At 61.3% G+C, this 55,532-nt stretch carries 54 protein-coding genes and 1 other RNA gene (1 of these 55 running past the window's edge); 26 read left to right on the top strand and 29 right to left on the bottom strand.

Features of this window, described 5'->3' with window-relative positions:
• The 3 genes from hflX to B5G03_RS05420 form a co-directional block, all read left to right on the top strand.
• Window positions 1-206, top strand: partial view of a GTPase HflX gene (gene hflX / locus B5G03_RS05430; RefSeq protein WP_087180744.1) — the 3' end only. Its footprint begins 1,057 nt before the window's first position; the window shows 206 of its 1,263 coding nt (coding positions 1,058-1,263); its start codon lies off the left edge, out of view; its stop codon occupies window positions 204-206.
• Window positions 207-528: 322 nt separating this feature from the next.
• A complete protein-coding gene (locus tag B5G03_RS05425; RefSeq protein WP_087180743.1) occupies window positions 529-969 on the top strand; it encodes an Lrp/AsnC family transcriptional regulator in 441 nt (146 codons plus the stop codon).
• Window positions 970-1,093: 124 nt separating this feature from the next.
• Entirely contained in the window at window positions 1,094-1,648 is a 555-nt protein-coding gene (locus B5G03_RS05420; protein WP_087180742.1) for a DUF4358 domain-containing protein, read from the top strand.
• 69 nt (window positions 1,649-1,717) lie between these two features.
• Here the strand turns inward: B5G03_RS05420 and B5G03_RS17360 are convergent, their stop codons facing one another.
• Window positions 1,718-1,879 (bottom strand): hypothetical protein, encoded by a 162-nt coding sequence (locus tag B5G03_RS17360; RefSeq protein ID WP_162613345.1) that lies wholly within the window; start codon window positions 1,877-1,879, stop codon window positions 1,718-1,720.
• Window positions 1,880-2,030: 151 nt separating this feature from the next.
• Between B5G03_RS17360 and B5G03_RS05415 the strand changes: the two genes are divergently transcribed.
• From B5G03_RS05415 to B5G03_RS05390, 6 genes are all read left to right on the top strand, one after another.
• Complete coding sequence (locus B5G03_RS05415) at window positions 2,031-3,020, top strand: glycosyltransferase family 2 protein (RefSeq protein WP_087180741.1); 990 nt, start codon at window positions 2,031-2,033, stop codon at window positions 3,018-3,020.
• A 180-nt stretch (window positions 3,021-3,200) separates the two neighbouring features.
• Window positions 3,201-3,413, top strand: coding sequence for a helix-turn-helix transcriptional regulator (locus B5G03_RS05410; protein ID WP_058963662.1), 213 nt, complete (start codon window positions 3,201-3,203; stop codon window positions 3,411-3,413).
• Window positions 3,410-4,171, top strand: a complete 762-nt coding sequence (locus B5G03_RS05405; RefSeq protein WP_087180740.1) for a DUF3169 family protein — start codon at window positions 3,410-3,412, stop codon at window positions 4,169-4,171. The genes B5G03_RS05410 and B5G03_RS05405 overlap by 4 nt, the downstream gene beginning before the upstream one ends.
• 28 nt (window positions 4,172-4,199) lie before the next feature.
• Window positions 4,200-5,249, top strand: coding sequence for a CPBP family intramembrane glutamic endopeptidase (locus B5G03_RS05400; protein ID WP_087180739.1), 1,050 nt, complete (start codon window positions 4,200-4,202; stop codon window positions 5,247-5,249).
• An 87-nt stretch (window positions 5,250-5,336) separates the two neighbouring features.
• Complete coding sequence (locus B5G03_RS05395; RefSeq protein ID WP_087180738.1) at window positions 5,337-5,624, top strand: hypothetical protein; 288 nt, start codon at window positions 5,337-5,339, stop codon at window positions 5,622-5,624.
• 7 nt (window positions 5,625-5,631) lie between these two features.
• The gene (locus tag B5G03_RS05390) at window positions 5,632-6,231 is read left to right on the top strand and encodes a LysO family transporter (protein WP_087180737.1); all 600 of its coding nucleotides are present in this window, start codon (window positions 5,632-5,634) and stop codon (window positions 6,229-6,231) included.
• Window positions 6,232-6,310: 79 nt separating this feature from the next.
• On the opposite strand, the gene B5G03_RS05385 is transcribed toward B5G03_RS05390, so the two are convergent.
• Window positions 6,311-7,279 (bottom strand): thioredoxin domain-containing protein, encoded by a 969-nt coding sequence (locus B5G03_RS05385; RefSeq protein WP_162613344.1) that lies wholly within the window; start codon window positions 7,277-7,279, stop codon window positions 6,311-6,313.
• A 255-nt stretch (window positions 7,280-7,534) separates the two neighbouring features.
• Here B5G03_RS05385 and B5G03_RS05380 point away from each other — a divergent pair, with 255 nt between their 5' ends.
• Window positions 7,535-8,170: a lactate utilization protein gene (locus tag B5G03_RS05380; protein WP_087180735.1), complete on the top strand. Its 636-nt coding sequence runs from the start codon at window positions 7,535-7,537 to the stop codon at window positions 8,168-8,170.
• A 60-nt stretch (window positions 8,171-8,230) separates the two neighbouring features.
• On the opposite strand, the gene B5G03_RS05375 is transcribed toward B5G03_RS05380, so the two are convergent.
• The 3 genes from B5G03_RS05375 to B5G03_RS05365 all read right to left on the bottom strand — a co-directional run bounded on the left by B5G03_RS05375 (window position 8,231) and on the right by B5G03_RS05365 (window position 9,057).
• A complete protein-coding gene (locus B5G03_RS05375) occupies window positions 8,231-8,437 on the bottom strand; it encodes a hypothetical protein (RefSeq protein ID WP_087180734.1) in 207 nt (68 codons plus the stop codon).
• 75 nt (window positions 8,438-8,512) lie between these two features.
• Window positions 8,513-8,712: non-coding RNA, 6S RNA (ssrS, locus tag B5G03_RS05370), on the bottom strand.
• Between the two features lie 21 nt (window positions 8,713-8,733).
• Complete coding sequence (locus B5G03_RS05365) at window positions 8,734-9,057, bottom strand: DUF1292 domain-containing protein (protein ID WP_058963670.1); 324 nt, start codon at window positions 9,055-9,057, stop codon at window positions 8,734-8,736.
• Between the two features lie 217 nt (window positions 9,058-9,274).
• On the opposite strand from B5G03_RS05365, the gene B5G03_RS05360 reads away from it, so the two are divergent.
• The 4 genes from B5G03_RS05360 to B5G03_RS05345 all read left to right on the top strand — a co-directional run bounded on the left by B5G03_RS05360 (window position 9,275) and on the right by B5G03_RS05345 (window position 12,642).
• Complete coding sequence (locus B5G03_RS05360; RefSeq protein ID WP_242962299.1) at window positions 9,275-10,099, top strand: peptidylprolyl isomerase; 825 nt, start codon at window positions 9,275-9,277, stop codon at window positions 10,097-10,099.
• A gap of 271 nt (window positions 10,100-10,370) precedes the next feature.
• Window positions 10,371-11,936 carry a cardiolipin synthase gene (gene cls / locus B5G03_RS05355; RefSeq protein ID WP_087180732.1) on the top strand — a complete coding sequence of 522 codons (1,566 nt, stop codon included), beginning with the start codon at window positions 10,371-10,373 and terminating at the stop codon, window positions 11,934-11,936.
• A gap of 22 nt (window positions 11,937-11,958) precedes the next feature.
• The gene (locus B5G03_RS05350) at window positions 11,959-12,363 is read left to right on the top strand and encodes a DUF3842 family protein (RefSeq protein ID WP_087180731.1); all 405 of its coding nucleotides are present in this window, start codon (window positions 11,959-11,961) and stop codon (window positions 12,361-12,363) included.
• A gap of 120 nt (window positions 12,364-12,483) precedes the next feature.
• Complete coding sequence (locus B5G03_RS05345) at window positions 12,484-12,642, top strand: rubredoxin (protein WP_087180730.1); 159 nt, start codon at window positions 12,484-12,486, stop codon at window positions 12,640-12,642.
• Window positions 12,643-12,719: 77 nt separating this feature from the next.
• Here B5G03_RS05345 and B5G03_RS05340 read toward each other — a convergent pair whose 3' ends face one another.
• From B5G03_RS05340 to B5G03_RS05320, 5 genes are all read right to left on the bottom strand, one after another.
• Window positions 12,720-13,913 (bottom strand): MalY/PatB family protein, encoded by a 1,194-nt coding sequence (locus tag B5G03_RS05340; RefSeq protein WP_242962298.1) that lies wholly within the window; start codon window positions 13,911-13,913, stop codon window positions 12,720-12,722.
• A gap of 28 nt (window positions 13,914-13,941) precedes the next feature.
• A complete protein-coding gene (locus B5G03_RS05335) occupies window positions 13,942-15,273 on the bottom strand; it encodes an APC family permease (protein WP_087180729.1) in 1,332 nt (443 codons plus the stop codon).
• Window positions 15,274-15,303: 30 nt separating this feature from the next.
• Window positions 15,304-16,092, bottom strand: coding sequence for a 4Fe-4S binding protein (locus B5G03_RS05330; protein WP_087180728.1), 789 nt, complete (start codon window positions 16,090-16,092; stop codon window positions 15,304-15,306).
• Window positions 16,093-16,259: 167 nt separating this feature from the next.
• On the bottom strand, window positions 16,260-16,739 hold the full coding sequence (locus B5G03_RS05325; protein ID WP_162613343.1) for a MarR family transcriptional regulator: 480 nt from the start codon (window positions 16,737-16,739) through the stop codon (window positions 16,260-16,262).
• 10 nt (window positions 16,740-16,749) lie between these two features.
• Window positions 16,750-17,292 carry a DUF1836 domain-containing protein gene (locus B5G03_RS05320; RefSeq protein WP_162613342.1) on the bottom strand — a complete coding sequence of 181 codons (543 nt, stop codon included), beginning with the start codon at window positions 17,290-17,292 and terminating at the stop codon, window positions 16,750-16,752.
• Between the two features lie 151 nt (window positions 17,293-17,443).
• Here B5G03_RS05320 and B5G03_RS05315 point away from each other — a divergent pair, with 151 nt between their 5' ends.
• The gene (locus B5G03_RS05315) at window positions 17,444-18,721 is read left to right on the top strand and encodes a chloride channel protein (RefSeq protein WP_087180725.1); all 1,278 of its coding nucleotides are present in this window, start codon (window positions 17,444-17,446) and stop codon (window positions 18,719-18,721) included.
• A 49-nt stretch (window positions 18,722-18,770) separates the two neighbouring features.
• On the opposite strand, the gene B5G03_RS05310 is transcribed toward B5G03_RS05315, so the two are convergent.
• From B5G03_RS05310 to rlmB, 13 genes are all read right to left on the bottom strand, one after another.
• Window positions 18,771-20,066: a cytidylate kinase family protein gene (locus B5G03_RS05310; RefSeq protein WP_087180724.1), complete on the bottom strand. Its 1,296-nt coding sequence runs from the start codon at window positions 20,064-20,066 to the stop codon at window positions 18,771-18,773.
• A gap of 7 nt (window positions 20,067-20,073) precedes the next feature.
• Window positions 20,074-20,499: a MarR family winged helix-turn-helix transcriptional regulator gene (locus B5G03_RS05305; protein ID WP_087180723.1), complete on the bottom strand. Its 426-nt coding sequence runs from the start codon at window positions 20,497-20,499 to the stop codon at window positions 20,074-20,076.
• Window positions 20,500-20,673: 174 nt separating this feature from the next.
• A complete protein-coding gene (locus tag B5G03_RS05300) occupies window positions 20,674-21,783 on the bottom strand; it encodes a sensor histidine kinase (protein ID WP_087180722.1) in 1,110 nt (369 codons plus the stop codon).
• Window positions 21,776-22,468 carry a VanR-ABDEGLN family response regulator transcription factor gene (vanR, locus tag B5G03_RS05295; protein ID WP_087180721.1) on the bottom strand — a complete coding sequence of 231 codons (693 nt, stop codon included), beginning with the start codon at window positions 22,466-22,468 and terminating at the stop codon, window positions 21,776-21,778. The genes B5G03_RS05300 and vanR overlap by 8 nt, the downstream gene beginning before the upstream one ends.
• Window positions 22,469-22,652: 184 nt before the next feature.
• Window positions 22,653-23,081, bottom strand: coding sequence for a Holliday junction resolvase RuvX (ruvX, locus tag B5G03_RS05290; RefSeq protein ID WP_058963683.1), 429 nt, complete (start codon window positions 23,079-23,081; stop codon window positions 22,653-22,655).
• 146 nt (window positions 23,082-23,227) lie between these two features.
• Window positions 23,228-24,460, bottom strand: coding sequence for a glycerate kinase type-2 family protein (locus tag B5G03_RS05285; RefSeq protein WP_087180720.1), 1,233 nt, complete (start codon window positions 24,458-24,460; stop codon window positions 23,228-23,230).
• Between the two features lie 57 nt (window positions 24,461-24,517).
• Window positions 24,518-25,264 carry a FadR/GntR family transcriptional regulator gene (locus B5G03_RS17355; protein ID WP_162613341.1) on the bottom strand — a complete coding sequence of 249 codons (747 nt, stop codon included), beginning with the start codon at window positions 25,262-25,264 and terminating at the stop codon, window positions 24,518-24,520.
• Between the two features lie 77 nt (window positions 25,265-25,341).
• On the bottom strand, window positions 25,342-27,159 hold the full coding sequence (locus B5G03_RS05275; protein WP_087180719.1) for an alpha/beta hydrolase family protein: 1,818 nt from the start codon (window positions 27,157-27,159) through the stop codon (window positions 25,342-25,344).
• Between the two features lie 283 nt (window positions 27,160-27,442).
• Window positions 27,443-29,440: a lysine--tRNA ligase gene (lysS, locus tag B5G03_RS05270; RefSeq protein WP_087180718.1), complete on the bottom strand. Its 1,998-nt coding sequence runs from the start codon at window positions 29,438-29,440 to the stop codon at window positions 27,443-27,445.
• 150 nt (window positions 29,441-29,590) lie between these two features.
• Window positions 29,591-30,079 (bottom strand): transcription elongation factor GreA, encoded by a 489-nt coding sequence (gene greA, locus B5G03_RS05265; RefSeq protein WP_087180717.1) that lies wholly within the window; start codon window positions 30,077-30,079, stop codon window positions 29,591-29,593.
• 303 nt (window positions 30,080-30,382) lie between these two features.
• The gene (gene fusA, locus B5G03_RS05260; protein ID WP_087180716.1) at window positions 30,383-32,467 is read right to left on the bottom strand and encodes an elongation factor G; all 2,085 of its coding nucleotides are present in this window, start codon (window positions 32,465-32,467) and stop codon (window positions 30,383-30,385) included.
• A gap of 260 nt (window positions 32,468-32,727) precedes the next feature.
• Entirely contained in the window at window positions 32,728-35,754 is a 3,027-nt protein-coding gene (locus B5G03_RS05255) for a hypothetical protein (RefSeq protein ID WP_087180715.1), read from the bottom strand.
• 43 nt (window positions 35,755-35,797) lie between these two features.
• Window positions 35,798-36,661, bottom strand: a complete 864-nt coding sequence (gene rlmB, locus B5G03_RS05250) for a 23S rRNA (guanosine(2251)-2'-O)-methyltransferase RlmB (protein WP_087180714.1) — start codon at window positions 36,659-36,661, stop codon at window positions 35,798-35,800.
• A gap of 549 nt (window positions 36,662-37,210) precedes the next feature.
• On the opposite strand from rlmB, the gene B5G03_RS05245 reads away from it, so the two are divergent.
• The 5 genes from B5G03_RS05245 (at window position 37,211) to B5G03_RS05225 (ending at window position 41,361) form a co-directional block, all read left to right on the top strand.
• Window positions 37,211-38,056 (top strand): DNA-3-methyladenine glycosylase family protein, encoded by an 846-nt coding sequence (locus B5G03_RS05245; protein ID WP_242962304.1) that lies wholly within the window; start codon window positions 37,211-37,213, stop codon window positions 38,054-38,056.
• Between the two features lie 117 nt (window positions 38,057-38,173).
• The gene (gene fba / locus B5G03_RS05240; protein WP_087180713.1) at window positions 38,174-39,037 is read left to right on the top strand and encodes a class II fructose-1,6-bisphosphate aldolase; all 864 of its coding nucleotides are present in this window, start codon (window positions 38,174-38,176) and stop codon (window positions 39,035-39,037) included.
• A 134-nt stretch (window positions 39,038-39,171) separates the two neighbouring features.
• Window positions 39,172-39,918 (top strand): 4Fe-4S binding protein, encoded by a 747-nt coding sequence (locus B5G03_RS05235; protein WP_087180712.1) that lies wholly within the window; start codon window positions 39,172-39,174, stop codon window positions 39,916-39,918.
• A gap of 124 nt (window positions 39,919-40,042) precedes the next feature.
• Complete coding sequence (locus B5G03_RS05230) at window positions 40,043-40,585, top strand: RNA polymerase sigma factor (RefSeq protein ID WP_087180711.1); 543 nt, start codon at window positions 40,043-40,045, stop codon at window positions 40,583-40,585.
• Window positions 40,582-41,361, top strand: coding sequence for a hypothetical protein (locus tag B5G03_RS05225; RefSeq protein WP_087180710.1), 780 nt, complete (start codon window positions 40,582-40,584; stop codon window positions 41,359-41,361). The genes B5G03_RS05230 and B5G03_RS05225 overlap by 4 nt, the downstream gene beginning before the upstream one ends.
• A 62-nt stretch (window positions 41,362-41,423) precedes the next feature.
• Here B5G03_RS05225 and B5G03_RS05220 read toward each other — a convergent pair whose 3' ends face one another.
• On the bottom strand, window positions 41,424-43,253 hold the full coding sequence (locus B5G03_RS05220; RefSeq protein WP_087180709.1) for a M23/M56 family metallopeptidase: 1,830 nt from the start codon (window positions 43,251-43,253) through the stop codon (window positions 41,424-41,426).
• 9 nt (window positions 43,254-43,262) lie between these two features.
• A complete protein-coding gene (locus tag B5G03_RS17350; RefSeq protein WP_087291973.1) occupies window positions 43,263-43,619 on the bottom strand; it encodes a BlaI/MecI/CopY family transcriptional regulator in 357 nt (118 codons plus the stop codon).
• A 329-nt stretch (window positions 43,620-43,948) separates the two neighbouring features.
• Here B5G03_RS17350 and B5G03_RS05210 point away from each other — a divergent pair, with 329 nt between their 5' ends.
• Window positions 43,949-44,233 (top strand): hypothetical protein, encoded by a 285-nt coding sequence (locus B5G03_RS05210; protein ID WP_087180707.1) that lies wholly within the window; start codon window positions 43,949-43,951, stop codon window positions 44,231-44,233.
• Between the two features lie 69 nt (window positions 44,234-44,302).
• Here B5G03_RS05210 and B5G03_RS05205 read toward each other — a convergent pair whose 3' ends face one another.
• Together B5G03_RS05205 and gltX are read right to left on the bottom strand one after the other, a co-directional pair.
• Entirely contained in the window at window positions 44,303-46,573 is a 2,271-nt protein-coding gene (locus tag B5G03_RS05205) for a serine/threonine-protein phosphatase (protein ID WP_087180706.1), read from the bottom strand.
• Window positions 46,574-46,751: 178 nt separating this feature from the next.
• Window positions 46,752-48,203 (bottom strand): glutamate--tRNA ligase, encoded by a 1,452-nt coding sequence (gene gltX / locus B5G03_RS05200; protein WP_087180705.1) that lies wholly within the window; start codon window positions 48,201-48,203, stop codon window positions 46,752-46,754.
• A 202-nt stretch (window positions 48,204-48,405) separates the two neighbouring features.
• On the opposite strand from gltX, the gene B5G03_RS05195 reads away from it, so the two are divergent.
• The 4 genes from B5G03_RS05195 (at window position 48,406) to B5G03_RS05180 (ending at window position 52,508) form a co-directional block, all read left to right on the top strand.
• Window positions 48,406-49,812 carry an MBOAT family O-acyltransferase gene (locus B5G03_RS05195; RefSeq protein ID WP_087180704.1) on the top strand — a complete coding sequence of 469 codons (1,407 nt, stop codon included), beginning with the start codon at window positions 48,406-48,408 and terminating at the stop codon, window positions 49,810-49,812.
• A gap of 15 nt (window positions 49,813-49,827) precedes the next feature.
• The gene (locus B5G03_RS05190; RefSeq protein ID WP_087180703.1) at window positions 49,828-50,925 is read left to right on the top strand and encodes a hypothetical protein; all 1,098 of its coding nucleotides are present in this window, start codon (window positions 49,828-49,830) and stop codon (window positions 50,923-50,925) included.
• 86 nt (window positions 50,926-51,011) lie between these two features.
• On the top strand, window positions 51,012-52,019 hold the full coding sequence (gene trpS / locus B5G03_RS05185) for a tryptophan--tRNA ligase (protein ID WP_087180702.1): 1,008 nt from the start codon (window positions 51,012-51,014) through the stop codon (window positions 52,017-52,019).
• Between the two features lie 246 nt (window positions 52,020-52,265).
• Window positions 52,266-52,508 carry an AbrB/MazE/SpoVT family DNA-binding domain-containing protein gene (locus tag B5G03_RS05180; protein ID WP_087180701.1) on the top strand — a complete coding sequence of 81 codons (243 nt, stop codon included), beginning with the start codon at window positions 52,266-52,268 and terminating at the stop codon, window positions 52,506-52,508.
• Window positions 52,509-52,574: 66 nt separating this feature from the next.
• Here the strand turns inward: B5G03_RS05180 and B5G03_RS05175 are convergent, their stop codons facing one another.
• On the bottom strand, window positions 52,575-53,267 hold the full coding sequence (locus B5G03_RS05175; protein WP_087180700.1) for a helix-turn-helix domain-containing protein: 693 nt from the start codon (window positions 53,265-53,267) through the stop codon (window positions 52,575-52,577).
• Between the two features lie 290 nt (window positions 53,268-53,557).
• On the opposite strand from B5G03_RS05175, the gene B5G03_RS05170 reads away from it, so the two are divergent.
• The gene (locus B5G03_RS05170) at window positions 53,558-54,199 is read left to right on the top strand and encodes a histidine phosphatase family protein (protein ID WP_087180699.1); all 642 of its coding nucleotides are present in this window, start codon (window positions 53,558-53,560) and stop codon (window positions 54,197-54,199) included.
• 74 nt (window positions 54,200-54,273) lie between these two features.
• Here B5G03_RS05170 and B5G03_RS17990 read toward each other — a convergent pair whose 3' ends face one another.
• Complete coding sequence (locus tag B5G03_RS17990; RefSeq protein WP_087180698.1) at window positions 54,274-55,188, bottom strand: AEC family transporter; 915 nt, start codon at window positions 55,186-55,188, stop codon at window positions 54,274-54,276.
• Window positions 55,189-55,532 lie beyond the last annotated feature (344 nt).

The following is a 55,532-nucleotide window of genomic DNA, read 5'->3' as shown; positions in this document are numbered from 1 at the left end:
TGCTGGCCGCGCTGGACGCCGCCCTCTCGGACCGGGTGCGGGCGGTGAAGCTGGTGCTCCCCTACGACAAGCTGGGTCTGGCCGAGGCCATGCGCAGCCGGGGCAGCGTTTCGGTGGAGGACTACCGGGAAAACGGAGTCTACTTCGAGGGCTTTGTGAAGAGCAGCGATTTGCACATTTATCTGCCGTACCTGCTGGAAAACTGAATAAAAAGCAGAAAGGCCCGCCGGAAAACCGGCGGGCCTTTCTGCATAGAGGGGTGGGAAAGTATAATAAGTGAGAAGTTATCAAATTTAGGAGTGCCTGTCTGGCACTGTCTTTAGTATACCCATTTTTCTTAATATGTCAAATGGAAATGCCAGTCTTTTCTTTCCTTTTTCCCTTTACTTTTGCGTTTTTGCTTTATATAATTAAGTGAACCCACAAAATTCTTTTCATCTCTTTTGATTGTATAATTTCTCTATATTTTTTCTTAACTTTGTCAATTTTTTATGTCATTTTGTTATCTCTTTGAAAGGAGCTGTTTTTTTGGACGATTTAGACAAAAAGATCCTGATGCTTTTGGAGCAAAATGCTCGTATGCCTGTGAAGGACATCGCCCGTCAGGTAGCCCTCACCAGCCCGGCGGTATCCAGCCGCATCCGGCGTCTAGAGGAACAGGGCGTGATCGCGGGCTACACCGCCCTGCTTCGGGACCCCCAGCGCCAGAGCAGCGTGGATGCGCTGATCAGCGTATCCATCGCACCGGCGGACCGGGACGAATTTCTCACCCTGGCCCGGGCGGACGCCCAGGTGCGCCAGTGCTTCCACGTGACCGGAAGCCACAGCTTCATTGTGAAGGTGAGCTGCGAGGGCATGCAGCAGCTGGAGCAGCTGATCACCCGGTTCCAGCGCATGGGCCCCACCAGCACCCAGATCATTCTGTCCACTCCAGTGGAACGGGGCTCTTTTTTCAGCCCGGCGCAATAATCCGGGGCGCTGCTTCGTATTCCAGTCACAGGGGCAATTCCGGCGACCTTTGGGGCATACTTGCAGCAAAGGGCCGTTTTCTCCCGCCGTCGGCGGGGCTGCCCATTGATAAAGGAGTGTTTTTATGAAACGTTTACTTTCGATTCTTCTGGCCGGTGTTCTGGCCGCCGGTCTGGTGGGCTGCGCCTCCTCCGGCACGGATTCCGCTGCCAGCCATACCCCCGCTGACTACACCGCCGCCCTGGCGGAGAGCCGCACCGAGGAGGACAACGGCAACTACACCATCTTCACCCTGGAGGGTGACAGCTACACCGCCAGCAAGGGCTACGCCGAGCATCTGGACTCGGAAGCCATTGCCAGCCAGGGCCAGATGAGCCTGGAGGTACTGGGCCTGACCGCCGAGGACGTGGAAAGCACCTCCTACAGCGTGTCGCTGATGAACGTGAAGGCCTACGGCGTGGCCATCGTGAAGCCCGCTGAGGGCAAGACCGACGCGGTAAAGGAAGCCCTTTCCGGATTCATCGAGTCCCAGAAATCCGCCCAGGAGAACTATCTGGCGGACCAGTACGCCATTGCCAAGGCTGCCAAGTTGGAGACCTTGAAAAGCGGCGAGGTGGTTCTGGTGATGTGTGAAAATCAGGACCAGGTGTTCCAGAGCATTGAGACCGCGCTGAAATAATCCGACGAAAAAGGCTCCGGCCGCGTTCCCCTCTTTAAGGGGCGCAGACCGGAGCCTTTTGTCTGCCGCTCAGTCGCTGTTTTTGCGGATGTAGATCCGCAGCGCCTGGATCATCAGAAGCAAAACTTTGATGCTCAGCACCAGCACGGCAACGCCCAGCGCCACCAGCGCCAGATTCACCAGCAGCACCAGCCAGCTGAAAATCGCGGTGATTCCAAATACACTGCTCATGGTTCGCTCCTCCTTCCCGTTTTCAGAATCGCTGTTTTTCTCATCATATCATAAAGTGATAAAGAGAAAAAGCTCGCATTGCCCGCCGGGCAAAAGTTTGCTATAATGGCAAATGGATTAAAAATACAAAAGAGAAAGGCGGTTTTCGCCAATGAAAGCCACTGTGGTGATCCCCAACCTGAACGGGGCTGGCTGGCTGCGGGATTCCATCGAATCCGTCTGGGCCCAGACCATGCGGGATTTTGAACTGATCGTGATCGACAACGCCTCCACCGACGAGAGCCTGGAGATCGCCCGCAGCTATGTGGGCCGGGAAAACTATATCCTCATTGAAAACGACCGCAACACCGGGTTCTCCTACGCGGTGAACCAGGGCATCCGGGCCGCCAGGGGCGAGTTCGTGGCCCTGTTCAACAACGACGCCTTTGCCGAGCCGGACTGGCTGGAAAACCTGATTCGCACCGCCGAAGCCGACGAGCGCATCTTCGCGGTGAGCAGCCTGATGATCCGCCACTTCGAGCGGGAGCTGGCGGACGACGCGGGCGATTACGTGACCATTCTGGGCTTTGCCTGCAAGCGGGGCGACGGCATGAAGGCCAGCCGCTACACAAAGCCCTGCCGGGTGTTCTCCGCCTGCGGCGGCGCGGCGCTCTACCGCAAGAGCATTCTGGACAAGATCGGCCTGTTCGACGAAAACTTCTTCGCCTACTACGAGGACGTGGACATCAGCTGGCGGGCCAACAGCCTGGGTTATAAAAACGTCTACTGCCCCACTGCCAAGTGCTACCACATCTGCGGCGCCACCACCGGCGCAGTGCGCTACAACCCCTTCAAGAGCATCCAGAGCGGGCGCAACAGCATTTTGCTGCCTTACAAGAACATGCCCATTCTGATGTTTATTCTGAACATCCTGCCCCTGACGGCGGGCTACCTGCTCAAGGCTGCCATGTTCCGGCTGCGTGGCTTTGGCCCGGCCTACGGCCAGGGCTTTAAAGAAGCCTTGAAGGTGATGGGCAAGCTGGAAAAGCCCAAGTTCCGGCTGAAGAATCTGCCCAACTACATCCTCATCGAGCTGTGGCTCATTGTGGACACCTTCCGCTACATCATCTACCGGGTGCAGCGGGCCTTCAACATTCAATAAGCCTTTTCCCCTCGGTTTTCACCGGGGGGATTTTTTCTGCCCATTTTTGCCCGCCGGGAAAATGACAAAAATATTTGTCAAAACCAGTTGACAAAAATCCTTGTCATTGCTATACTGATGATGACAAAGATAGTTGTCAATTTGACAGGGATGTTTTGCAACGAAAAGGAGGTCGAGCCTATGCCGCTGGGAAACCGGCTCAAGGAGCTTCGCGCGGCCAAGTCGCTGAACCAGCAGCAGCTGGGGCAGCTGGTGGGGGCGTCCCGCCAGACCATCAGTTTGATCGAGCGGGGAGATTATAACCCCTCCATCACGCTGGCGCTGCGCATCGCACAGGTGTTTGAAACGCCTGTGGAAGAGGTATTTTATCTGACGGGGGAGGAAGAACAATGAAACCGAAAGCGGAAAAGAAAAACACCTGGGTCTATGTGAAATTTGCGATCATCATTGTGGTATGCGGCCTGTTCGGTGCCGCATGCAGCATGCTCATCGGGTCGGGATTCGACGGTCTTTCCAGCCTGAGTGATGCGATCAGCCTTGGTCTTTACAGGGCAGGCGTTCCGCTAATGGCTTTGGGTCTGCTGCTGTCTGCGGCAGCCACCACCCTGTATCTGGCGGCGAAAAAACCCATGGCCCGTGCCGATGAGGACGACGAGGCTTATGAGAAGGCCAACCGGCTGCTATGCCTTGCCTTGATCCTGACCACCCTGGGCTTTCCCTGGTTTATGCTGACTGCGGGGCTGGCCTTTGGGCGGACCATTCGGGCGGAATCAATCCCGCTTGCCGGCTTCGGGTTTGGGCTGCTGATTCTTCAACTTGTCTGGCTTACCGCACTACAGGCCCTGGTGATCGGGGCCACCAAAAAACTCTACCCGGAAAAACAGGGCAATGTATTTGACACCAAATTCCACAAAGACTGGTACGCCAGCTGCGACGAGGCGGAGCAGAAGGCCATCGGTGATTGCAGCTACTTTACCTTCCAGATCATGAATTTCGTCTACCCCTTCGTTCTGCTGGTACTATTGATGGTGGGCTCCGCCTGGTCCATCAGCGCCCTGTGGTTCGTGCTGCTGGGCGGGCTGTGGATGATGCAGACCCTTACCTATCAGCTGCGCAATTACTGGCTGCAACATGTAAAACCCAACCGTTGACTTCAAACACGAAAAGGAGGAATCTGTCATGAAAACCAACTGGACCGCCGTGGAAAAACGGCAGCTGATTATCTTCGGACTGGTCGCTTTTGTGCTGCCCTATCTGTTGGGCATCCCCATGGGCCTTGCCTACCACGCAGGCAGCGACGTGAGGGCCTTTCCCTCGGCCCAGATGTTCTACCCTGCCGCCGGCGCTATCCTTGCCATTCTTCTCACCCGCCGGGAGGACAAAACCATCCCCCGCAAATTTTACATCTGTTTCCTGCTGGTGACCGTCCTCATGGCTCTGTGCGCCCTTGCCAGCGCCATTGCCCCCGCCCTGCCCTGGGTGGCGGCAAGCAACGGGGTCATCATGGTGGGCAGCGTGTTGTGCTGGGTCTTTTATTTTCTCGACGGCAAGGCACGCCGCACCGCCTGGGGCATGCGGCTCAACCGCTGGGTATTTGCGGTGTTTGCGGTGTTTGCGGTTCTCTACTTTGTCCGGATCGTCCTGCTCAGCGGGCTGATGATTTTGGTGGACCCTACTCTGGCAAAAGCAGAATCCACTTCCGTTGACCCGCTCTATTTCACCAGCATGCTGGTGAGTATGCCGCTGAACTTCCTGCTGGTATACACCGCCTTTTTCGGGGAGGAGTACGGCTGGCGCGGCTTTTTACAGCCTCTGCTGCAAAAGCGGTTCGGCCTGCGGGGCGGCATTGTGGTGCTGGGCGTGGCCTGGGGGCTGTGGCACCTGCCCATCAACATCTTTTTCTACAGCCCTGCCACCTGGGGTCTGAGCGTAGTGAACCAGATCGTACTCTGCATCTGCTACAGCGTTTTCTTCGGCTTCGCCTACATGAAGACAAAGAGCATCTGGGCGCCGGTGCTGATCCACTTCTTCAACAACAACGCCATCACCCTGTTCACCGACCCCAGCGCCATCCAGAATCAGGTGCTGGACTGGACCAGCGTGCTGCTGGGCATGGCGGCAATGGCCGTGCTGTACCTGCCCTTCTTCGCCTCCAAGGTATTCCGTACCGGTCCGGTGGTGGAGCTGCCCCGCCCGGTGGAGGCACAGCCCGCCGAGCCCATCCAATAACACCGTTTTTCCCGCTGGGGTGCATTGCCACCCCAGCGCTTTTTTGCTATAATAGGGAGAAATTGCGCGAACTGGAGGGGACCGTTTGTGGATGTAATCCTGATCATGTGTCTGGGAGTGCTGGTGGGCAGCCGGTTTTTCCCGAAGCAATACAAAAAGCTTTGCGAGCGGCTGCAGGTGGTGTGCACCCTGGCGCTGATCTTCTGCATGGGCGTCATGCTGGGGCAGCGGCCGGGCTTTTTGCAGGAGCTGGGCCAGCTGGGGCTGCAAAGTCTGGTGTTCTGCCTGGTGCCTGTGGCTTTTTCGGTGCTTTTTGTCTATCTTCTCACCTGCCGTTTCATGAACGGACGGGAAAAACGCAACAAACGGAGGTGACCGACTCATGGTGATTTTGGCAGTGATCGCCCTGGTGGGCGGCGTTCTTTACGGGCTTTCCGGCCTGGAATTTCCCCTGCTGACCCTGCTCACCGGTCACTCGGACCTGGTGCTGTATCTGCTCATGTTCCTGGTGGGCATCAGCATCGGCCTGCACGAGGGCATCTTGGCGAAGATCAAGCAATACCACATCAAGGCTTTTCTCATTCCCATCGGCATCATCGCGGGCTCGCTGGTAGGCGGCGCGGTGTGCGCCCCGCTGCTGGGCTTTTCCATTGAGGAAAGCACCATGGTGGCCAGCGGTCTGGGCTGGTACAGCCTGGCCGGTGTGACTGTGGGCAATCTGGCCGGAGCGCAGCTGGGCAGTATTGCCTTTTTGAGCAACCTGATGCGGGAGATCTTCTCCTTTTTCGTGATTCCGCCCATCTCCCGCCGCCTGAACTACTACACCTGCATTGCCCCCGCCGCCGCCACCAGTGAGGACACCACCCTCTCGATGATGATCCGTTTCACCGACGAGGAAACGGTGGTGCTCTCGGTGTTCAACGGGGTGGTCTGCTCGGCCGCGGTGCCGCTGCTGATCTCGCTGTGCGCGGCGCTTTTGTAAGCGGCACTTTTCCAATTGAAAACAAAAACCGGGCCGGAACGCTGGCATTGCCGACGCGTTCCGGCCCGGTTTCTTTTCATTATTTCTTGTCGCCAAAACCCAAGGCGGAAAAATCCACCTTCACCGGCACATGATCCGGCGGATAGATCATCTTGCCCCGCCAGACCGAGGCGGGCAGGGGGTCCTGCGGCTCCTGGGGCGCTTCGGTGGGCTCCTGCGGTTCCTGCGGCGCTTCCTGCGGCGGATAGACGCCGCTTTCCGGCGCGGCCTTCCATCCCTGCTCCGGCTGCTCTGCCCGGGGTGCGGGCTGCGGCTCCTGCCGGTGGTCAGGTTCCGGCAGAGCGGAGGGCTCGTCCTCCACGGCCTGCTGCGCCTCAAAGGCCTTGTTCTCCTCCAGCGCGGCCAGCAGCTCCTCCTCGGTGAGCGCGCCCTGGTCCCGGTTTTCAAAGCCGCCAAAGGCATCCGTCTGCGGCTGTGCCTGCTCGGGCTGCTCCGGCGCGGGCAGGGGCAGCTCCTGAGCCACGCGCTCCATGGCCGAGCAGTCCGCCGGCAGGTCGGTCATACTGTGGCCGTAATGGGCGAACAGCACCTGGCCGCTCTCGCTCAGTACCAGGGTGAGGGGCAGCTGGTGGCGCTCGTTTTTGGCCGGGGAATACCCCTGCTGCCGGGCCTCCTTGATGATGCGCAGACCCTCCAGGGAATAGCAGCGCAGCATGCCCTGCTTCTGGGGAATCTGGAAGTAATCGTACAGCGCGCCCTCCGCGTCGCAGATGAGCTCAAAGGGCAGCGAGCCCTTGGGCGCGACCTTGGAAATGGCTTCCGGCCGGGAACGCACCACACAGGCCAGCCGCACGCTGCGCAGCGCGTAGATGGTCTCCAGATACTGGGTGATAAAGTGCCGGGTGATGGGATGCCCGAAGTTGGGCAGGAACACCAGGACCACCGGCTTGTCCCCCTTCAGAAAGCCATAAAAGCTTTTCTGCGGTTCGTAAGGGGTGTCGTAGGAAAACGCCGGGATCTTATCACCGGCCTTTAAGCGCTTGGCCATGCAAGTCATACTCCTTTGATGCGACCCGGCGCCTGGCACCGGTAAAAATCGCATAATACGCAGCCGCGCCCACGCGCTGCCGCTTTAAACCATTGTAGCACAACCGCCCCGGCTCCTGCAATGGGAGCCCCTGCCAGCCGTCTGTAAAACTTTTGTGCAGCGGGTCGCTCCCGCAGCGCCGGGCGGCAAAAGATGTGCTATAATAGAAAAAAAACATCCAAGCCCATCGGGCAAGCTTTTGAAGGAGGAATTCCCATGCATGAAGCAGTGATCCAAAACACCGAGCGCCGCATCCAGCGCACCATGGAAGCCCTGCGCGCCAATAACATGGAGGCCTATTACGTAAAGACCGCCGCCGAGGTCCGTCCCTTTGTGGAGCAGATGATTCCCGAGGGCGCCGTTGTCTCCAACGGCGGCAGCGTGAGCCTGGCCGAGACCGGCGTGATGGAGCTGCTGGCCAGCGGACGCTACCAGTATCTGGACCGCAGCAAGGTGACCGGCGAGGAGCTGGACGCGTTGTTCCGCCAGGTGTTCAGCGCCGACTGGTATCTGGCCAGCACCAACGCCGTGACCGAGGCCGGTGAGCTTTACAACGTGGACGGCACCGCCAACCGGGTGGCCGCCATGACCTTCGGCCCCAAGAACGTGCTGCTGGTGGTGGGCTGCAACAAGATCGTGAAGGACATCCACGCCGCCGCCCGCCGTGTGAAGGAGATCGCCGCCCCCGCCAACACCGACCGTCTGGGCTGCAAGACCCCCTGCGCCGTGACCGGCACCTGCGCGGACTGCCACAGCCCCGCCCGGATCTGCTGCACCACCACCATCCACCGCTATCAGCGGATTCCCGGCCGCATCAAGGTGCTGCTGGTGGGCGAGCCCCTGGGCTTCTGATTCATTTTTTCCATCGCAAAAAATACGCCGCTCCCGGCTTTTTGCCGGGGGCGGCGCTTTTTATTTCTTGCTTGCAGTCTTCCGGGCAGGCCGGCGCAGATAGCCCGCCTGGATGGTCAGCTCCGGGCGGCGCACCCTGCGCAGCAGTTCGTCCTTTTCCGCCTCGCGGCCGGGCTCAAAATCGAACTCCCGGTACTCGGCGCGGGGGCTGGTACCCGCACGGCTGGCATAGATGTGGCTTGCGCCGTGGTAATCGCCCTTTCCCATGGGGGCTCCCTCCTTTTGCTGCGGGATACAAAAAGTCCCCGGTTCTTGAAAGGACCGGGGGCACTTTTGTTTTCAAATAGCCCCGCCTTGCCGTCTGCAGCCAATCAAAACCTACCGGATGGCAGGTGGGTGCCCTGTGGCCGCTTTTCCACTCCCTTCTTCCGTGCTCCCCTTGATGGGCGGGAGGTCTGCGGTCCGGCGGTCAACTCCGGGCTCCCTGAATTTGATTAGTAGGATTATTTAAAGCTGCAACAAATCGCACAAGGCAGGATGCTAAGCGTGTTTGGGCGGCAGGCTTACTGCTCGATGTCGAAGAATTCGCGCAGGCGCTTCTCGAACATATTGCTCACTTCGTAAAGCTCCTCGTCGTCTTCCACGATATCCAGGTATTCGCCCTCCGCGTCCTGGCCAACCTTCATCAGGATCAGATCCAGGTCGGCGTCCTCCAGCTCTTCCTCGTTCTCCACGTAGGGAACCAACGCCATGTAGTGAACGCCCTTGTGGTCGGCCGCGTCGATCACCTCAAAGGTGTGCTCTTTGCCTTCCTCGTCCTCCAGGGTCACCAGGTCGGGGGTGTAATCTTCTTCCTGCTCGGTGACAGGGGTGTTGTTCTCAGCCATGTTTGCTCTCCTTTTTCGGGCGGGCCTTAACGGCCTCGCCTGTGTGATCTGCTAGATAAAGTTTACCCTTTTTTGCCCTTTGCGTCAATAGAAAAACGCAACAAAACCCGCTGTGAAAGTTTTATAAAATACTTGGAGCGATCGGTTTTTATTTTCCCCAGCTTTGTGGTATAATATGTATTACTTCTATCATAAATTTATCAGGAGGGCATCTTCCTTGCGCAGATTCATTGCTTTGGCTGCGGCCGCCGTACTGGCCGCCGGCCTGCTGACGGGCTGCGGCGGCGGTATCACCGGCAGCTCCATCAAACGCCCCAAGGTGGAAAGCGAAGAGCTTCAGTTCCAGGCTCCCGCCGAGGGCGACCCCATCGCCATCTTCAACACCAGCGCCGGTGAGGTGCGCGCCGTGCTTTACCCGGACCAGGCGCCTATGGCGGTGGAGAACTTCACCCGTCTGGCTCAGGAGGGCTACTACAACGGCACCAGCTTCCACCGCATCGTCTCCGGCTTTGTGGTGCAGGGAGGCGACGCCTCCGGCAGCGGCACCACCGGTTCCACCATCTGGAACAACAATCCCTATCCGAAAGAGATCTCGGACCAGCTGCACCACTATTCCGGCGCCCTGTGCGCCGCTTTCAGCCCGGATGAAAACGTCTCGGGCCTGAGTCAGTTCTACTTCGTGCAGTCGCTGCCCGAAAAGCTGGACGGCAGCCTGCGTACTCAGATGGAAGAGGCAGGCGTGCGCACCGAGGTGATCGAGGCCTACGACGCGGCGGGCGGTCTGCCCTATCTGGACTACACCGACACCGTGTTCGGCCAGGTCTACGAGGGTATGGACGTGGTGGACACCCTGGCCCAGAGCGAGGTGGACGAGAACGGCAAGCCGGTGGAGGACGTGCTGCTCAACAGCGTGACCATCAGCACCTACGGCGCGGCGGACCCCGCCCCTGCCAGCGGCAGCGACGGTTCGGACGCCTCTTCCCAGGCCCAGTCCTCCAGCGCCGCACAGAGCGCCAGTCAGAGCGCCAGCCAAGCGGAATAATTCTTTCAAAGAGCGTACCTGCCGCTCCGGCGGACGTGCGCTCTTTTTCTTTGGCCGAGGGGGCTTATCGGGCAGCCCCGCACGATAAACGGCAAACGCTTCAGGCGGTGTATCGCGCCAAGATTTTCCCTGATATTTTCCGGCGCGCTCCGCCACCCGGAAGGATGCGGCATTGCCTTACCGTCGATTTCATGGGAAAACTGTGATATAATATCCCACAAAGGCTGTTCCTTTTGGTTTTTCTTTTTCATGCAGGAGGCATTTTATTATTATGGAAATAAAAAAGGTAAGCAAAGCCCGCAAAAAGCTGGGCCGGGGCCTGCTGTCCCGCAGCTTTTTCTTCGCGGTTTTGCTGCTGCTTCAGATCGTTCTGGTGGTGGGCGTCGCCATCGAGCTGGGCAAGTTTTTCCCCTATTTTTATCTGTTTCTGATGCTGCTCAGCGCCCTGGCGGTGCTCACGCTGCTGGATAAGGACAAGGTGAACCCGGTCTACAAGATCATGTGGCTGATCATGATTCTGGTCATGCCGCCCACCGGCACCTTGTTCTATCTGTTCTGGGGCCACCGGAACACCGGCAACCGGCACGCCAAGCGGCTGGAGTCCATCACCGAACGGGGGACCAAATCCCTGCAGCAGGACCCGGAGCCCATGCGCCGTTTGCTGGTGAAAGACAAAAATCTGGCCCGCAGCGCCACCTATCTGTCCCACTGCGCGGGCGCGCCCCTCTACGGCGACACCCAGAGCGAATACTACGCCTGGGGCCAGGACTTCTTCCCCCGTTTTCTGGAGGAGCTGAAGAACGCCAAAGACTTCATCTTCATGGAGTATTTCATCATCAAGCCCGGCTACATGTGGGACACCACCCTGGAGATCCTCACCCAGAAGGCCGCCGAGGGCGTGGACGTGCGCCTGTTGTTCGACTCCTTCGGCTGCATGTTCACTTTGCCGGAAAAATACGACGAATCTCTGCGGCGCAAGGGCATCAAGTGCTATCCCTTCGCACCGCCCCGCCTGTCCCGCCGGATCTCGGACTACACCATGCTCAACCACCGGGACCACCGCAAGATCACCGTCATCGACGGCAACGTGGGCTTCACCGGCGGACTGAATTTTTCCGACGAATACATCAACCGGAAAAAGCGCTTCGGCATCTGGAAGGACACCGGCCTGATGCTCAAGGGCAGCGGCGTGCAGTCGCTGACCGCGCTGTTTTTGGAAATGTGGGACTTCACCACCGGCAGCGTAAGCGACCCGAAGGACTACGCGCCCACCCTGCGCTACACCGCCCGGGGCTTTGTGCAGTCCTACGGCGACAGCCCGCTGGACGAGGAAAACGTGGCGGAGAACGCCTACTTCAACGTGCTGCAGCAGGCCACCAATTACGTGTATATCGCCACCCCCTACCTGGTGGTGGACAACGAGATGATCACCACCCTGACCCTGATCGCCAAAAGCGGCGTGGACGTGCGGATCATCACCCCCGGCATCCCGGACAAATGGTATGTGTACTGGGTGACCCAAAGCTACTACCGGGTGCTGCTGGAAGCCGGTGTGCGCATCTTTGAATACACCCCCGGCTTCATCCACGCCAAGATGTATGTGTCGGACGACAAGACCGCCATCGTGGGCAGCGCCAACATGGACTACCGCAGCCTGTATCTGCATTTTGAAAACTGCTGCGCCTTCTACGGCGGGCAGATGGTGCAGGACGTACGGGCCGACCTGGAGGAGTGCATGAGCGTGAGCAACGAGGTGTTCCTGGAGGACACTTATAAAACCCCGCTGCCCAAGCGGGTGGCTCAGCTGGTGCTGCGCCTGTTCGCGCCGCTGCTGTGACAAAGAAAAGCGAGGTTTTTGCATGAGAATCGTTGTGATCGACGGCCAGGGCGGCGGCTTCGGCCGCGCTTTGATCGAAAAGCTGCGCACCGGCGGCTACACCGGCGAGATCCTGGCGGTGGGCACCAACGCCGCCGCCACCAGCGCCATGATGAAGGCGGGCGCCACCGCGGGCGCCACCGGCGAAAATGCAGTGATCGTGAACGCCCGCCGGGCAGACGTGATCGCCGGGCCCATGGGCATCGTGATGGCCAACAGCATGATGGGCGAATGCAGCCCTGCCATGGCCCTGGCCGTGGCGGACTCCTCCGCCCGCAAGGTGCTGATCCCGGTGAGCAAGTGCGGGGTGCAGATCGGCGGCCTGCCCGAGCTGCCCCTGGCGGAATACATTGCCGACGCGGCCCGCCGCATCCTGAGTCTGGGATAATTTTTGTTGCCACGGCAACATGATTTTTTCCTCCTGCCGCATATACTATAGCTATGGACCAAACGGTCCCTCCCATAAAAATTCATTCACTTCTAAATAGAGCGAAAAGGAGTATTGGTTATGAATCGTTTTGTATGCGACGTGTGCGGCTGGGTCTACGACGAGGCAGAGGGTTACGAGGACGGCGGCATCGCCCCCGGCACCCTGTGGGCCGATGTTCCCGAGGATTTTGAGTGCCCCCTGTGCGGCGTTGGTAAGGACCAGTTCAGCCAGGAGTAATTTTTCATAATCCCCCCCAAGCAGCAAGCAAAAAGCCCGTGCCGGAAAAATTCCGGCACGGGCTTTTTTCGATATGCTTAGCTTTGCAGCGCCTGGGCGATGCGCTCCATGGCTGCCGCCAGATTGGCGCGGGTGCAGCCGATGTTCAGCCGCAGATGGCGTTCGCCGCCCTTGCCGAACCAGGGACCGGGCACACAGATCACGCCGGCCTCCACGTCCACCCGCTTGAGGATCTCCGCATCGGTCAGGCCGGTACGGGTCAGGTCCAGCCAGCACAGGAAGGTGCCTTCCGGCTCCACAAAATCCACCTGGGGCAGATGTTCCTGCACATAATCGCGCACCAGCTCGGCGTTCCCCTTTAAGTAGACCAGCAGCTCCTCCAGCCACTCTTCGCCCTCCGGGCTGTAGGCCGCAGCCACACCCTCCAGGCCGAAGGTGTTGCGCACATCCAGCGACATGGCCTTGATCTGAGCATCAAACCGGCTGCGCATGTCGGGATCGAAGATCAGTGTGTTGGCCATCTTCAATCCGGCCACGTTGAAGGTCTTGCCCGGCGCGGTGCAAACGATGCAGTGCTTGGCAAAGTCCTCCTCCACGGTCCAGAAGGGGGTGTGCTTGTGGCCGGGGTAGACGATGTCGCTGTGGATCTCGTCGCTCACCACCAGCACGCCGTTCTCCTTGCAGATGCGGCCCAGGCGGGCCAGCTCCTCCCGGCTCCACACCCGGCCCACCGGGTTGTGGGGGCTGCACAGCACCAGCAGCTTGTTCTCCGGCTTGGCGGCCAGCTGCTCCAGCTCCTCAAAGTTCATCCGGTAGCGCCCCTGCTCACAGACAAGGCCGTTGTTCACCACGGTCCGGCCGGTCTGCTGGATCAGACCCGCAAAGGGCTCATACACCGGCTGCTGGATGATCACGCCCTCGCCCGGCTGGGTAAAGGCCCGGATGGCCGCGTTGATGGCGCCCACCACGCTGGGCACCACGCAGATGCAGGCCGGGTCCAGCGCAATGCCGTAGCGGCTTTTGTACCAATAAGTTACGGCCTTGAAGTAATCCACGCCGGGGGCGCAGTAGCCGTAGATTTCCTTTTCGGCCCGGGCTTTTACCGCCTCCACCACACAGGGCGGGCAGGCAAAATCCATGTCCGCGATCCACATGGGGATCATGTCCTCCCGGACCTCCACGTTCAGGTAGCTACGCACCGGTCCGGTGTGCCATTTCATATCGTTGGTAACGCTTCGATCGATCACACGGTCAAAATCGTACTTCATCATTACCATCTTCCTTTCCCTGGAACAGCCATTACTTGGCTTCGTAGTTTGCCTCCAGCTTCACATACCGGTTGCGGGCGAAGGCCAGCACCGCGCTGACCAGCAGGATGCCGCAGTTGCAGCAGATCTGGACGGGCGAGGTGCTCACCAGCAGAAGCAGAATGGAGATCACAGTAATTACAATCGTGATGATGCTCATTACCTTCAGCTTTGCATCGCTCACATAGAACTTGCTCTTTTTCCACAGCTCGGGCATTTTCTTGGGCAGCTGCATGGCCGAATAGGCGATCACGCCCCGGATGGCGGTGGTCAGAATGACCGTGCTGTTGGCAACGGTGCTCAGGTCAATGCCGAACAGGATGGGCAGAAAACCGATCAGGTAGAAGACCAGCAGAATCCAGTGGGGCGTGCCGAACCGCTTGTTGCGCACGGCCAGCCCCTTGGGCAGCCAGCCGTCCGCGCAGGCGCGCAGCGCCGGATAGGTGCACATGCCGATGGAGAAGTTCAGAGTGGTGAGCAGGGCGAACATGGCGCCGCCCACCACGAAGAAGGTGAACACAGCCTTGGGCATGAAGGTGGCAGCCGAGACGCTGAGCGGCTGGTTCGCCACCTGGTCCACCGGCAGCACACCGGCGGCAATGGTGCTCATCAGGGCATACAGCACCACGATGGCACCGGTGGAAACGATGATGACAAAGGGGATGTCGCGGGTGGGGTCCTTGGCCTCGCCGCTGTAGTTCACCACATAGGTGGCGCCGCCGCAGGCGAAGTTCAGATAGATGGAGGCCAGCAGGAAACCGGGCACACCGCCGGTCATAAACTGGTCAGGTGCGAAGTAGTCCGGCTGGATGTGGGTTACGCCGAAGGCGACGTAAGCGCCGATGGCCACCGCCAGCACCACGCACAGGACATTCTGCAGGCGGGCTGCCTGCTTGACGCCCACCAGGTGCAGAGCGAACAGCGCGGTGAGCACCACAAAGCCAAGCAGCTTCACGTTCACGCCCGGCACCAGCGACATAAAGTAGTCCGCAAAGGACAGGGTATACATGGAGAGAGCCAGCGTCATGGCCAGGTTTACGAAGGTATACACCCCCGCCAGCCGCTGCCCGCTGAGTACGGCGATCTGCGAGTATTGACCGCCGGGGAAATTCGCGGTACCGCCGATGTAAATCTGCGGGATCGCGGAAAGGATGGTCAGCACACCGGCCAAAAGATACGCCAGATTCACAGAACGGCCGGTAAAGCCGATGGCAATGCCAGTCATCGTCATGATGCCCACACCGATGATCTGGCCAATGGCCATGGAGAACAGATCTGCACGGGATAGTTTTTGGTTCGTTTCCGCAGTGGTTTGCTGTGACATTTTCCTTTCTCTCCTTTTCAGGTTTGTTGGTTACGTCTCCGGGTGCCCCAGCCAGATCTGGTTTGCCCGGTTCGAATCGCACACCTTGCGCAGCTTTGCCGGAACGGCCATCTCAGCGATTTTGCCGAGACTTCTGGCCTTTACCGGGCACACCGCCACACAGCGCATGCAGGTGATACAGGCTTTGTCTTCGGTTTTGCGGGGATTCTGTGCGGGGATCGCGCCCACGGGGCACTGGTCGGCACAGCGGCCGCATTCCACGCACTTTTTGCTGGCCTTCGGATGGAACGGCACGCCGCCGAACTCCCGATAGGGCCGGTTGCCCGGCAGCTCCAGCTGCACCGCAGCGCCCTCCGCCAGCCTCTTGGCCAGCGCCAGGGCCTGTTTGCCCAGCTCCCCGGCCTGAGCCAGGTCGCTTTCGTTGGGGCGGCCCGCCGCCATCTGGGGCGCCATGGAATGCTGCGCCACAAATTCGGCGGCCGCAATGGGCCGATACCCCGCCTTAACCGCCAGATCGTGCAGCTCCACCAGCGTGTCCTCGCTGGCCCGGGAGCCGTATACGCTCAGCAGCACCGCCGGGCCGCAGCCCTGCAGCTGCTCCAGCCGCCGGGCCACCGGCGCGGGCACCCGTCCGCCGAAGGAGGGCACGGCCAGAACCGTCAGCGTGTGCGCATCCGGCTGGAAGGGAGCCTTCGCCCGCTGGGGCGTGCAGTCCCATTCCTCCACCGCAAGGCCGGTTCCCCCGGCCACAGCGGCGCACAGCTTCCGGGTGGTGCCGGTGCCCGAAAAATAAATTGCCTGTACCTTTGTGATTTCCATGTGTTTTCTCCTTTTCCGTTAGCATCTAAAACTTTTGGCCAAAGTGTTGCCGCTTCCCGAAAAGAAGCGGCTCTAAAATATTTTAGCAGCTAACATAAATATAATAAAATCACCCTCCGCTGTCAATTGACAGAACAGAGGGTAATCCTTTGATTTTTTGTGCACTTTTACGGTTCCCATTTTTCCGGGTCCTGATTCACCTGCTGGAACATCTCGCACAGCAGGGTCTCGTAATGGATCAAAAAATCCAGCTGCTCGTCGCTGAATTCCGCCAGCTGGCCGCCGATCACCTGGTACTGCTTTTTGTCGTATTCCAGATGCCGCTGATACAGCGCCTGCCCCGCTTCGGTGAGCATCACCACGGTCTGCCGCCGGTCGGCGGGGTCCTTTTCCCGCCGGATCAGTCCCTTCTTTTCCAGCCGGGCCGCGATCTGGGAAACCGCCCCGTGGGTGACATCCAGCCGCTTGGCGATCTCGGACATGGTGGGCGACTGGCTGGGGCCCACTGCCATCACAAAGTGCATCTCGCGCATATAGAGCTCCTCGCCGGGGGCATAGCTGCGCGCCTGGTTCAGGTACCGTTCGTGGGCCTCCATCCCCCGGCGCTTTGCCTCCATCAGCGCTTGAATGCGTTTCCATCGTTCCATTGCCGCCCTCTCATTCCTGCCCGCCGGCCTGCTCGGCGAAGGCCAGCCGCTTTTGCACATACACCTTGCTGGCATAGGCCTGCACCGCGCCCCGCAGCAGGGTGATGGCCGCCGGGTTCTGTTCGTTGCCGATCTGGGTGGGGGCCGCCTGGCCCAGGAACACCGCCCGCAGCGCGCCCTCCAGCTCCTCACAGAAGCAGTCGTAGGCCTGCTCCACCGGGCAGTGGTCCATCTGGGCGCGAATCATGCTGCCGATCTCCGGGATGCTGAACACCTGCTTGAGCGCGCAGATGGTGACCAGATAGGCCATGTGGGCCCGGTCGTATTTTTTGTTCACCGGCGGGCTCATGACCCGCTGCTTCACGTAGTTGTTCACCATCGCCTTGGTCAGGGTGATCTGCTGCTCCTGAGGGGCGATGGGGGCAAAAATCTCATTGATGTAGCCGGTGACCTGATCCATATACAGCGCGATGCCCGGCAGCTCAGCCCAGCGGGGGCAGTGGAAGCTTAGTACCTCCTGGGAAAGACTGCTGTTCTCAAAGCCCTGTTTCATTGGTGTCACACTCCGTTTCCTGTTGCTGTTTCGCTGGTTTCTATCATAGCACAAAAGGGCTTTGGCTTCAATTTTTTCCGGAGATTTGCTATAATATGAGCCGGTATCAATGTGCAAAAACGGCCCTGGCGGGCCGGTGGGAGGCGGTAGCATGAATCTGCGGCGCAAAGAGGCGCTGACCAATATTGCTGAGGGACTGTTCCCCTACAGCGAGACCTTTCTGATGTGGATGATCTGCTCCGGGCTGATGGGCCTTGCGGGCGGCGCGGTGGGCGCGGTGTTCTACCATATGGTAAGCTGGGCCAACCGGGTGCGGGCGGTTCATCCGGAGCTGCTGTGGCTGCTGCCGGTGGGCGGTCTGGCCATTGTGGCGGTGTATCAGCTGTGCGGCATGAGCACCGAGCGGGGCACCAATCAGGTGATCGAGAGCGCCCGCAACGGCCATCGTGCTCCGCTGCGCATGACCCCGCTGATCATCTTCGCCACCTTCATCACCCATCTTCTGGGCGGCAGTGCCGGACGCGAGGGCGCGGCGCTGCAGATCGGCGGCAGCATGGGCGGATGGCTGGGAGAAAAGCTGCGGCTCAATCAGCCCAGCCAGCATTTCATGGTGCTGTGCGGCATGAGCGCAGTGTTCAGCGCCTTGTTCGGTACTCCCCTCACCGCCACCATTTTCAGCATCGAGGTGATCAGCGTGGGTGTGGTCTACCACGCGGCGCTGCTGCCCTGCACCATGTCCAGCCTGGTGGCCTACGGTGTTTCCCGGGCATTGGGGGCGGTACCGGAGCAGTTCGTCATCCACAAGGCCAGCGGCCTTGGCTGGGGCAATTCCTGGCGGGTGGTCATTCTGGGTGTGGGCTGCGCGCTGGTGGGCATGCTGCTGTGCATCGTGATGCACACCGCAAGCCATCTGTACCAGACCTGGCTGCCCAATCAATACCTGCGCATTCTGGCGGGCTCAGCGCTGATCATCGTCTGCACCCTGCTGCTTGGCACCCGGGATTATAACGGCGCGGGCATGCAGGTGATCGAGCAGGCCATCACCGAGGGCGTGCTGGTCCATCCGCTGGCCTTTCTGTTCAAACTGCTGCTCACCGCCATCACCCTGGGCTGCGGCTTCCGGGGCGGCGAGATCGTGCCCACCTTCTTTGTGGGCTCCACCTTCGGCTGCCTTGTGGGGCCGCTGCTGGGGCTGGACCCGGGTCTGGCGGCGGCAGTGGCGCTGGTGGCCACCTTCTGTGCCGTGACCAACTGCCCCTTCGCCAGCATCGTGCTGGGAGTGGAGCTGTTCGGGGCCGAGTCCATGCTGCTCTTCGCGCTGGCCTGCGCGGTGAGCTATCTGCTCAGCGGCCACTACAGCCTTTATTCCGGCCAGCAGATCATGTATTCCAAAATCAACAACGAAAAGGTGGACAAACCCGCCCACTGACTTGTATACAAAAACAGCACCGGCAACGCATCTGCCGGTGCTGTTTTGTTTATACGGTGGCCTTCTGGCCGGTCTCCAGGGCTTTCAGCGCGGCCTCGATGCAGGTCTGCACATACTCCTCCCCCAGGCCGGTGTCCAGCGTCAGGTGATAGTTTTTGCCCAGGCCCCACACCCGCCGGGTGTAGTACTGGTAGTTGGTGGCCCGCCGCCGGTCCTCCTGGGCAATGCGTGTCTTGGCCGCCGCTTCGTCCAGCTGCTCCAGCTCCATGATCCGCTTCACCCGCCGGGCCTTGTCCGCATGCAGCCAGACACGCAGGCAGTGGGGATCGTCCCGCAGCAGATAGTCCGCGCAGTGGCCCACGATCACACAGCGGCCCTTGGTTGCGATCTCCTCAATGGCCTTTTTCTCAGCCAGGAAGACACTGTCCTTGGGGGATTCCTCCTCCGGGGCGTAGGCGTACATCTGGTTCACCAGGTCGTACAAAAAGCTGTTGGTCATGTTCTCTTCCCGCTGGCGCACAAACTGGGGCGTGTAGCCGGTGGTTCCCGCGGCCATCTGCACGATGACATCGTCGTAGAACTCATACCCCAGCCGCTGGGCCAGCTTCTGGCCGATGACCCGTCCACCGCTGCCGTACTGGCGGCCGATGGCAATGACCCAGCCGCCCTGGCCGTTTTCCACCGCTGCGGCGGCTTCGCTCTCCTCTTTTTTACCAAACAGCAGGTCGGGCACAAAGGGCAGAAGGCGGCCGAACAGACGGGCAATGAAGCCCACCAGCAGGGCGGCGATCACGGTGCCCTCACGCATGCCGTACAGCGTGTGGGCAAGCACCAGCGAGATCATCGCGGCGATCACGGTCATGGACACATCAAAGCAGATCTTGGTGGTGCCGAAGTCGGTTTTCCAGGTCTGGGTGACCGCACGCACGAAGGACTCGCCGGGCAGCATGGCCACGTCGGCGATGACCTCCAGGTACACGCCGAAGCCCAGAATCACACAGCCGATCAGCAGGGCCACCAGCTTGACCGGATAGCTGCCGGGGGCCACAAATCCCAATAGTACCATGGTCAGGTCGATGAAATAGCCGAAGGCCACTGAAATGGGAATCTGCAAAAGATGCTCGGCCTTGAAGTTCCGCCGCAGGATGAACAGCTGCAGCAGAATCAGAAACAGGCTGAACGCAATGGTGAACTGGCCCAGCGTGAAGGGAAAGTTCAGACTGAGCACATAGGGAATGGCCGAGATGGGCGAGGTGCCCAGATTTGCCTTGGTGATGAGGCTCACGCCAAAGGAGCTGATGAACAGCCCGAACAAAAACACCAGATATCGCTTTGCTTTTTCCATAAACGAATTAACGCTCCCCCTCTTTCAGATTGCCGTAAACGCGGCGGAACACCGCCAGGCACTGTTCCCGCTCCGCTTCGCTCACCCCCGCAAAGGCCTGCTCCTCCAGCTCCTCAAAGGCCTGCTGGACCCGCAGCGCCATCTGACGGCCCTGTTCCGTGAGGTAAACCGAAAAGCTGCGCCGGTCCCCCTTCTGTGTGCGCCGTTCCACCAACGCCTTCTCCTCCATCCGGTTCAGCACCGAGGTGAGGGAGGCGGGCTCGATGTGGCAGGCGCGGGCAATCTCGGCCTGATTGGCCCCGTCGTGGTCCTGCAGATAGTCCAGCACTTTGGGCTGGCCCAGAGTCAGACCGGTGTCCTTGAGTTTGGCCAGCAGCTGCCGGTGCACCATGGCTTGGTTGGCTAAAAGCAGATAGTGAAAGCTGTGTTCCATTGCGGTGATCCCTTTCCCGTTTTCGGCATTCGAATTCATTAGTATTCTAATAATTAGCAAGCTAACTTTTGTATTATAGGCGTTTTCGCCCCGCTCTGTCAAGGGTGGAACACCCGGAGAACGCCAAAAGAGCCCTGTGCAGCGCACAGAGCTCTTTTTCAAATCTTGTATCAATCAATTTTGAGGGCCGTTTTGGGGCAGGCGCAGGGTGAACACCACCCGGTCGTCGGCGCTGGCGGCGGCGATGGTGCCCCCGTGCTGCTCCACGATCTGCTTGGCGATGGCCAGGCCCAGACCGGCGTTGCCGCTGGCGCTGGCCCGGGATTCGTCCGCCCGGAAGAACTTTTCGAAGATACGGGCCAGCTTTTCCGGCGGGATGGTGCGGCCCTGGTTCACGAATTGCAGCACCACCGTCTCCCCCTCCAGCCTGCCCTGTACCCGCAGGGTGGTGCCGGGGTCGCTGTAGCTCACCGCGTTGCGCAGCAGATTGTCGAACACCCGGGCCAGCTTGGCCGGGTCGCAGCGGACGGGCAGCTCGGGCGGCAGATCCGCCTGGCAGTCCAGATGTTTTCCCGCCAGCTCCGGCGCAAACTCGCTGACCATCTGGCGCAGCATCAGCGACAGGTCCACCCGGGAAAGCTCCAGCTCCAGATGGCTCAGGCTGAATCGGGTGATCTCGAAGAACTCGTTCACCAGCTCCTCCAGCCGCAGGGCCTTTTCCAGGGCGATGCCGGTGTAGCGGGCCCGGGTGGCCGGGCTGATGTTGGGTTCGTCCACCAGCAGGTTCAGATAGCCGATCACGCTGGTGAGCGGGGTTTTCAAATCATGGGCCAGATAGACGATCAGATCGTTTTTTCGCTGCTCCTCCTGGCGCAGGGCCGCCGCTGCCCGCAGCCCCTGCTCCCGGGCCTGGTTCAGCTGGTCCTGCACAGTTTTCAGCTGGGGCCGCAGCCGGATGGGGTCCTCCCCCGGGCGGGCCAGACGGCCGGCGGCCTCGGTCACCTCGTCCAGATAACGCAGCGGCTTGCAAAAGACCCAGCCGGTGATGAGCACCGTTCCCACTACAATCCACAATACTCCCAGCACCGGCAGAAGGTGCTTTACGATCTCTTTAAACAGGAACACCCACCAGTAGCGGCCCAAGTCCAGCTGAAAATATACAAAGTAAGCGCCGTTGAGCAGCAGCCAGCTCCCGCCCCAGAACGCTGCCAGCATCACGGCCAGCTGCAGGGTCAGACCCAGCGCGGCGCGCCGGTGGGCCCAGTTTTTACGCAGTTCACTCAATGGTATACCCCACTCCCCAAACGGTCTTGATGAATTTCGGCTGGCGGCTCTTTTCGTGCATCTTCTCCCGCAGCCGGGCGATGTGGGTCATCACGGTGTTATTGCCGTCGATGTACTTTTCGCCCCACACCTCCTGGAACAGCTGCTCGCTGGGCACCACCTGCCCCCGGCGGCTGCACAGATACCACAAAATCGAGAATTCCAGCGGCGTGAGGGCCAGCTCCTCCCCGTACAGGGTGCACTTGTGGGTAACCTCGCTGATGCACAGGCCGTTGAACTCGTATTCCCCGCTCTTTTCCGGCTGGGCGGACTGGTTGTACTGGGTGTACCGGCGCAGCTGGGTCTTGACCCGGGCCAGCAGCTCCAGAGGGTTAAAGGGCTTGGTGATATAGTCGTCCGCCCCCAGCATCAGGCCCTGGATCTTGTCCAGATCCTCCACCCGGGCGGTGAGCATCAGGATGGGCCACAGATGCTTTTTGCGAATACGGCGGCAGAGTTCAAAGCCGCTCAGATCCGGCAGCATCACGTCCAGAATGGCCAGGTCCACCGGCTTTTCCGCCACGCATTCCAGCGCATGGGCCGCGTTTTCGCATTTGTATACCGTGTAGCCCTCGTTCGTCAGATAGACCTCCACCAGGTCCGCAATGGCGGCCTCGTCATCCACCAGCAGGATCTTCGCACTCATTCCTGCCATCCCCCTTTTTTCCTTTATTGTTCCGCCTTTTATGATACGGCAAACACCCACCCGGCGCAAGCGCCCGCAAAAAACGCCCTGCTCCGGTATTATCCTACCAGAACAGGGCGCGGATGTGCCTTTCTTTTTGCTTGCGGAAATCTTACGATTTTCTCACGAAGCCCGTCCGAGGGCTTCAGGCCTCCTCCGGGTGATGCTTGCGCCAGGCCAGAAAGCTTTCCAGAATCACCGCGGCGCTCACCGAGTCCAGAATCTCCTTGCGCTTTTTGCCGAAGGTGCCCACCTCGCTGAGCTGGGCGGCAGCGGTAACGGTGGTGCGGCGCTCGTCGCAAAAGCGCACCGGCAGCTGGCCGTCCCGTTCCAGGATCGCCGCCATCTTGCGGGTCTTCTGGGCGCGGGAGCCCTCGGTGCCGTCCATATTGCGGGGCAGGCCCACCACGATCATCTCGGCCTTCTGGGCGCGGGCGGCTTCCAGAATGGCGGCGGCCGCCTTGTTCATGCTCTTTTCCTCGATCTGAGGCAAAGGGGTGGCCAGCAGCTCGCTGGCATCGCTGATGGCAAGGCCGGTGCGGGCGTCGCCGTAGTCCACAGCTAGGATTTTCATGGGGTATGCTCTCCTTTTCCGTTCGATTGGCGCCGCGCGCTCCCACTGCGGTGTCCGGGCAGAAGCGGAGCCCTTTTGAGTATAGCATGGGGCCGATCCCGCTGCAAGCTTGACCGACCCCGCCCTTTGCTGAAAAATCGCAGGAATCAGCGCACCAGTGCCACCGCCACGTCGTTCACATTGGTTCCGGTGGGCCCGGTCACGATCAGACCATCCACCGCCTTCAGCGCATGATAGGCATCGTTTTGGGACAGCGTGCGGAATACATCCCAGCCCCGGTCACGCAGCTCCTGATCGGTGGTGCCGTCCACATAGCCTCCCGCCGCATCGGTGGGGCCGTCCGTGCCGTCGCTGCCCACCGAAAATACGCAGCAATTTTCCAGGCCCGCAAGCAGGGGCGCAGCGGCCAGGGCCAGCTCCTGATTTCGCCCGCCCAAGCCGGTACCGGTCAGATGGACGACTGTTTCGCCCCCCGCAATGAATGCGGTTTTCTTTCCCTGTGCGGCGTGGGTGCGCGCCACTGCCCCTAAAAAGCTGCCCGCCTCCCGTGCCTCGCAGCACAGCTGATCGGTCAGAAGCAGCGGCTCATAACCAAGCGTCCGGCATGCATCGGCCGCCGCTGTACACAGCTGCCGAACGCTTCCGGTGATGCAGGTCGTCACATTGTCCAGCTGCTTGGGGGTCTCCTGCTCCAGCAGCGCCCGCGCCTCCGGCGAAAGCTTCAGCTGGTATTTTTTTGCAATGGCCACTGCCTGCGCACAGGTGGAGGTGTCCGGCGCAGCCGGGCCGCTGGCGATCATATCCAGCGGATCGCCCAGAACGTCGCTCAGAACGATGCTGAACACCCTCGCAGGCGCACAGGCCCGGGCGAAGCGTCCGCCCTTCACCCTCGACAGGCGCTTGCGAATGGTATTTATCTCCACAATGTCCGCGCCGCAGGCCAGCAGCTGACTGGTGATCTCCTGCAGCTCGCCGCCCGGGATCAGCGGCGCTTCAAACAATGCGCTGCCGCCTCCGGAAAGCAGAAACAGGACTGTATCCTGCGGGTTCAGCTGCTCCACCATCCGCAGCGCCTTTTCGGTTGCCGCAAAGCCCTGCTCATCCGGCACGGGGTGAGCAGCCTCATAGCATTCAATGCCCGGCAGCGGGTGCTTCACATGACCGTATTTTGTGATAACGATGCCTCCCGCCAGCGGGCCCGGAAGGCATTTTTCGGCAGCAGCGGCCATCTGCCATGCCGCCTTGCCCACGCTCACAAGAACGGTGCGTTCCCCCGGCTGAAAGCTCTGCAGCGCTCTTTGCACCGCGGCATCCGGTTTCACCTGGCTCAGCGCCACCTTGATCACCGCCTGAGCGTCGTCATAAAGAGTCTGGATCATAAAAATCACCTGTTTCAAAAATGCCCCCGGCGAAAACCGCCGGGGGATGGGGATGTCTTACTGCGCCTGGGAACCTGCCGCATCACCGAAATAGCGGGGCATGTTTTTCAGCGCAATCTGCGGCTGCTGCTGCTCAATCGCGTGAATATAGTCCTGATGCTCCTCGGTCAAAACCCGAAGAACATAATTGGGCGCTTCACGGTCCAGCGAGCAGCCGCGAATCCTGGCAAAATTCATGGTATTGAATTTCAGCTGGGGCATCATCAGGTTTCGCAGCCAGCTGTTCACCATCTGGAACAGTTCATTGCCGGTCATGGCACAGATCTGGTCGTGAAAATCCATATCCGCCTCAAAGAAGCCGTCAAAGTCTTCCGCCTCTGCCGCCGACTGCATCCGCTGCCAGATCGCCTTCAGCTCCTCAATGTCCTGCCTGGAGCGGCGCGCACAGGCGAGCCGGACGCAGTCCGATTCAAAAAAGTTGCGGAATTCACGGATCTGCTCCATATTGTTTGACGTGGCGATCAGGTCTGTGGCTTCCTGGAAGTAATTCAGCAGACTGAACGCGCGCACAAAGGTACCGTCACCTGGCCTGGTCTCCAGAAGCCCCAGCGCGCTCAGCCGCTGCAGTGCGCTGCGCGCGCTCATGCGGCTGACGCCAAACTGGGCAGCCAGCTCGTTTTCAGAAGGGATTTTCTGCCCGTCCTGCCATTCACCGGACGCGATCTTCTGCTTCAGGATGGCGAAGATCTGTTCGCTTACGCTGGTGCGCTGCAGCTTGACAGGTGTCGACTTGTTGTTTTCCACGATGATGCCTCACAATCTGTTTTTTTGTGTTTTATTATAACACAGAAAACAGATCGATGCAGCGTGTTGCTATTGAATCAGGCCACATTGGCAGAGGGCACCAGGCAGCACTGCATGACCGTCATTGCGATGACCATGGTCCAGGTAACCAGCATACCCACCCAGACGTTACCGGTCTTTCGATGCAGGAATGCCGATGCCCCGGCGGCGGTTCCCATCATGCACGGGAAGGTCCAGCCGTAGGAGATGGAGTCCCAATAGGACTGAGGGAACGGTGTGGTGCCGTCACCCAGAACGCGAACACCCACAAACTGGATAATCACCAGTGCGGTGAGAACACCGGCAGACAAAAGAATGTTGAGTGCCACAGCCTTCACGGTGTCCAGGGTCTCGTTGCCTGTATCCTTCAGGCGGCGGGAGTTGGATACGTTCACCCCGATCATGAAGTAAACAGGAATCAACATCAGCATGTAACGCAGGGTGTAGATCACCCGTTCCGGAGTCATGCGCACCAGCTGGCCCGGCATTGAGAAGAGCTGATAGTCCAGCCCCGAAGTACGGGTAACGATATCCAGCCAGCCGTAGCAGACACCCACCACAATCAGGGTGATGGCCACCGCACACAGAATCCTCTTCCACACAAACAGCTTCTCATTGGCCAGTCCAAAACCGAAGTCGGCCGCGGTAATCGTTTCGGTGCGGGATTTGCGATAAAGCTTGACGATGAGCAGAACAATCCCCACCAGTGCGCAGGCCACCAGCCACAGGAAGATCTGATTGACCCACAGGGAGGACCAGAAATCCGTGGGGAAATTCTTCGCCCACATGGTCACCGGTACAAACAGTGCCAGTGGGATGGCCAGATCGGTGATCAGGTGCATAGCCCACTTTTTGCCAGATTTGCCCTGGGAGGGCACCAGAGGAACGTTGACCGCGCTGTAAAAAAGGGGCAGACTGGTCAGCGTGTAGGCTAGAGAGGGAATGAAGAACAGGAACGCTATGAACGCAACTGCAGAGCAGACCAGATATGCGTAGAACACCATCTGGGTATTATCGATGGGATTGGGCGCAGGACTGGACAGCTGCACAAAGTTCAGGATGTCGGTAATCGTCTCATGGTTATACAGCAGTCCCTGGTGGCTCATTCCCTCGATCTCGGAATACATGAAGGCAGTCTGCGCGGCAGGGTCCCCATACAGCGTATCGTCCTGCATGGTATCCCCCAGGCCGCTGCGCTCGGCAATCATGGCACGGGCATTGGCCGTACCGCCCATCACTGCATCCTCATACAGGTCAGCGGTGGCCTCAATGATGTAGTGGTTGGTCTGGGTGGTGAAATCGTTGCCGGTCACCGAGTAGAAAAACGCACCGCCCACGCCCACGATGTTCTTCAGCTTGGGCTTGAATTCGGTATCGCGCTGCTCGATCACCTGAAGCGAAAGATTGGCCATGGAATGACCGGTCACCGTAATCTCGGAAACCATATCCAGCGATTCCAGATATTCCACCGGGGAAACCGCCAGATTATCCGTGGTATTATTTTCGTTCAGAGCAGTCTCCAGCGTACCGGCCAGGTCTGGATTCAGCACGATATATCCTCGGCGCGCCTCCTCAATGGCCCAGTTGATCATATTGTAGCTGGAATTGTTGCGCCCATGGTAGTTGATGATAGCGGGCGCCGGGTTCTGCGCGCTCACCCCATTGGGAATGAACATCAAGCCGGATTGCTCCGCGCCGCCCTCCCCCACAAAGGTCACGCGGGTGATTTTGATGTTGCCAAAATCAGAAGCAATTCCCCACTGCAGGACGCTAAACGCCAGCATTACCACAAACAGGGCTGCCGTCACTATTGCGGCTTTGCGAAGCCGCTTTTTACTGTATGCCGCTTTTTCCATACTGAGCTTCCTTTCTTTTTAATAAAATCGCACAAGCTGTCTAGCTATATAACAGTTATACAGCTAGAGTATTTTTTTGTCAAGCGCGGTCAGAAAAATTCGGCAGATCTATCTAAACAGACACACCAATTCTTGTGAATAACGAACAAAAGGACACCGGCTAAGCCGGTGTCCTTCTGCATTTCCCGTTTCGCCGCAGCCGGATTTTCACGCTGCCCGCAAAAAAACGCCCCGGCTCTTCAAGGAAAAGCCAGGGCGTTTGGGGCAGTTCAGTCGGGCGGGATCAATACAGCTTGGCACCCGCGGGGATGTGCTCGTCCACCATCAGCAGATGCAGCTTTTCTTCGCCCTCCTCGGTATGAATCGCGGAGAGCAGCATGCCGCAGGATTCGATGCCCATCATGGGACGGGGAGGCAGGTTGGTGATGGCAATCAGGGTCTTGCCCACCAGCTCCTCAGGCTCGTAGTAGGCATGGATTCCGCTCAGAATCGTGCGATCCGTGCCGGTACCGTCGTCCAGAGTGAAGTTCAGCAGCTTCTTGGACTTCTTCACGGCCTCACAGGCCTTCACCTTCACGGCGCGGAAGTCGGACTTGGAGAAGGTCTCGAAGTCCACCATATCGGCGAACAGGGGCTCGATCTCCACCTTGGAGAAGTCGATGGGCTCGGCCACGGCAGCGGCAGGCTCAGCCACAGCAGCAGCGGGCTGGGCCTTGACGGCGGCCTTCTCCTGCTTCTTGGGCGCATCCAGCGGCTTCATGGTGGGGAACAGGATGACCTCACGGATGGTGTCGGAGCCGGTGAGCATCATGACGCAGCGGTCGATGCCCATGCCCATGCCGCCCGTGGGAGGCATGCCGTACTCCAGAGCGGTGAGGAAGTCCTCGTCCATCATCTCGGTCTCGTCGTCGCCCCGGTCGCGCAGCTCCAGCTGCTTCTCGAAGCGGGCGCGCTGGTCGATGGGGTCGTTCAGCTCGGAGTAGGCGTTGGCCAGCTCGCTGTGGCAGATGAACAGCTCGAAGCGCTCGGTCAGGCGGGGATCTTCGGGGCTGCGCTTGGTCAGCGGGGATACCTCCACCGGGTACATGGTGATGAAGGTGGGCTGGATCAGCTGCTCCTCAACCTTCTGGTCGAAGCAGGCGTACAGAGCGTTGCCCCAGGTCTTGTCGGCGGTGTCGGCCAGCTCCACGCCGATGGCCTTGGCAGCAGCCACAGCCTCAGCGTCATCGGTGATAACACCGAAGTCCACGCCGGTGTACTCCTTCACGGCGTCCACCATGGTCAGGCGGCGCCAGCCGGGGGTCAGGTCGATGTCCTCGCCCTGCCACTTCACCTGGTAGCTGCCCAGGATCTCCTTGGCGGCGCCGGACAGAATGCCCTCGGCGATGTCCATCATGTCGTGGAAGTCGGCATAGGCCTGGTACAGCTCCACGGTGGTGAACTCGGGGTTGTGCTTGGGGTCCATGCCCTCGTTGCGGAAGATACGGCCGATCTCATACACCCGGTCGATGCCGCCCACGATCAGCCGCTTCAGGGGCAGCTCGGTGGCAATTCGCATGTACATGTCCAGATCCAGGGTGTTGTGATGGGTGATGAAGGGGCGGGCAGCCGCGCCGCCGGCGATGGTGTTCAGCACCGGGGTCTCCACTTCCATGTAGTTGCGCTGATCCAGGTAGGAGCGCATGAAGCGGATGAAGCGGGAGCGGATCTCGAAGGTGCGGCGCACCTCGGGATTCATGATCAGGTCCACATAACGCTGGCGGTAGCGCAGCTCCTGGTCCTTCAGGCCGTGGAACTTCTCGGGCAGGGGCAGCAGGCTCTTGGCCAGCAGCACCACCTCGGTGCAGCGAATGCTGATCTCGCCCATCTTGGTGCGGAACACCTGGCCCTTGATACCGATCACGTCGCCGATATCCAACTTCTTGAAGCCGGCGTATTCCTCCTCGCCGATCACATCGCGACGAACGTACAGCTGGATGTTGCCGGAAGCGTCGCGCAGGTCGGCAAAGCTGGCCTTGCCCATCACGCGCTTGCTCATCATGCGGCCGGCCATGCACACGGTGCGGTCGGTCTCTTCCTCAGCGGCCAGATAATCGTATTCCTTTTTGATGTCCGCGGCGAAAGCGTCCTGCGGATATTTGGTTTTTTGGAAGGGGTCGTTGCCCGCTTCCTGCAGGGCTTTCAGCTTGTCGCGGCGCACAGCGACCAGCTCGTTGTAAGCCTTTTCGCTGAGCTCCTGATCCTGCTGGGGGTTGGGGTTCTTGTTCTCGTTCAGCTCCATGCTATTCCCTCCAAAAAACGCGCCGGTTGGCGCGGATATGATAGTTTGGCCCGCACACGGCGGGCATACTGCCTTATTATAGCACAAAAAGAGGCGCCGTGGCACCTCTTTTTGCGGAAAAACGATCTTCTTTTTTGTGATTTTCGCCGATCACAGGGCAGCGCGGCTGATCTCCAGAATCTTGAAATCAATGGTGCCGCCGTTGGGCAGGGTCACGGTCACGGTCTGGCCCACCTTCTGGCCCATCAGGGCAGCGCCCACGGGGCTCTCGTCGCTGATCTTGCCGTTCAGGGGGTCCGCCTCGGTGGAGCCGGTGATGTCGTACTCCTCAACCTCGCCGTCCTCGTCCTCGATCTTCACGTGGGTGCCCACGGAAACGGTGTCCAGGTTCAGCTCGTCGTTATCGATCACGCGGGCGTTCTTCAGCATGGCCTCCAGCTGGGCGATGCGGCTCTCGATGAAGGCCTGCTCGTTCTTGGCCTCGTCGTACTCGCTGTTCTCGGACAGGTCGCCGAAGCCACGGGCCACCTTGATCTTCTCCGCAACGTCCTTGCGGCGGACGGTCTTCAGTTCCTCCAGCTCGTCCTCCAGGGCCTTCAGGCCGGCGACGGTCACAACAACTTCTTTTACATTGCTCATGGTTCTGTTTACTCCTTAATCTGTGGGAAGCCGCGGCCGCCAAATGCCCTGCCGGACCTGTGGTACCGGCGGTGCCCAAGGGGGGTATGCTTGTTCACAAATCACAATGGGCCGCGGTTTGCTTCCATTTAATTTTGATAGTATAACGAGTTCTGGATGATTTGTCAACCGAACCCCCTTTTTTTGGCTGAATGACCAAAAATTCCTTCTGCTTTTTGGCAAACGGAACGGGGCCCGCGGAAAGGGATTTTTCCCTTCCGCGGGTCCCGTTTTCAATTCATTGTTATGTCAGGGGCAAAGGAATTATTCCTCATCATCGGTGTTGCCGCGCAGCTTCTTGGCTTCCTCGATGACCTTGCCTTCCAGGTTGGAGGGCAGGGGCTCATAGCGGGCGAACTCCAGGGTGAAGTGACCACGCCCCTGGGTCAGCTGGCGCATGAAGGTGGTGAAGTCCTGCATCTCGGCCATGGGTACCTCGGCCACGACCTCCTGCAGGCCGTCCTCGTCCGGGTTCATGCCCAGAACGCGGCCGCGGCGCTTGGTCACGTCGCCCATCACGTCGCCGGTGTTGTCGGCGGGAACGTGGGCCTTCAGGGTGCCCACAGGTTCCAGGATCATGGGACCGGCCTCGGGCAGAGCGGCCTTATAAGCCAGCTTGGCGGCCATGATGAAGGCCATTTCGCTGGAGTCCACGGGATGGTAGCTGCCGTCCAGCAGGGTGGCCTTCAGGCCAACCACCGGGTAGCCCGCCAGCACACCGTGTTCGGCTGCCTGGCGCAGGCCCTTTTCCACCGCGGGGAAGTAGTTCTTGGGCACGCTGCCGCCAAACACCTTCTCCTCGAAGACCAGCTCTTCGCTGTCGCAGGGCTCGAACTCGATCCACACGTCACCGAACTGGCCGTGGCCGCCGGTCTGCTTCTTGTGACGGCCCTGGGCTTTGCACTTCTTGCGCACGGACTCACGGTAGCCCACTCTGGGCACGGTGAGCTCCACATCCACGCCGAATTTCGCCTTCAGCTTGGCGACCACCACGTCCAGATGCTGCTCGCCCAGGCCGCTGATGATCTGCTGGCCGGTCTCGGTATCCACACGGTAGGTCAGGGTGGGGTCCTCTTCCATCAGGCGGGCCAGAGCCGCGCCGATCTTGCCCTCATCGCCCTTCTTGGCCACGCGGATGGCCATGGACAGGGTGGGCGTGGGGAAGGTGGGTGCGGGCAGCTTGACCACACGGCCAGCCTCGCACAGGGTATCGCCGGTCTGGGCGGCAGGCAGCTTGGTCACTGCGCCGATGTCGCCCGCGCAGATCACGTTGGTATCGGTCTGCTTTTTGCCCTTCACGTAGAGCAGCTTGCCCATGCGCTCGGCCTCGCCGGTGCGGGCGTTCACCAGGGCGCTGTCGCTCTTCAAAGTGCCGCTGGCCACCTTCACGTAGGACAGCTTGCCCACAAAGGGATCGGCCACGGTCTTGAACACGTAGGCAGCCAGGGGGGCAGCCTCGTCACAGGTGACCTCCACCGGCTCACCGGCGGCATCCTCGGCCAGAACAGCGGGTGCATCCGCCGGGCTGGGCAGCAGGACCTTCAGGTTGTAAAGCAGCATGTCCAGACCCTGCTGGTTCACGGCACTGCCGCAGAACACGGGGGTGATGGCGCCAGTGCGGCAGCCCTTGGCCAGGCCATTCACGATCTCCTCGGTGGTGAAGGGCTCGCCGGAGAAGAACTTCTCCATCAGCTCGTCGTCGGTCTCGGCCACGGCCTCGCTCATGGCGGCGACCAGGCCCTCCAGACGATGGCCCATCTCGGGCAGCTCCACCTGCACCTGCTTGCCGCTCTCATACTTGAAGGCCTTCTGGCTGAACAGGTTCACATACAGGATGGTGCCGTCGTCCTGCCGCACAGGCACCACGCAGGGGCAGATGCTGGGGCCGAACTTGGTTTTCAGGTTTTCCAGAATCTTATAGTAATTGGCGTTTTCCAGATCGGTCTTGTTCACGAACACGATCTTGCTCTTGCCGTGCTTTTCGGCCAGATGGAAGGCCTTTTCCGCGCCAACGGTCACACCCGAACGGGCCGACACAGTGATCAGAACGCTCTCTGCCGCCTGAATGCCCTCGTACATGCCCAGCTCGAAATCAAACAGGCCGGGGGCGTCGATGAAATTCAGCTTCACACCGTCGTACTCCACGGGGGCAACGGCCGCTGCCAGGCTGGCGTGGCGCTTCTGCTCCTCGGGATCAAAGTCGCACACGGTGTTGCCGTCCTGCACGGTACCGGCGCGCTGCATTTCAGGATCGGTGCTGAACAGCAGTGCTTCGATCAGGGTGGTCTTGCCGCAGCCGGCGTGGCCGGCTACCAGGATGTTTCGGATGTCTTTGTTGGCGTAATTCATAAGTTAATACCCTCTCTTCTGCCGCCTGTTTTGCCACGAGAAATTGCAGCGGCAGCAATCTATACAAAAATCTTATCACAATCACCAAGCTTTTTAAAGATAATGTTCTAAAAAAAGGCTGGTTTCCCTGCACAAAATCCATGGCAAGCTTTGTGCAGATTGCCTATTGACGGAAAAGAGAGCCTTGTTTTTGCGCCAAAACGCACAAAAGGCGCGCCCGTTTTGGGCGCGCCTTTTGGCAGCTTTTAAAACACGTTCTATCACTCGTATCGCTTGAGCATGGGAATCATCAGGGTGAGCACCGCCCAGGCCGCCTGGTAGAGCACCAGCGCGGGCAGAGCCAATGCGGCCATGCCGCCGGTGAAGGCCAACAGCAATGCCAGCACCACGCTGACCAGGATGCCCGCCGCCTGCACCAGAGAGGAGGTGCGCTCAGCCGAAGCTGCGCCCGCCGCCGCCAGCAGACCGCCCACGAAGGAGGTGAAGCTGCCGATGTGAGCCATACAGCCGGGGCTGTACTGCCGGTATTCGGTGGCCGGGGCCAGGGCATGCCGCTCGGCGCCGCTGAGCACCTTCACGCTGCCCTCCTCCAGACCGTAAAGCTGGCTGATCAGCTCGGTGGTCAGCGAGAAGTCATCACTCTTCACCAGCACCGACACGCCCTGACGGTTCAACGCTTCCAGCACATGGGCGGCCTGTTCGTCGGCCTTGTAGCTGACCAGGAACATGCCGAACAGCCGGCCGCTCACCGCCAGATAGATGGGCTGCTTTTTGCCCTTGGTATAGCGGTTCTCGTAGTCCAGCGAGGGGATCTCCACCCCCTGCTTTTCCATCATGGCCCGGTTGCCGATGATCACCCGCTTGTCGCCCGCCCAGGCAGTGAAGCCGAAGCCGGGGTCGTTTTCCAGGCTTTCCACCGGGAACAGAATGTTGGTCTTGCCCTGGATGATGTTCATGAACACATCCCGCAGGGTATCGCAGCCCGCGATGAGCACCGACGCGGCATACAGGATGGCCAGGTCGATGCGCTCCTTCTCAAAGGTCTTGATGCCGTGCAGCCGCACGCTCTTGGCGGGGAACAGATCCTTTGCGCCCACCACGATCATGTTGGCGCCGCTCAGCTCCTCGATGGAGCTCCAGCCGGGCACCACAGCGCCCACCCGGGCGGCGCTCTTCTGCATCAGCATGCCGGGCACCGCCGCCAGCAGGGTGGCGCTGGCCGGGCCGCCCAGACACAGCGTGCCCGCAAAGGCGGTGAAGGCCATGGCCAGACCCTGTTTGGAGAACAGGGCGATCAATGCGGTAAGCAGAGCCGCACCGGCCAGCACCCAGCTCATGCGCTGGAGCATCCGGTCGCTGGCGCGCACCGAGAAACTGCGGCGCAAAAATCCCTCCACCAGGGTGGTGGGACGGCTGGCCACCAAGCAGGGCTCCGGCTCGCCCAGGCCCTCGGCCAGACGGGTGCAGAGCTCACTGTCGGCCAGACGGAAGGCGGCCACGTGCTCGTTTCCGGTGCTGACCAGCCCGAAGTTGCGGCTGATCACACCGCTCATCAGATATTTGCCCAGCGCGCCGAAGCAGAGCAGCAGCGCCGCCGGGGCGGCAAACAGGGTGAGCTTGTCGGCCTCGAAGGAGTCGGCCTTCATCATCAGCACCAGCAGCTGGGCCAGCGCGCCCATTCCTGCCAGAGCCAGCACGCTGTCCGGCGTGGGAGCGCCCCACAGGCCGCGGATGCCGTTCCAGAACACCCGCCAGTTTACCGCGCAGGCCGCAGCCAGCAGCACCAGGTTCACCGCCAGGTAAGCCATGGGCGCCACCGCCGGGTCCACCGCGCCGATGGCGGGCAGCGGACTGTCGCCCACCGCCAGGCCCAGATACAGCAGCACCAGACCCGCCGCGGCGGAAACACCGGTGCGGATGGCGGTGGTCAGGCGCAGCCGGTCCAGATCCTGCTGGACAATCGGCGCGTCCGCCGGGTTTTCGTAGTCCTCCACATATTCCGGGCCGGGCTCCTCCGCAAAGGGCTCGCCGGGAACTTCGTCGCCCAGCAGGCGGGGCGCACCGCCCTTGCCCCCATCGTCCTTTTCCAGCACACGGGTGGCATCCGAGCCGGGCTCGTTGTCCCATTCCACATCCAGCTGCACCGAACCGGTGGGATGTTCCTCCAGCTCCAGCTCCTCGGGCCGCAGCACCATGGTCGGCTGGTCCTCTTCGGCGGGCTGCGGCCGGTCGGATTTTACCGGCTCAGCTTCCACCGTGGGGCTTTCCAGCGGCTCGATCTGCACCGTGCCCACCGGCTGCTGCCGGACAGGCTTTGCAGGCTCGGCCTCCACCGTGGGGCTTTCCAGCGGCTCGATCTGCACCGTGCCCACCGGCTGCTGCCGGACAGGCTTTGCAGGCTCGGCCTCCACCGTGGGGCTCTCTACCGGCTCGATCTTTACCGCGCCCACCGGCTGCTGCCGGACAGGATTCACCGGCTCGGCCACCGGCCGGGTGGGCGCCCGGTCCACCCAGGGTGTGGAACGGGCCGGAGTCTCGTCCGGCAGCGGCAGCTCCACCGTGCCGGAGGCCGGGTCTTCCTGAGACTGGGCACGGCGCTCCCGGTGGAACAGCCGGAAGGGCTCACGCTCCCGGGCAGGCGGCTCCTCGTCCTCTTCCGGGGCGTCCTCCTGCTCTTCGCCGGTCTCCTCGTCGTACTCGTCTTCCTCGTACTCGTCCTCGCTCCATTTGTGCCAGAAGCCGAAGCGGCGGCGCTTGGGCGCCTGCTTCTCCGGCTCGTCCTCCTCCGGATTCAGCTCGGTGGAGTAATCCTCCGCGTCCATGCCCTCCTCATCGTCCAGGGCCTCCGCGTTCTTTTTGCGGCCCACGAACCGGGCGAAAAAGCCCGGGTGCTGCTCCTGCTCCAGATCCGGAATGACCGCCACGCTCTCGCTGAAAAACTTCTGGAAGTCGCTGTCCATCTGGATCGTATCGGACAGGCGGGGCGCTGCGGGCTCCTCCTGCTGGGGCGGGGGCGCCGCCTTGGCGGGCTTTTGCTTTGCCCGGCTCTGACTGCGCTGCTTCTGGGGCTCCGGCGCCGGCTCCTGCCAGAAATTCTGGACCGTCCGGCCCGTCGGGGCGGCCGGGGACTCCGGCGTCTCGCGCCTTGCCGGAGCCGCCTTCTTCTGTTCCAACCCCAGATCTGCCAGGATGTCCTCCACCGAGCCGCCCGCCGCCGGGGCGCTCTGCCCCTGCTTCAGGGTCTCCAGGATATCATCCACCGAGCTGGAATTTCTTTGATCCGCCATGCTCTTTGTTCCTCCGTATGCTAGTTGCTGGCTGGGCTATGCTTCAGCCCTGGCCGCGCTGGCGGGCGATCTCATACAAAATGATGCCCGCCGCCACGCTCACGTTGAAGCTGTCCACTCCGGTGCCGCGGGCCGCCATGGAAAGGCTGACCACACCGTCGCACAGCTTCTTCACCAGCGGGCTCACGCCCCGGCCCTCGCTGCCCATAACCAGGGCCACCGGACCGGACAGATCGTTCTTGTGCAGGGGCGCGCCGTCCATGTCGGCACAGTAGACGAAGACGCCCTGGTCCTTCAGACGGCGAATGCTCTCGCCGATGTTGGCCACGCGGGCCACCGGCAGACGGGCCGCCGCACCGGCGCTGCTCTTCAGCACCGTGGGGGTGATGGCCGCGCCGCCCCGCTTGGGGATCACCACGCCGTGAGCGCCGCACAGCAGCGCCGACCGGATGATCGCACCCAGGTTGTGGGGGTCCTCCACGCCGTCGCACAGCACCAGGAAAGGAGGCTCGCCCTTTTCCTTTGCCAGCTCCAGCAGCTGGTCCAGGCTGGCGTATTCCACCGCGCTGGCAAAGGCGGCCACGCCCTGGTGGCTGTCGGTGCCGCAGGTCAGGCGCAGCTTGTTGGCATGCACCCGCTTGGCCACCGCACCGGCTTCTTTCGCCAGAGCGGTGTAATAGGCGGCCACTGCCTCGGGCAGGGTGTCGGCCAGCAGCACCGTATCCACGCCCGCGCCGCTTTTCAGCAGCTCGGTCACCGGGTTTTTGCCGTAGACCAGGCTGGACGAGGGCTCCTCGGCCTCCGGGCCGCGGGGGGCACGCCGCTCGCCTTCGGGGCGGGCAGGGCCGGGCCGACGGGCGGGGCGCTGGGCGTTGGGGCTGAACTTTTTATCAAACTTCTGAGGCATGGGCCGTCTCCTTTGTCAAAGCCCGTGGACCGGGCCGTGTTATCGCTGTGATTTGCGGTATCCTTTGCGGTTTTTCCCGCAGGTTCCCGCATATAAGTTAAAGTATAACACCATACGGCGTTTTTTGCCACTGTTTGAAGCCAAGTTTTCGGCCCGGACAGTCCCCCTTCCGCTGAAGTTTGGGCGGGCGAGGGCTTTTCCAAACGCACAAAACGCGGTAAAATGCAAGAGGAATTTTTTCGCCCGCTTCCATCAGCCCGTTATACCAGTTGTAAACCGCGAAAAGATTTCCACATGTTGAAAACCCTGTTGAAAGTGTTGACAAGTGGCTGTTTTGAGCCGTTTTTTCAAAATTTGCTCACAATTCCCAACGGGTTTTCAACATCACAGTGGAAAGTTTTCTTCTTAACAGGCTGTTGAACATGAAATATGTCCTTCTCTTTTTCGACAAAACCCAGTGGATGCGGGCGGATTTTTTCTCTTTTTTTACCAGCAAGCGGCCAAAAGCCGCAAAATTCTTACCGATCGGGAGGTACCGCTTTGATCATTGTGGAAAACTGCGGCGGCATGGACCTGGCCGCCACCCTGGACTGCGGCCAGGCATTCCGATGGCAGGCCGATGGAGAGGCCTGGCACGGCATTGTGGAAAACCGGTCCGTCACCGCCCGGATGGAGGGCGATTCGCTGATTCTGGAGGGCGCATCGGAGACCGACCGGGCGTTCTGGGTGCACTATTTTGCCCTGGATATGGACTACCCCGCCCTGCTGGAAAAGTTCTGTTCCGGCAACAAAAAGCTGGCCGAGTGCGTGCGCCACAAGCCGGGCATCCGGGTGCTGCGCCAGCCCTTTTTTGAGACGCTGTGCACCTTTATCATCAGCCAGAACAACAACATTCCCCGCATCAAGGCCATTGTGGAGCGGCTGTGCACCGGGTTGGGCCAGCCGCTGGAGGGCGGCGGCTTCGGCTTCCCCAGCGCCGAAACCCTGGCGGCGCTGGAACCGGAGGACCTGGCCTTTCTGCGGGCGGGCTGGCGGGCGGAATACCTGATCGACGCCGCCCGCCGGGTGGCCTGCGGTCAAATTTATGAAGCCGCCCTGCGCGCCATGCCCATGGAAAACGCCCGGGCTGTTCTGCGCACCGTGAAGGGCGTGGGCCCCAAGGTGGCGGACTGCGTGCTATTGTACAGCCTTTCCTTCTGGAAGGCCTTTCCCATGGACGTATGGATGAAAAAAGCCATGTGCCAGCTGTTCCCCCGCGGGGTGCCGGTGAGCTGCCGCGGCCATGAGGGCATTGCCCAGCAGTTCATCTTCGACTATGCCCGCCACCATCTTCCCAGCGGCCAAAATCAAAAATCCGCACGAAAAATGCAGGTCAAAGAAGCAAGCGGGAATTGATTTTGCGGCCAAGTTGGGTTATACTGTTGGCAGGATAAAAACTTAACATCATGTTTTTATTCTTCCGCACCGCTCTCGGTGCGGTTTTTTAAGAGAGAAAATGGAGGTATCATTATCATGCTGGTAAGCGCAACCGAAATGCTCAACAAAGCCCGCGACGGCCACTATGCCGTTGGCCAGTTCAACATCAACAACCTGGAGTGGACCAAGGCCATCCTGCTCACTGCGCAGGAGCTGAACAGCCCTGTGATCCTGGGTGTGTCCGAGGGCGCCGGCAAGTACATGACCGGCTACAAGACCGTGGCCGCTATGGTTAAGGCCATGATCGAGACCCTGAACATCACCGTTCCCGTTGCCCTGCATCTGGACCACGGCAGCTACGAGGGCGCCAAGGCCTGCATCGAGGCTGGCTTCTCCAGCATCATGTTCGACGGCAGCCACTACGCCATCGACGAGAACGTTGCCAAGACCACCGAGCTGGCTGAGCTGGCTCACTCCAAGGGCATTTCCATCGAGGCCGAGGTTGGCTCCATCGGCGGCGAGGAAGACGGCGTTGTAGGCGCCGGCGAGATCGCTGATCCCGCTGAGTGCAAGAAGATCGCCGACCTGGGCATCGACTTCCTGGCTGCCGGCATCGGCAACATCCACGGCAAGTACCCCGCCAACTGGAAGGGCCTGGACTTCGAGGCTCTGGAGAAGATCCACGAGGCCACCAACGGCATTCCTCTGGTTCTGCACGGCGGCACCGGCATCCCCGCCGACATGATCAAGAAGGCCATCAGCCTGGGCGTTTCCAAGATCAACGTGAACACCGAGTGCCAGCTGGCTTTCGCCGACGCCACCCGTAAGTACATCGAGGCTGGCAAGGATCTGGAAGGCAAGGGCTTCGACCCCCGCAAGCTGCTGGCTCCTGGCTTTGAGGGCATCAAGGCTACCGTTAAGGAGAAGATGGAGCTGTTCGGCAGCGTGAACAAGGCCTAAGCCTTTCCCATTTTTCCACGGGCTTTTTCCCGCAGAATGCAAACGATGGCAGGCCGTCGCGCCTGCCATCGTTTTTTTGTACCCGCCGCAGCTGCGGCCGCTGCGGCGCAATCCATAAAGGAGGAACCTGCACCATGAAGATCAATGTGCTCTATTTCAGCCCCACCGGCGGCACCAAAAGGACCGCGCAGCATCTGGCCGGTGCGCTGGGCGGCGAGACCCTCTGCACCGACCTGACGGTCCATCCGGCCCAGTCGGCCCCTGCCGACGCCGCCGTGATCGCCGTGCCCTCCTTCGGCGGGCGAGTGCCCCCTCTGGCCGCACAGCGCATCCGCCAGCTGAAGGGAGGCGGCGCTCCCGCGGTGCTGCTCTGCGTGTACGGCAACCGCGCCTATGAGGACTGCCTGGTGGAGCTGCAGGATCTGGCCAGCGAGGCCGGATTCCGGGTGGTGGCGGCGGTGGCGGCCATCGCGGAGCATTCCATTGCCCGCCAGTATGCCGCCGGGCGGCCGGACGCACAGGATCTGGCCCGGCTCTCGGCATTCGGCGAAGCGATCCGGGAGAAACTGGCCTGCGGCGAGCTGACCGAGCCGGAACTGCCCGGCAACCGCCCCTACAAGCCCTTCGGCGTGCTGCCCATGCTCCCCGCCCCCACCGGCGGCTGTGTTTCCTGCGGCGTGTGCGCGAAGGAGTGCCCGGCGCAGGCCATCGACCCGCAGGACGTGAGCAAGGTGAACAAGGATGCCTGCATCTCCTGCATGCGCTGCATCGCGGTGTGTCCCCACTCCGCCCGGCAGCTGCCACCGGAAATGCTGGATGTTTTGAGCAACAAGCTGGCCAAGGTCTGCGCGGACCGCAAAGAGAACGAGCTGTATCTGTGACCCGTGCGCTTTCATCGCCTGCTTCCCCGTGTGCCGATGCGGGAAAGCAGGCGATATTTTTTGTAACAAAAGCTGCCGGCTTTCGTATTGAAAAGGCAAGATCGATCGAAAAGGTGGATGATCCATGGAACAGGAGCAATTGGTCCGGCAGCTGAGACAGGGCGACAGCAAGGCGCTGCAGAAGCTCATGGCGCTCTACACCCCCTATCTGTGTACCGTTGCGGCAAACCTGGCGGTGCCGCCGCTCACCCCGCAGGACGTGGAGGAGATCGTCTCCGACGCCTTCGTCCGTCTTTGGCGTCACCGGCAGGACCTGGACCCGGACCGTTCGCTGAAGGGATACCTGGTGAGAATCACCCGAAACCTGGTGGTGGACGCTCTGCGCAGCCGGAAAGCGGAATGTCTTCCGCTGCTGGAGGAGATTCTGGAGCAGGAGACCCCGCTGGAAACCCGGCTGGAGCAAAAGGAAGCGGTGCGCCGGCTGAACAAACATCTGGCAGCGCTTTCCCCGGCGGACCGGGAGCTGCTGCTCCGCTTTTATTACGACAACCAACGCATTGCCGCCATCGCCGGGGCGCTTGGGATCAGCCCCGGCGCACTGCGGGTGCGATTGTTCCGGCTGCGGGCGCAGCTGAAGAAAAACCTGGAGGGAGAGGAGCAGCAATGAACGAGCCGATGGAACTGCACGAACTGTTTGCGGCACTGGACGATGTCCGGCAGACCGACCCACAGGGCGCGGATGCCGGGAAGATTCAAAAGCGGACGCTGGAACAGCTCGCCCTTTTGGACGGGACGGAACGGCCGGCGCACAGGCTTCCCCGCAAATTTTTCCTCACCGGACTGGCGGCGGCGCTGGCCGTGGCCCTGGCCGCCTGTGCCTGCGCGGTTTCGGCGCAGGTGTGGGGCGTCCGGCTGTTTGACCGGCAGGAAAAGCAGCAGCTGCAAAAGCCCCTGTATGCCGTGAGCACCAGCGCCAGCCAGCCGGATGAAGAGCCGGGCGAACGGCTGCTTGCCGGGTTCAGCGGAGAGATTCTGGATGTGGACTGGCTGGAAGAAAACGACGTGCTGTTTTTCGACGAGGTGGGCACGGTTTGCGGCGTGGCGAACGGCGAATGCATGGAATTCCCGGCATTTGTGTTCGACAACGGCGAAATTGCCATTCTCACAAAGGAGGACGGCAGCGGCTGGGTCCTGGAAGAAAACGGCCAGCTCACCCTCTCGCTGCGGCAGAACACAGAGGACAATCCCCAGGCCAGCCCGGGCGGCGACCGCCTGGCGCTGGGCGTGATCGTGGACGGAATCCCCTGTGAGCTCACCTGCGGCAAGGACGCGAAGCTGGAATACACCTATACAGCTCACGAGGCCGGAGAGGTGTATTTCTATGTGCAGAACTTCTCCGCCGGGCCGATCGTGATCGAGGATGCGGCGGTCGGTACATCATAACATCCACACAATAAAAAGGCAGGGCAAATCCCGGGTGGGATTCGCCCTGCCTTTTTCTCAAATCAATACTCCGGGAACCACTCTCGCAGGCTGCGGCGCTCGCCGTTTACGTAGATCTCCACATGGCAATGATTTCCGGTGGAGTTTCCGGTGCTGCCCACGGTGCCGATCACCGCGCCCTGCTCCACCTGGGTGTCCACGCCCACGTTCAGGTCCTTCAGATGGGAATACAGGGTGCGCACCCCGCCCTCATGGTCGATGATCACATAATTGCCGTAGCTATAGTGGTAGCCTGCGGCGGTCACCGTACCGGCCGCCATAGCGCACACCTGGGACCCACTGGGGGCGATCACATCCGCGCCCTTGTGGTAATAACTCATCCAGCGGCTCACATAGGTGTAGCCGGGCACCGGCCAGATCAGCGATACCGAGGTTTCGCTGTCCACCGCATTCTGCTGCCCGGTCTCGCTGCTCTCCACCGCGTTTTTGACCAGGTTCAGGTCGCCGTTATACCGCACAATGCCCTTCACCGGGGCCTGCAGGGTGATGCGGTCCACCTCCTGGTAATCTGTCAGAACGTTTTGCTCGTCGTAAAAGGCCCAGCCGCTCACCTCGTCCAGTCCGTCCGCCGCACGGCGCTCGATCACATACTGCCCGTCGGCCAGACTCTCATCCTGCTCATATTCATATTCCCCGGCCACGCTCTGCTCCTCGCGCACCCACTGTACGCTGGCCTGCCCCTCGGCCAGAGCAGGCTTTTCCTCCGGCTCCGGCATGGGAGCGGGCACCGCCTGGCGGGCGGCGGACTGGGATTGCTGCTGCAAAAAGCTCAGCTGTTCCAGCCCGTTTGCGGCCAGGCGTTCCGGCTCGGCAGACACCCCCGCCGACAGGCTCGCCGCCGTGCAGGCGGTCAGGCAGACGGCAGCCAGCAGCCCCGCCGCCGCAGCCAGCATCTGACGGCGGCTGGCCCTGGGCTGCTCGAACAGGGCAAGCAGCCGCGTTTTCAGATTGTCCGGCCCGGCGCTCATGCCCGAGGCTCCGGCGGGCAGCGGCCCGGCCGCGGCCGCCAGCAGCACCCGTCCGTAGGCCTTGCGCTGTTCCTTGTTCAGCCCGTGCACCGCCGCCTCGTCGCAGGCCAGCTCGCACAGCCGTTCCATCCGGGCGGCCTGCCAGTGGCAGAGGGGGTTGAACCAGTGGACCCGGCAGGCCAGCCGCAGCGCAGCCTTGCCCCACAGATCGCCGCCGTTCAGGTGAGCCAGCTCATGGCGCAGCGCCAGCTCCAGCGCTCCCTCGTCCATGCCCTGGGGCAGATACAGCACCGGCCGCAGCACCCCCACCAGCAGCGGCGTGCTCACGCCCGGGCAGACGTAAGCCCGGGGCGGGGCGATGTGCCCGCTTTCCAGACTGACCCGGCGCAGCAGGCGCTGTTCCGTCTCGCTCAGCGGGCCTCGCACCCGGCGCAGCGCCCGGCAAAAACGCCGGTACCCCGCCAGCTGCCACAGAGTAAACAGCACGACCCCCAGCGCCCACAGCCAGGGCAGCACCGCCAGCAGCTGACCGGCCAACTGAGGCTGCACCGGCTCCACCGGCTGGGCCAGCGGGGCGGTCATCACCGGCCGGGCGCTGATGTTCACGGTATGCACCGCCGTCTGGGCCGCATTTTCCAGCGCCTGCCCCACCGGTTCCAGCCCGGTGGAGTACTTCAAACCCGGCAGCAGAGCCAGCAGCGGCCCCACCGGCAGCAGGAAAAAGCCCGTGATACACCCCAGCGCCCGCCGCTGCCAGCGCCAGCTCAGCCGTTTCAGCAGCGGAGCGAGGGCACGCCCCAGCAGCGCCGCCACCGCGCCTGCCAGGCTGGTGGGCAGCAGCCAGGTGTAGAACAGTTCATACATCGGCTTCGCTCACCTCGTTTCCAGCCAGTCCCGCAGTTCGTCCAGCTGGTCGCCGGAAAGGGCCTTGCCGTCGTAAAGGGCGGCCACCATACTTTTTACACTGCCGCTGTACAGCTTGGTCAGCAGCTCCTGGGCTTCAGCCGCCCGGTACTGCTCGCTGCTCACGCAGGCGGTATACACATTTTGTTTGCCCCGCTTTTCCACCTTCAACGCCCCCTTGGCCGCCATGCGGGCCAAAAAGGTCAGCAGGGTGGTGGGCTTCCAGCCCTTCTGCTGCAGCGGACCGGCCAGCTCGGCAGCCGTGACCGGCCGCCCCAGCTTCCAGATCTGCTCCATGATTTCCAGTTCCGCTTCCGACAGTCGCATGATAAGCGCGCTCCTTCCATTGTTTGACCAGCAATTCATTTCTACATCTTGTAGTCCCATCTTTATTCTAACAGATGTAGAGCAAGGCCGCAAGCCCCTTTGAACCGGCTTATCTCCCTGCTCTGTAGCCATTTTGTTACAAAACTTCCTCAGTTTTTTGTACAAATTGTTACTTTTTTGATGCTGTTTCTTCATAGAATGTTCATACATTGAGGGTATGATAGGAAAACGTTCCGAGGCAGTGGCGCAAACGTGCCCACCGGAACAATCCGGCGCCCTATGGTTTATGGGGCGATTTTCCGAATCAAAACGAAAAGGAGAATGACATCATGAAACTGTCTTCTAAGATCATCGCCGTTGCTTGCGTGGCCGCTCTGGCCCTGTCTCTGGTTGCCTGCGGTGGCAGCGAGACCACCAGCACTGCTTCCAGCGCTGCTGCTTCCACCAGCACTGCCGCTTCCTCTGAGGCTGCTTCCTCTGAGGCTGCTTCCAGCGAGGCTGCTTCTTCCGAGGCCGCTTCCTCTGAGGCTGCTTCCAGCGAGGCTGCCGCTTCCGAGGCCGCTTCTTCTGAGGCTGCTTCCAGCGAGGCTGCTTCCGCTTCTGCCGAGGCCTAATCGATCTGAAACAGCAAAACGCCCAGCCATCCGGCTGGGCGTTTTTTGTTTGTCCGGGGCGCGGGCGGTTCAGTCCACCGCCCGTTCCAGCCGCAGCACCGCCACCGAAATATCGTCCGGCCTGCGGCGGCCCTCCGCCCGTTTCTGGGCCATATCTGCCAGCAGCTCGGCGGTCTGCTGCGGGGTATGGCCGCTGGCGGCGCAGAGCTCCAGCTGCTGGCACAGCCAGCCGCTGCCGTCGGTAAGCGCGCCGTCGCTCACCAGCACCACCCAGTCCCCCTCGTTCAGGGCCACTGCATCCTGCTGGCCCACCACCTGCTCCAGAATGCCCACCGGCAGGCTGCTGCCATCCAGCGCCTGAGCCTTGCCCCCCCGCAAAAGCAGCGTGGGGCAGGCCCCTGCCTTGAACAGGCTGGCCCGGCCGGTGTAAAGGTCCACCGTGACCAGATCCATGGTGGCGGCGCTCTCCTCGTCGCTTTTTAAGGCCAGAGCCACATTCACCAGCCGGGCGGCGCTCTGGGCCCCGAAGCCCGCTTTCAAAAGCCTTGCCGCCAGGGTGGCTGCCAGCGTGCCGTCGATGGCGGCGGGGCGGCCCACGCCCATGCCGTCGCAGAGCAGCAGATGGGCATTGCCGAAGCAATCGCAGAACTGCTCCACCGCGTCGCCGCAGGCCCCCGCCTTGGCCGGACGTGCCGCCAGCCCATACCGGGGAAAATACAGCGGCTGCTCGCTGAAGGTGATGGTGGTCACCGCCCGGCAGTGGTCCACCCGGGGCAGGGTGAGCGGCCGGTGCAGAATGCGCTGGGCTTCCTCGGTGATCTCGCTCAGCTCCTGCTGGCTGAAGGGAGTACGGCTCACCGTGACTCCCGCCCGCAGGCGGCCCGCCGCGTCGAAGCCCGCCTGGCATTCCAGCGGCTCCAGTCCTATGGAGGAAAACAGCCGTCCCAGCTGCTCGGTCTTGCCCACATCCGGCACAATGCTCTGACCCAGCTGCCCGGCCATCTGGCTCAGCGCCTGGGCCATGGCGCTGTACTGCTCGGTGAGAGCCGCCCGCATGGCTCCGGCCTTGACCCGGCTCTCCCGCCTGCCCCGGTACAGCGCGTACCCCCGGCTGGAACAGCTGCACAGCTCGGTGGGATGGATGCAGCGGCAGAACTGGCCGGGTAACTGCTCCAGTGCCGCCCGGCCCTGCTGCTCCAGAATGGGCTTGAGCCGGTAGAAGCCGTCCATGGTGGTGCTGTAGTCCTGCACCCAGCAGCGCTCCCGGCTGCCGCAGGTGCGGCAGAGCTCCTCGGCCACATAGTCCACCACCCAGTTGTAGCTCTCGCCCCGCCGGGGCAGGGTCTCATACACCTGGTTCACGGTGTCGGCAATGCCGGTGAGGGCGTTGGCCACGCTCTCCAGCTGACTCACCGCTCCGGCCACCCGGGGCCGCTGTGCAGCGGCGGGATCGGTCTGTCCGGGCAGCGAGGCCAGCAGGCGGGCGGGCAGGGCAAAGAAGGCCGCTTCCCCCAGCGCGGCGCTGCCCAGAAAGCCCACTGCCAGGCTGCTTTGGGGTGCGGCCAGCACCCCCAGCAGCCCGCCCGCCAGAAACAGGGTGGCGCAGCCCAGCCGCTCCCCGGGGGTGAAGTAGGCTGCCGCCAGACAGCCCACCGCCACCGCCAGCCCGGCAAAGCAGAGATCCGGGTCCGCCGCGGCCAGCGCCCCCGCCCCGCACAAACAGAAGATGGCGCAGTCCCGCAGCCTGCCCCGGAAGGCCAGAGCCAGGCCGCCCGCCGCCAGTACCACCACGCCGGGCAGCAGCCCCATGGCGGGCAGCTGCTGCAGGCCGCAGAGCCCCGCGCAGCAGAGCAGCAGGCTCTCGGCCCCCAGGGGCCCGCCTCTCCGGGCTCTGGCGCCCGCCCGGAACAGCCCCCAGCCCCAGGCAGTGGCCAGAGCCGCGTCGCCCACCGCTGCCACCGACTGGGCCGGGCCTGCCAGCCCGCTCATCGCCAGCATGAGCTGAACGGTCAGCAGGGTTCCGCACCCCCCCGCGGCGGCGGGCCAGAACTGCTCCCGAAACATGGCCCGCCCGGCCAGGACCACCGCGGCCGCCGCCAGATAGCGCAGCCCGTCGGCCAGGGGCAGAAAGATCAGATACCCGGCCAGCACACCCGCGCCCGCCGCCCACAGCCGGGCCGTGCCCGCTCCCATGAGCAGCGCCAGACCAAAGGGGTGCAGTCCCCCGAACACACTGCCCGCGGCCAGCAGCGCGCCCAGCGCGCCGGACGCCAGCTGCTGCAGCCCCGGCCCCCAGCCGGCCAGCCGCCGCAGGGGCAAAAGCCGCAATTTTTCACCCATAACATTCCACCTCGTTTTTTCTGATTTTTGCCGCCGGGGCATAATCCGCCCCGGACCTGCATAGAATCAGTATAAAAAGGCCCTGCGGCAAAAAATGCCGCAGGGCCTTGCTTTTGCAAAAAGGGGCAGGAACAAACAAAAAGCCCGCTTTCCAAACGGAAAGCGGGCAAAATGCATTTTACAGCAGCTCCAGAGCGGCGCGGATGCGCTTGACGGTCTCCTCGCGGCCCATCATGGCGGCCAGGTCGGTGCCGCCGCCGGGGGTGCGCTGCTTGCCGGACAGGGCGATGCCCAGCGGGAACAGCAGCCAGCCGTTCTTCACGCCCATCTCCTCGGCCTTCACCTTGCAGGCCTCGAAGATAGCGTCCCGGTTCCAGTCCGCCAGGTTCTCCAGCAGGGGCAGCAGAGCCTCCAGAGCCTGCTTGGCAGTCTCGGGATTGGTCTTCTGCTTCTTGTTGGTGTACAGGTCGGTGGTGTAGGGCACCACGGCGTCGAAGAAGTCCAGCTGCTCGGGGATCTCGCCCAGCACCTCGCAGCGGGGCTGCAGGTTGGCGCAGAGCAGGTCGCGGTCGATCTCCACATGCACGGCCTGGTCGATCCAGGGATCGGCCATTGCGCGGAACTTCTCGGCGGGCAGACGGCGGATGTACTCCGCGTTGATGGCCCGCAGCTTCAGGGGATCGAAGATGGCCGGGCTCTTGCTGATGCCGGACTCATCAAAGATCTTGACCATCTCCTCCAGGGTGAAGATCTCCTCTTCGCCCTTGGGGCTCCAGCCCAGCAGCAGGATGTAGTTCAGGATGGCCTCGCTCAGGTAGCCCTTCGCCACCAGATCCTGATAGGAAGCGTCGCCGTTGCGCTTGGACAGCTTGTTCTGAGCGTCCTTCATAACAGGCGGGCAGTGGATGTAGGTGGGAACCTCCCAGCCGAAGGCCTGGTACAGCAGGTTGTACTTGGGCGCGCTGGACAGGTACTCCGAGCCGCGGATCACGTGGGTGATGCCCATCAGGTGGTCGTCCACCACGTTGGCGAAGTTGTAGGTGGGCATGCCGTCGGTCTTGATGAGGATCTGGTCCTCCAGCTCGGCGTTGTTCACCTCGATGTGGCCGTAGACCACGTCGTCAAAGCTGGTCACGCCCTCCTTGGGCATCTTCTGGCGGATGACGTAGGGCACGCCCGCGGCCAGCTTCTCGTCAATCTCAGCCTGGCTCAGGTTGCGGCAGTGGCCGTCGTAATGACCCACCACGGCGCCGCCGGCCTTCTGCTCCTCGCGCATCTTTTCCAGACGCTCGGGGGTGCAGAAGCAGTAGTAGGCCTGACCGGCCTTCACCAGCTGCTCAGCGTATTCCTTGAACATGCCCATGCGCTCGCTCTGCACATAGGGACCCACCGGGCCGCCCACGTCGGGACCTTCGTCCCACAGCAGACCGGTCTGGCGCAGGGTGTTGTAGATGATGTCCACCGCGCCGTCCACGTAGCGTTCCTGGTCGGTGTCTTCAATGCGCAGGATGAAGGTGCCATCCTTGCTTTTCGCCTTCAGGTAGGCATACAGAGCGGTGCGCAGGTTGCCCACGTGCATGTAGCCGGTGGGGCTGGGCGCAAAACGGGTGCGTACGGTATTGTTCGCCATGATCGTTTCTACTCCTTTTATCCTCACGCGCCCGGGGCGGCAAGCAGCGCTGGACGGGCGGTTTGTTTCTCTTGTTTATTGTAAGGTGCGCACATCGGCTTGTCAACCGGGCCGCAAAACTTCTTCGCTTTACAAGCCCTTGCCCCTTTTATTATAATAGGAAAAGACCTGTTGGATTTTTCCATGCAAAAGGAGCGTTTCCATGAATTTTCTTTCTTTGTCTTTTGCCGGGTTCGGCGCGCTGGTGTTCGCCGGCTGGTGGGGTCTGCCCGCCAAGGCCCGGCCCTGGCTGCTGGCGGCGGCGAACCTGGTCTTTGCCGGGCTGTTCGGGGCCAAGGCGGTGATCTGCCTGGTGCTCATCTGCCTGGCGGGCTATCTGTGCGGCCTGTGGGCCCAGAAGGGCGGCGGCCGGGCAGCCATGTGGCTGGGCGTGCTGCTGAGCCTTGCTCCGCTGGCGGCCTACAAATACCTGCCGCTGGCCTCCCCTGCCCTGTTCGAGGGGCTTGTGGCTCCGGTGGGCCTGAGCTTTTATGTGTTCAAGACCATCAGCTATCTGGCGGATGTGGCCAAGGGCCGCATCCAGGCCGAGAAGTGCCCGTTGTGCTACTTCAACTACGTGGGCTTCTTCCCCCAGCTGGCCAGCGGTCCCATCCAGCGGGCGGGCAGCCTGCTGCCGCAGCTGAAAGCCCCCGCGATGACCTTCGACCGTGCGCTGGCCTACACCGGCTGCGTGCGTTTTTGCTGGGGCATGTTCTTGAAAAAGTGCCTGGCGGACCAGCTGGCGGGCTATCAGGGCGCGCTGTACCAGCCGGACCACTACTACAGCCTGGGCATCGTCTGGTCGCTGCTGGCCTACACCCTGTATCTGTACTTTGACTTTGCCAGCTACTCCCAGATGTCCATCGGCGTGGCCAATCTGCTGGGTCTGCGGGTGGAGGAAAACTTTCTCAGCCCCTATTTCTCCCGCAGCATCGGCGAGTTCTGGCGACGCTGGCATGTGAGCCTTTCCAGCTTTTTAAGGGACTACATCTACATTCCCCTGGGCGGCAGCCGCAACGGCGTGCCGGTGCTGGTTCTGGCCACCATGGTCACCTTCGTGCTTTCCGGCGCATGGCACGGCGCCACCGCCGGGTTCCTGGTCTGGGGCGCGCTGCACGGCGTTTACCTGCTGATTGGCCGGGCCACCAAAAAGGCCCGTGCCGCCGCCTGGGGCGCCCTCGGTCAGGGCGAAAACAGCCCGCTGCGGTCGGTGGTGGGTTGTCTGTTCACCTTCGTGCTGGTGAACATCGGCTGGTTCTTCTTCATGACCGGCACCCTGCATCAGGCACAGCTGGTGGCCCAGTATCTGTTCCAGCCCTTCTCCTTCAGCCTGCAATATCTGAAGGAGAGCTTCACCCAGCTGGGCTACACCCCGGCCAGCATGCTCCAGCTGGGGCTGTTCACCCTGCTGGCCGCCGGGATCGACTGGTCTTCCCGCAAGGAGGGCTTCGGGGCCTGGGCGGCGCGTCAGAAGCCGGTGCCGCTGGTGCTGCTTTGCTATCTGTGCGTGTTTGCCAGCCTGTTCTTTGGCGCGGCGGGCACCCTGCAGAACGTCTATTTCGCATTTTAAGGAGGACAGGCCGGTATGAAACGATTTTTGGCAGTTGTGGCGCTGTTCCTCGCGCCGGTAATCCTGGTGTGCGGTGTGTTCGGGCTGGCGGTATACACCAGCGGCGAATGGCGCACCGAGGAAGAGGTGGCCCAGATGGTGCTGGACGGCGAGCCCGCCTTCCTGGGCCTTGCCTACCGGGACAACACCCGTTACTACAAGCATCTGGTGGCCAGCGGCAAGGGCGCGGACCTGCTGGTGCTGGGCACCAGCCGCAGCATGCAGTTCCACAGCGAGTTCTTCACCACCGACAGCTTTTACAATGCGGGCGGCGGCAGCGGCTACATCAACGAGTTTCAGTATTTTCTGGAGAACCTGCCCGAGGAAAGCCTGCCCGACACCCTCATCATGGTGATGGACCAGTACTTCTTCAACCAGGCCTGGGTGGGCACCGGCGGCATGCCGGAGGCCTTCGACTACGGGCACTATGAATTTTCCGCCAAGACCGCTTTGTCTGAGGCCATGCGGGGCTGGGCCGCGGGCAAATACTCCCTGCTGGATGTGTTCCCCCCCCACCCGGATGTGTACGGCATGGCGGCGGTGGGCCGGGGCAGCGGCTTCAACCCGGACGGCAGCTACTGCTACGGGCGGCTTCTGGATCACCCGGAGGAGGGCACCGACGTGGGCTTCCACGACACCTACGACCGCATTTTAAAAGGCACCAACCGCTTTGAATACGGCGAGTATGTGTATCCCACCAGCACCGAGGTGGTCCAGCGTCTGCTGGCCTGGTGCAACGACCGGGGCATTCAGGTGGTGCTCATCATCCCGCCCTACGCCCCCAGCGTTTACGAGCGGATGGCCGAGAGCGGCAACTACGGTTACTTCGACTGGATTCCCAAGATCCTCACCGAGCTGTGCGCGCCCTACGGCTACGAGGTCTACGACTTCAGCTATATGCCGGACACCAGCGACGACGAGTACATCGACGGCTACCACGGCGGCGACCGGGTCTACGCCCGGCTCACCCGGCAGCTGGCCGAGCAGAGCACCATTCTGGAGGGCCTGATCGACACCGATTATCTGGACGCCGCCCTGGCCGACAGCGGCAATCCCCTGCGGCTGGCCCAGTAAGGCTTGACAGCACACAGCCAGCGGCTATAATACAAGTATCAGTTACGGGCGTTTTGCAGCGCCCAAAAAGAAATGAGGCAGAAACAATGAGCGAAGAAATACAGCGCAAGAAGCGCATCCTGTCCGGCATCCAGCCCACCGGTACCTTTACCCTGGGCAACTATGTGGGCGCGGTGCGCAACTGGGGCGCTTTACAGGAAGAATACGACTGCCTGTACATGGTGGCGAACCTGCATGCCATCACCGTGCGGCAGGACCCGGCGGCCCTGCGCCGTCAGACCCGGGAGGCCGCGGCCATGCTGCTGGCCACCGGCATCGACCCGGAGAAGAGCGTGCTGTTCGTGCAGAGCCACGTGCGCGCCCACGCCGAGCTTTCCTGGATTCTGGCCTGCAACACCCAGTTCGGCGAGCTGGGCCGCATGACCCAGTTCAAGGACAAGAGCGCCAAGCACGCCGACAACGTGAACGCCGGCCTGTTCACCTACCCTGTTCTGATGGCGGCGGACATTCTGGTGTACAACGCGGACCTGGTGCCCGTGGGTGTGGACCAGAAGCAGCATCTGGAGCTGGCCCGCAACGTGGCCCAGCGCTTCAACAATCAGTACAGCCCCACCTTCACCCTGCCCGAGCCCTACATCGCCAAGACCGGCGCCAAGATCATGAGCCTGCAGGAGCCGGAAAAGAAGATGAGCAAGTCCGACACCAACGCCAACAGCTTCATCCTGATGACCGACGACACGGACACCATCCTGCGCAAGTTCAAGCGCGCCGTGACCGACAGCGAGGGCACCGTGCGCGCCGGTGAGGACAAGCCCGGCGTGACCAACCTGATGAGCATTTACAGCGTGCTCACCGGCAAGGACTTCGCCGCCATCGAGAAGGAGTTCGAGGGCCAGGGCTACGGTGTGTTCAAGGAGGCCGTGGCCGGCAGCGTGATCGACGCCTTCCGCCCCATCCAGGAGGAATACGCCCGCATCCTGGCCGACAAGCAGTATCTGGACGGCGTGCTCGCCGAGGGCGCCGAAAAGGCCAGCCGCATGGCCGACCGGATGGTCAGCAAGGTCTACAAAAAAGTGGGCATGCTGCAGCTGTAATCCCTGTACATTTCAAAGCAGCCCGTCCGGGCACGCCATTCGGCGGCCGGACGGGCTGCTTTTTTTGCCTAAAAATCCGGGTTTCGCCCCGGAAAAAAGCATTTTCCAATTATTTGCCATATATTGACATTTTTTCCATGGTGGTTTATAATGAAGCAAACGGGCGAGTATTCCCTGTTCGCCCGTTTCCCATGACCGACTCTTTTCCCAAGAACCCAATTCCCAAACAAAAGGAGAGATCGCATTATGAAATCCACTGGCATGGTCCGCAAGATCGACAACCTGGGCCGCATCGTGCTGCCCATCGAGCTGCGCCGGGTACTGGAGATCGACCAGGACTCCTCCCTGCAGATCTTCGTGGAAGGCGACGAGATCATTCTGAAAAAGTATCAGCCCGCCTGCGTGTTCTGCGGCGAGGCCAAGGGCGTGATGCAGTTTCACGGCCGCAACATCTGCGCCGAGTGCCGCAAAGCCATCGGCCAGCTGTAATCTTCCAAACCGAATGCACAAAAAAAGACCGGGACCCTGCGGGGCTCCGGTCTTTTGCTTTTTTGGTTATTTCTGCTTGTCGATGCGCTTCTCGCTGTTTTTGATCAGCATCATCAGGCTGCCGGAATACAGGCGGTAATCCTGCTCCAGGCTCTGGCTGGTCATGGCAAAGCAGCCGGTGTCCTTCATGGGGGCGCTGCTGCCCACCTCTTCCCCGGCCAGGATAGCGGCCACGTTGGCCTCGGCGGTATCCATGGCGGCGGAGGAATAGCCGTTCCAGCGGCCGTTGCTCACGCTGAACAGGCTGCTGGCGTTCTTGGCGTTGGAGGAATAGAGCAGGCGGAACATCTTGTACACCGCCACGCTCAGATAGCCGCTCACCTCGCTGATCAGATCGCTGTTCTGGCTGGCGCCCAGCTTGTCGTACAGGATGTTCAGGCTGTTGGAGATCAGCTTTTTGTTCATGGTGGGCAGGGTGCTGCCGCGATAGATGCTGTCCCGCGCGGCGTCCGGGCTGGGAATGTCCTCCACCCGCAGGGTCAGACCGTTCCGGTCCGGGCTGCGGCCCAGCAGGTAATCGCACGACACGTCATAGTACTCCGCCACGCGCACCACAAAGTCCAGCCCGCATTCGCGGATGCCCTTCTCGTAGTGGGACAGCAAAGCCTGGGATACACCCAGATCCGCAGCCGCCTGCTTCTGGGTGATGCCCCGCTCTTTGCGCAGCAGGGTAATGATCCGGTTAAATTCAGTCGTCATGCACTATCTACCTCTTTGTTCCGCAAGTCCGTCCTGTCTGCGCCTGGCACAGGCCACCCGCAGAGACAATTACGTATCGTAAATTATAAAACAACCAAAACGCTTTGTAAATACAATTTTCGCCAATATTCTATTTGTTTTTTCGTAGGTTTTGCCTAATATTGACTTTGACACCTAGATGTATGATAATAAACAGGAGTTCTTTTCTAAATATTGTGTTTCAAGAATTTTCCATTTAGTATTATGTTACTATTTTGTAACCATTTTCTTTGCTTTCAGGAGGGATTTTTTTGAAGACCTTTACCCTGCACCTGATCCGCCACGGGCTGACCCAGGGCAATCTGGACGGGCTTTATGTGGGCGGCGGCACCGATCTGCCCCTGTGCGATGAGGGCCGTGCCCAGCTGGAGGAGCTGTGCGGCCGGTTTGAATACCCCCAGCCTCCGCTGGTGTTCACCTCGCCCCTGCTGCGGGCCACCCAGACCGCGGACATTCTCTTCCCCACCGCCCGCAAGCTGGCCATCGACCAGCTGCGGGAAGCGGGCTTCGGCGTGTTTGAGGGCCGCAAGGTGAGCGAGCTGGTGCACGAGCCGGATTTCGCCCGCTGGATGGACCCCACCTCCGGCTTTACGCCCCAGGGCGCGGAGCCCACGGCCCAGTTCCACCGGCGCTGCGGCGAGACCCTGATGAAGCTGTTCGAGTACATGATCCGCTCCGGCACCGAGGAGGCCGCCTGCGTGACCCACGGCGGCGTGATCATGAGCATGCTGGCCCAGAAGGCTCTGCCCCAGCGCAAGCCCGAGGACTGGATGGCCGACCCGGGCGCGGGCTATACCCTGCGCACCGACACCACTCTCTGGATGCGGGACGGCATTGTGGAGGCGGTGGACATCGTTCCCTTCGGCTACCTGGACGATCAGCCGGAAGCCTGACCCATCCTCAACGGAAAAAGACAGCCCTGAGCGCGCAGCTCAGGGCTGTTTTCCTTTTGGTATGTCCGCAGAGGTCACATCACGCCCAGCACAAAGAGCGCCGTCAGCATCCCCGCCACGCCCAGCAGGATGGACAGGGAGTTGATGAAGCTGGCCAGGCCCTCATCGCCGCCGCACTTTTCGGTGAAGGCCGGGGCGATCACCGAGATGGGGGCAAATACCATGACCGCAAGCCCCTGGCGGATGCCCAGCGAGAAGGGAGCCAGCCAGAAGACCAACACCGAGAACACCAGCGCCGCCGCCAGGCGAACGCCCAGCACCCGCACCGCGCTCCACAGGTATTCCGGCCGGGCCTTGATCTGGAACATGGCGCCCACCATCAGCATGGCCAGAAAGGGATTGGCCGCGGCGATGGGGCTGATGAAGTCCAGCAGGCCCTGGGGCACCACGACCCCCAGGATCATCAGCACCAGCATGGTGATGTAGGTCACAAAGGGCACCGAGCTGAGCAGCTTTTTGCCCACGCTTTTCAGGTCCGGCTTTTCGCCGCCGCATACCACCGAGACCAGCGCATAGGTCCCGCCGGTGCACATGATGGAGTTGCCCACATCGAACAGACAGGCGCCCATCACCGCTTCCGCTCCCAGAAAGCTCTGCAAAAAGGGCAATGCGAACGCTCCGATGTTCCAGCCTGGGAAGTTGACCATGTTCAAGATCCGTTCCCCGGTGCTTTTGCCCCGGCTCATCAGCATGCCCAGCCCGATCATCAGCCAGCTGCCCGCCAGAGCCAGCACCGGGATCAGCAGCAGCTCCGGCTTCCAGGTCATATTGGCGGTGCTGCTGATCACCGCCGCGGGCAGGGTGATCTTCAGCACGATGTTGCTGATCACCCGGTGGTCCTTTTCGCCGAAGATTCCGGCTGCCCGGAACGCGACTCCCAGCAGGATCACAAACAAAAAGGACGCAGACTTTACAAAAACGGCCGTCATGGCCCATTCCCCCTCTCTTCACACGACAGTTCTATTATACCGTTCCCGAACGAAATTCGCCATGGCGAAACCGCACAAAACTGCATTTTCTGCGAGCCCGTCGGGGGCTTAACTCCAACAAAAAGGCGGCGAAAGCATTCGCTTTCGCCGCTCTTTTCTTGGTCAGGTTCCGCCGCTTTGCTGGCGGTACGGGCTTTTGCAGGCCGTCAGCCCTCGCTGGGCTGGGATTCCGGCGCGGGCTCAGAAGCCGGTGCGGGCTCGGAAGCAGGCTCGGAGGCAGGCGCAGGCTCGGAAGCGGGGACCGACTCCGGAGCGGGTTCCGGAGCGGGTTCCGGGGTGGGTTC

The organism is Gemmiger sp. An50 (assembly GCF_002161595.1).
In the GTDB taxonomy this organism is placed as follows: Bacteria; Bacillota; Clostridia; order Oscillospirales; family Ruminococcaceae; genus Allofournierella.
The sequence above is the reverse complement of the archived record's forward strand: the minus strand, read 5'-3'. Positions and strand labels throughout refer to the sequence as shown.

What these genes read in the sequence shown, in the direction of transcription:
- B5G03_RS05420 (WP_087180742.1), top strand. Translation starts at nt 1,094, where the DNA reads ATGAAACGTTTACTTTCGATTCTTCTGGCCGGTGTTCTGGCCGCCGGT.
- B5G03_RS17360 (WP_162613345.1), bottom strand. Translation starts at nt 1,879, where the DNA reads ATGAGCAGTGTATTTGGAATCACCGCGATTTTCAGCTGGCTGGTGCTG.
- B5G03_RS05415 (WP_087180741.1), top strand. Translation starts at nt 2,031, where the DNA reads ATGAAAGCCACTGTGGTGATCCCCAACCTGAACGGGGCTGGCTGGCTG.
- B5G03_RS05410 (WP_058963662.1), top strand. Translation starts at nt 3,201, where the DNA reads ATGCCGCTGGGAAACCGGCTCAAGGAGCTTCGCGCGGCCAAGTCGCTG.
- B5G03_RS05405 (WP_087180740.1), top strand. Translation starts at nt 3,410, where the DNA reads ATGAAACCGAAAGCGGAAAAGAAAAACACCTGGGTCTATGTGAAATTT.
- B5G03_RS05400 (WP_087180739.1), top strand. Translation starts at nt 4,200, where the DNA reads ATGAAAACCAACTGGACCGCCGTGGAAAAACGGCAGCTGATTATCTTC.
- B5G03_RS05390 (WP_087180737.1), top strand. Translation starts at nt 5,632, where the DNA reads ATGGTGATTTTGGCAGTGATCGCCCTGGTGGGCGGCGTTCTTTACGGG.
- B5G03_RS05385 (WP_162613344.1), bottom strand. Translation starts at nt 7,279, where the DNA reads ATGGCCAAGCGCTTAAAGGCCGGTGATAAGATCCCGGCGTTTTCCTAC.
- B5G03_RS05380 (WP_087180735.1), top strand. Translation starts at nt 7,535, where the DNA reads ATGCATGAAGCAGTGATCCAAAACACCGAGCGCCGCATCCAGCGCACC.
- B5G03_RS05375 (WP_087180734.1), bottom strand. Translation starts at nt 8,437, where the DNA reads ATGGGAAAGGGCGATTACCACGGCGCAAGCCACATCTATGCCAGCCGT.
- B5G03_RS05365 (WP_058963670.1), bottom strand. Translation starts at nt 9,057, where the DNA reads ATGGCTGAGAACAACACCCCTGTCACCGAGCAGGAAGAAGATTACACC.
- cls (WP_087180732.1), top strand. Translation starts at nt 10,371, where the DNA reads ATGGAAATAAAAAAGGTAAGCAAAGCCCGCAAAAAGCTGGGCCGGGGC.
- B5G03_RS05350 (WP_087180731.1), top strand. Translation starts at nt 11,959, where the DNA reads ATGAGAATCGTTGTGATCGACGGCCAGGGCGGCGGCTTCGGCCGCGCT.
- B5G03_RS05345 (WP_087180730.1), top strand. Translation starts at nt 12,484, where the DNA reads ATGAATCGTTTTGTATGCGACGTGTGCGGCTGGGTCTACGACGAGGCA.
- B5G03_RS05340 (WP_242962298.1), bottom strand. Translation starts at nt 13,913, where the DNA reads ATGATGAAGTACGATTTTGACCGTGTGATCGATCGAAGCGTTACCAAC.
- B5G03_RS05335 (WP_087180729.1), bottom strand. Translation starts at nt 15,273, where the DNA reads ATGTCACAGCAAACCACTGCGGAAACGAACCAAAAACTATCCCGTGCA.
- B5G03_RS05330 (WP_087180728.1), bottom strand. Translation starts at nt 16,092, where the DNA reads ATGGAAATCACAAAGGTACAGGCAATTTATTTTTCGGGCACCGGCACC.
- B5G03_RS05325 (WP_162613343.1), bottom strand. Translation starts at nt 16,739, where the DNA reads ATGGAACGATGGAAACGCATTCAAGCGCTGATGGAGGCAAAGCGCCGG.
- B5G03_RS05320 (WP_162613342.1), bottom strand. Translation starts at nt 17,292, where the DNA reads ATGAAACAGGGCTTTGAGAACAGCAGTCTTTCCCAGGAGGTACTAAGC.
- B5G03_RS05315 (WP_087180725.1), top strand. Translation starts at nt 17,444, where the DNA reads ATGAATCTGCGGCGCAAAGAGGCGCTGACCAATATTGCTGAGGGACTG.
- B5G03_RS05310 (WP_087180724.1), bottom strand. Translation starts at nt 20,066, where the DNA reads ATGGAAAAAGCAAAGCGATATCTGGTGTTTTTGTTCGGGCTGTTCATC.
- B5G03_RS05305 (WP_087180723.1), bottom strand. Translation starts at nt 20,499, where the DNA reads ATGGAACACAGCTTTCACTATCTGCTTTTAGCCAACCAAGCCATGGTG.
- vanR (WP_087180721.1), bottom strand. Translation starts at nt 22,468, where the DNA reads ATGAGTGCGAAGATCCTGCTGGTGGATGACGAGGCCGCCATTGCGGAC.
- ruvX (WP_058963683.1), bottom strand. Translation starts at nt 23,081, where the DNA reads ATGAAAATCCTAGCTGTGGACTACGGCGACGCCCGCACCGGCCTTGCC.
- B5G03_RS05285 (WP_087180720.1), bottom strand. Translation starts at nt 24,460, where the DNA reads ATGATCCAGACTCTTTATGACGACGCTCAGGCGGTGATCAAGGTGGCG.
- B5G03_RS05275 (WP_087180719.1), bottom strand. Translation starts at nt 27,159, where the DNA reads ATGGAAAAAGCGGCATACAGTAAAAAGCGGCTTCGCAAAGCCGCAATA.
- lysS (WP_087180718.1), bottom strand. Translation starts at nt 29,440, where the DNA reads ATGGAGCTGAACGAGAACAAGAACCCCAACCCCCAGCAGGATCAGGAG.
- greA (WP_087180717.1), bottom strand. Translation starts at nt 30,079, where the DNA reads ATGAGCAATGTAAAAGAAGTTGTTGTGACCGTCGCCGGCCTGAAGGCC.
- fusA (WP_087180716.1), bottom strand. Translation starts at nt 32,467, where the DNA reads ATGAATTACGCCAACAAAGACATCCGAAACATCCTGGTAGCCGGCCAC.
- B5G03_RS05255 (WP_087180715.1), bottom strand. Translation starts at nt 35,754, where the DNA reads ATGGCGGATCAAAGAAATTCCAGCTCGGTGGATGATATCCTGGAGACC.
- rlmB (WP_087180714.1), bottom strand. Translation starts at nt 36,661, where the DNA reads ATGCCTCAGAAGTTTGATAAAAAGTTCAGCCCCAACGCCCAGCGCCCC.
- fba (WP_087180713.1), top strand. Translation starts at nt 38,174, where the DNA reads ATGCTGGTAAGCGCAACCGAAATGCTCAACAAAGCCCGCGACGGCCAC.
- B5G03_RS05235 (WP_087180712.1), top strand. Translation starts at nt 39,172, where the DNA reads ATGAAGATCAATGTGCTCTATTTCAGCCCCACCGGCGGCACCAAAAGG.
- B5G03_RS05230 (WP_087180711.1), top strand. Translation starts at nt 40,043, where the DNA reads ATGGAACAGGAGCAATTGGTCCGGCAGCTGAGACAGGGCGACAGCAAG.
- B5G03_RS05225 (WP_087180710.1), top strand. Translation starts at nt 40,582, where the DNA reads ATGAACGAGCCGATGGAACTGCACGAACTGTTTGCGGCACTGGACGAT.
- B5G03_RS05220 (WP_087180709.1), bottom strand. Translation starts at nt 43,253, where the DNA reads ATGTATGAACTGTTCTACACCTGGCTGCTGCCCACCAGCCTGGCAGGC.
- B5G03_RS17350 (WP_087291973.1), bottom strand. Translation starts at nt 43,619, where the DNA reads ATGCGACTGTCGGAAGCGGAACTGGAAATCATGGAGCAGATCTGGAAG.
- B5G03_RS05210 (WP_087180707.1), top strand. Translation starts at nt 43,949, where the DNA reads ATGAAACTGTCTTCTAAGATCATCGCCGTTGCTTGCGTGGCCGCTCTG.
- B5G03_RS05205 (WP_087180706.1), bottom strand. Translation starts at nt 46,573, where the DNA reads ATGGGTGAAAAATTGCGGCTTTTGCCCCTGCGGCGGCTGGCCGGCTGG.
- gltX (WP_087180705.1), bottom strand. Translation starts at nt 48,203, where the DNA reads ATGGCGAACAATACCGTACGCACCCGTTTTGCGCCCAGCCCCACCGGC.
- B5G03_RS05195 (WP_087180704.1), top strand. Translation starts at nt 48,406, where the DNA reads ATGAATTTTCTTTCTTTGTCTTTTGCCGGGTTCGGCGCGCTGGTGTTC.
- B5G03_RS05190 (WP_087180703.1), top strand. Translation starts at nt 49,828, where the DNA reads ATGAAACGATTTTTGGCAGTTGTGGCGCTGTTCCTCGCGCCGGTAATC.
- trpS (WP_087180702.1), top strand. Translation starts at nt 51,012, where the DNA reads ATGAGCGAAGAAATACAGCGCAAGAAGCGCATCCTGTCCGGCATCCAG.
- B5G03_RS05180 (WP_087180701.1), top strand. Translation starts at nt 52,266, where the DNA reads ATGAAATCCACTGGCATGGTCCGCAAGATCGACAACCTGGGCCGCATC.
- B5G03_RS05175 (WP_087180700.1), bottom strand. Translation starts at nt 53,267, where the DNA reads ATGACGACTGAATTTAACCGGATCATTACCCTGCTGCGCAAAGAGCGG.
- B5G03_RS17990 (WP_087180698.1), bottom strand. Translation starts at nt 55,188, where the DNA reads ATGACGGCCGTTTTTGTAAAGTCTGCGTCCTTTTTGTTTGTGATCCTG.